The sequence below is a fragment of the Nonomuraea sp. NPDC050153 genome (assembly GCF_044460125.1).
GTDB lineage: Bacteria > Actinomycetota > Actinomycetes > Streptosporangiales > Streptosporangiaceae > Nonomuraea.
The window spans coordinates 111,193-168,058 of record NZ_JBITJQ010000016.1; the positions used below are offsets into that span (position 1 = coordinate 111,193).

The window sequence follows — 56,866 nt, forward strand, 5'->3', positions numbered from 1 at the left end:
AACGTGCGCCGCAGGTCGTCGACCCACTCCTCGGGGATCTCCCAGGGGATGAAGTGGCCGCCGCGGTCGTGGACGGTCAGGTTGACGTGGTTGTACCAGGCGCCGCGCTCGCTGCCGGCGAAGTGCCGGACGCGCTGGTCGGTGGTGACGCCGGGCGGGTTCTCGTAGCCGACGAAGGTGATGCCGGTGGGGGCCTCGACGGGCGGCTGCCGGTCGTGGGAGGGGGTCCAGGGGTAGCGGTTGTTGTTGGCGTACGTGCGTATCGAGGTGCCGATCGAATTGTTCACCCAGAAGATCATGGCGTGGGTGAGCAGGTCGTCCTTGGTGAAGACCGACTCGATGTCGCCGCCGTTGTCGCTCCACTTGACCCAGCGCTCCAGGATCCAGGCGAGCATCCCGGCGGGTGAGTCGGTCAGGCCGTAGGCGAGCGTGCTCGGGGCCAGGACGTGCGCGGCCAGGTGGACGGCGAAGCGCCGGTCCAGCGCGACGATCCGGTCGTGGACGTCGGCGGGCAGGCCGTCGGGGATGGGCTGTCCGCCGCTGAGGTCCCAGGCCCGGTCGCCGTTGAACATCGTGAGCTTCTGCCCGGAGCCGATGTGGATGCCGTGCAGCTCGGCGGCGTACTTGTGCCCGAGCTGCCCCGTGACCAGGGCTCCGACGTCGCAGCCCGCGGCGGCGTACCTCTCGTGGCCGAGCACCCGGGTCATGAGGGTGTGCCAGAGGTCGGCGACCTTCCAGAAGTTCATGTCCGGGTGGTCCGGCAGCGGCGTGGAGAAGCCGAAGCCGGGGAACGAGGGCACGATGACGTCGAAGGCCTCCGCGGGGTCGCCGCCGTGCGCGCCGGGGTCGGCCAGCGGGTCGATGACCTTCGACCAGTGCCAGAACGTCCACGGCCAGCCGTGGGTGAGGATCAGCGGCGTCGGGTGCGGGCCGGCCCCGGGCTTGCGCATGAAGTGCACCGGGACGCCGTCGACCGCGACGCGGTAGTGCTCGTAGGCGTTGATCGCGGCCTCGGCCTTGCGCCAGTCGTAGCCGGTGCGCCAGTGATCGACGAGCTCGCGCAGGTATGCCCGGTTGACGCCGTAGCGCCAGTCGTCGTTGCCCGCGTCGTCCGGCCAGCGGGTCAGCTCCAGGCGCTGCCGGAGGTCGGCGAGCACGTCGTCGGGCACGTGGATCGGCTCCGGCGCCAGCGGGCTCCGGGTTTCGTCGCTCATCGTCGTCTCCTGCGCGGCCGTCATCGACGGCAAAATATATCAGAGATTTATTTAAATATGTGATGTATCTGGTCGGAGCGCGAGACCGAGGTCGGCGATGAAGCGGGCCAGGCCGACCCGCTTGCGGAACAGCTCGCGCAGGTCGCCGGTGACCGGCTCGCCGAGGCGTTCGGCGGGGATCGCGGTGAAGGCGCTGCGCAGGACCAGCGTGGTGACGTACCCGGCCGCGGCGTCGCGGGTGGGCACGCCCTCGTCGGCCAGGCCCCGCTCGTACGCCGCCAGGATCGTCCGATGGATCACGGGCAGTTCGCCGGGCTCGGTCAGGCCGTCGTGCGCCAGGCCCACGAGCAGCTGGCCGAGGTCGAAGCCGATCGGCACCGGGTCCTGCCAGCCCCAGTCGACGGCCACGAACCGGCCGGGGTCGTCGGCGGGCACGAGGAGGTTCTGCGGCCCGGCGTCGCCGTGCGCCATGGTGTGCGGCAGGCGGCCGGCCGCCGCGAGCAGCGCGGGGACGCGGCGGGCCAGGGTGTCCAGGTCCATCTGCAGGAGCGGGTCGGCGTGCGCGGCGACGAGCGGGTGCCGCCAGAGGGCGGGGTCGCGCAGGACGGGCAGCACGTGGTTCATCAGCCGTTGGCCGACGTAGGTCCGCAGCGCCGTACGGGGGCGGGAGTCATCGGCGGGACGCAGCCCGGCGAGCCGGCCCAGCGCGCGGGCCGCGGCGGCGTACCTGGTCAGGTCCCACTCCCCGGGAGCGGTGCGCACGTCCTCCAGCCACAGGTCGAGGCGCTCGTCGCCGAGGTCGTCGACCAGGAAGAGGCGGGGCAGCCGCAGGCCGGGCGGGAGCGGCAGGCCGGTGGTGTAGACGTCGGCCTCGGTCCGCCACGGGAACGCGGCGACGAACTCCGTGCGGTCGGGCTCGGGGATCACGCCGATGTGCGCCCAGTGCCGGGCGGAATGGAGGGATTTGACGAAGAAGGACCAGGTATGGCCACACGTGGTCGTGCCGCTGACCCGGCGCAGGCCACCGGTGGACGGGGTGCCGGGCGCGTGGTCGATCGGGTCCACGCGGATGGACTCCACCTCGGCGCGCTCGTCGTCCAGATATTTCCGTACAAGAGGGGTGAGGTGGGCGCGGGATGGGGTCGCGGTCATGGGCAGAAGGCTCTCCCGCGCTGCGGCGGTGCGCATAGAGCATGGCCTACTCAAATGTTCGCCCGTACCATCCCCTTGTGCGTCATCTGTGGCCCTTCGCCGGTCGGGAAATCCAGCTCGCGACGATCCGATCGGCCCTGGACGCCGGTGGCGCCGTCGTGGCCGGGCCGGCGGGCGCGGGCAAGAGCCGCCTGGCGGCCGAGGCCCTGTCCGGGACCGATGACGTGGTCTGGATCCTGGCCACCGCCGCCGCCTCGGACATCCCGCTGGGCGCGCTGGCGCACCTGCTCCCCGCCCAGCCGCCGCACGGCAACGTGATCCGCTGGGCCGCCGACGCCCTGGGCGGCGAGCGGCTGGTGCTCATGGTCGACGACGCCCACCTGCTGGACCCGGTCTCGGCCGTACTGGTGCATCACCTGGTGGCCGGCAGGCGGGCGCGCGTGCTGGCGACGACGCGCAGCGGGGAACGCGCGCCCGACGCCGTGACGGCGCTGTGGAAGGACGAGCTGCTGCCGCGCCTGGAGCTGGCTCCGCTGACGCTCCGGGAGGCGGGCCTGCTCCTGGCCGGAGCGCTGGGCGGGCAGGTGGAGGCGCCGACGGTCCGGCGGCTGTGGCGGGCCAGCGACGGCAACGCGCTGTTCCTGCGCGAGCTGGTGCTGGCCGGCGGGTCGGGCGGCGCGCTCGCCGAGCGGCGCGGGGTGTGGCACTGGTCGGGCGAGATCCCGGTGACGACGCGGCTGCGGGAGCTGATCGAGAGCCGGATCGGCGACGTCGACGCCGGTGAACGGGCCGCGCTGGAGCTCGTCGCCCACGGCGAGCCGCTGTCCGTGGACGCGCTGACCGCGCTCGCCCCGCTGGAGACGTTACAACGCCTGGAAGACCGCCAGCTCGTCACCATCTCGCCGGAGCCGCCGCCCGCACGCTCCCCGGAGCCGTCGCCCGTACGCTCTTTGGCACCGCTCTCCGTACGGCTCGCGCATCCGCTCTACGGCGAGGTGATCCGGGCCGGATGCGGCACGCTGCGGACCCGCGAAGTGCTCAGCAGCCTGGCCGACGAGGTGGGCGGCCGCACCGGCGAGGACCCGCTGCGCGTCGCGGTCTGGCGGCTGGACAGCGGGACGCCCGGTGACCCCGCCTCGCTGGTCGAGGCGTGCAACATCGCGCGGAACGTCCGCGACCTGCGGCTCGCCGCCCGGCTCGGGCGGGCCGCGCTGGCTGCCGGGGGAGGGGCCACGGCCGCCCTCGCGCTGGCGTCGGTGCTGTTCTACGACGACCGGTACGACGAGACCCAGGCCGTCCTGCCGGGGCCGGCCGACGGCCCGGTGGACGACATGAGCCGGGCCGATCTGGTGTCGGTGCACGCGCTCAACCTCTTCTGGGGGTTCGGCAGGGAGGCCGAGGCCCGCGCGATGCTGACGGACGCCCACGCCACGATGACCGACGCGGAACCGCGCCAGGGCCTCCTGGTGATGCGAGCCGCCATCGAGCACATGATGGGCACGTTCGACCAGCTCGGGCGGACGATCGCGGAGATCCGCCGGATCGCCCCGACCACCTCCCGGTTCGACATCGGGCTGGCCGAGCTGGAGGCGGGCGGGCTCGTCCACGAGGGGTGCGCCCGGCAGGCCGTCGCCCTCGTGGACGAGGCGCTCGGCAACGCCGGCGGCCTGCCCGAAGACCTGCCCTCGCTCACGGCCGCGCTGGCGGTGACGGGGGCCGACGCCGCCGTTCTCGCGGGGGACCTGGCGGCGGCAGGCCGGTTCGCCGACACCGGATACCGCATCGGCGAGGACTACGTGGGCTGGGACCGCGCGCTGATCACGTTCGGCACGCTGCGCGGCCGGGTGGCCAGGCTCCAGGGGCGGCCCGCCGAGGCCGTCCGGCTGTGCAGGCAGGCCGCCGTGCGGTTGCGGGGCCGTACGCTGCACGGCGGCCTGTGCCTGGCCGAGCTGGCCCACGCGTACGCGCTCACCGGCGACGTGGCCGCGGTGCGGGCGACCACGGAGCTGGCCGGCGAACTGGGCCTGCGCGTGGGCCACCAGGTCGAGTTCGCCTTCCGGCTGGCGCGGCCGTGGGCGCTGGCCGCCGAAGGCGACCTGCCCGGGGCGGTCGAGGCGGCGCTCGAAACCGCCGGCGCGGCCGGCGACCACCCCATGTACGAGCTGTACGCCCTGCACGACGCGGTCCGGCTCGGCGCCTGCGACCTGGTCGCCGACCGGCTCGCCCGGCTGGCCGCCGGCGTGGAAGGCGACCTGGCCCCGGTCCTCGCCCGCCACGCGGCGGCCGGGGACGCCCCCCAGGAGCTCGACGCGGTGTCGCTGGCCTTCGAGTCGCTCGGCATGCTGCTGCACGCGGCGGAGGCGGCGGCCCAGTCCGCGGACGCGTACCGGAGGCACGGGCTGCCGCGGCGGCAGCGCGCCGCCGAGACCCGCGCCTGGCGGCTGGCCCGCCGCTGCGAAGGCGCCCGCACCCCGGCGCTGACCGGCCTGGCCACGCCGCGGCTGACCGCCAGGCAGCGGCAGATCGCCCAGCTGGCCGCCTCGGGCCTGAGCAACCAGGACATCGCCGACCGGCTGGTGCTCTCCCGCCGGACGGTCGCGAACACGCTGGTGCAGGTCTACGAGCGGACGGGCCTGAACAGCCGGGCCGAGCTGGCCGACGTCCTCTTCACCTGACCGGGGCAGGCGGCCCGTCAGAGTCGGCCCGTCAGAGTCGGCCGGTCGAGCCGGGTCCGGCGGGCGGGCTCACGTAGTGGTGGACCAGCGCCGGCTCGCCGGCCGTGTTGAGCCAGCGGGCGCGGCTGCTGCCGACCCGGCGCCAGCCGGACCGTTCGTAGAACGCGATGGCGGCCTTCCCCTCGGAGGAGACCTCCAGCTTGAGCGGGGTGTCGACGGCGGCGCGAACGGTGTCGAGGAGCCGGGCGGCCAGGCCGCGCCCGCGGGCGGCAGGGGTGACGAACAGCCGGGTGACCTCCATGTCCCGGGTCAGGGCCACGTGGCCGAGCACCGCCGCCTCCTCGACCGCTATCCACGCCCTGATCAGGCCGCCCGGCGTCAGCCAGCCGGCCGGATCGCCCGGCCAGTCCACGGGGTAGCGGTCGCTGGACTGGACCTCGGCGAGGGCTTTCACGCAGGCGGCCAGGTCGTCAGGGGTTCGGTCGCGGATTTCCACGCGGGCCAGCCTACGAGGCCCGGCGAGGGCACCTGTGCGATATCGTTAAACCGCTTTAATAGCGGGGATGGGGGGATGGATGCCTCGCCGGGCCGTTCCTGAGGATGATCGGCCTCGTCCCTCGACGATCCGGGACGTGGCCAAGCACGCCGGTGTGTCGGTGGCGACCGTGTCGCGCATCCTGTCGGGTTCGTATCCGAGCGCTCCCGCCACGCGGAGCAAGGTGATGCGGGCGGTGCGCGAGCTCGACTACGTGGCCAACGCGCATGCCCGGGGGCTGGCGGGCGCGCGGCCGAAGAGCGTGGCGATCGTAGTGAACTCGGTGGTGTCGCCGCATTACGCCCATGTGGCGCAGGGCGTGCAGGACCAGGCGGTGCGCGAGGGCCGGCTCTGCATCGTGGGCACCACGGGCGGGGACGCCGAGCGGGAGCTGGCCATGGTGCGGCTGCTGCGGGAGGAGCACGCCGAGGCGGTGATCCTGGTCGGCAACATGCCGATCGACGACGCCTACCGGGAGCGGCTGGCGGAATACGCGCGGGCGCTGGCGGTGGCGGGGTCGCGGCTGGTGTTGTGCGGGCGTCCTGCGCTGGGTGAGGGGGTGCCGGCGATCGTCGTGGAGTACGACAACACCGGCGGCGCCTACGCGATCACCAGTCATCTGCTCTCGGCCGGTCATCGGCGGATCCTGTTCCTGGGGCGGCGGGCCGGTTACACGACCCCGGAGAGCCGGATCGCGGGATATCGGTCGGCGCTGGCCGCGCACCGGGTGGCGCACGATCCCGGGCTGGAGGTGGACAGCGTGGTGATGGACCGGCGCGACGGCTATCGCATGATGCGGGAGCGGCTGGAGGCGGGGGCGCCCGACTTCACCGCCGTGTTCGCCGGGAACGACCTGATGGCGGCCGGGGCCCGGACGGCGTTGCGGGAGCGTGGGCTGCGCGTACCGGACGACGTGTCGCTGGTCGGCTTCGACGATCTTCCCCCGGCCGACGACATCGATCTGACCACCGTGCACGTGCCGCACGAGGAGCTGGGCCGCACCGCCGTCCGGCTGGCCCTGGCCACCGACGCGGCCGACACGAGCCGGCACGTGATGCTCGGCACGCACATCATCGTCCGCGACTCGGTCCGCCCTCTCCTGCGGAGTTAAACCGTTTACACAGGTCGGCCGGACCACCTAAGGGACGGCCCAGGTAGATGCCCTAGTATCCGTTTCATGTCGTCCCCCCTGCGCCTCCCGCCTGCCGACCCGCACCTGTCCGGTTTCACCGGCTGGACCCGCGCCCACTGGGAGAGCGTGGCGGATCACCTGCTCGACTCCGTGGTGCCGTACGCCACCGACGGCTTCGCCCAGTACCGCCTGCCCGGCCGGGCGAGCAGGTCGGGCGTCGTCAGCGACGGGCTGGAGGGGTTCGCCCGCACGTTCCTGCTCGCGGCCTTCCGCATCGCCGGGGCGGGCGGTGACGTGCCGCCCGCCCTGCTGGAGCGCTACGCGGCGGGGCTGGTGGCCGGCACCGACCCCGCGCACCCGTACGCCTGGCCGCCTCTGACCGACATGTCGCAGCCGCTCGTCGAGGCCGCCTCCATCGCGCTCGCGCTGCACGAGACCCGGCCCTGGCTGTTCGACCGGCTCTCACCGGCGCAGCGGGAGCGGGTGGTGGCCTGGCTGGCCGGGTTCGTGGGGCGGCGCACGCCGGACAACAACTGGGTGCTGTTCCAGGTCGTGGTGGAGCAGTTCCTCGCCGAGGTGGGCGGGCCGCACGATCCCGCCGAGATCGCCGGCGGGCTGGAGCGGATCGAGGAGTGGTACGTCGGCGACGGCTGGTACTCCGACGGCAAGGGCAAGAACTTCGACTACTACTCCGGCTGGGCGATGCACCTGTATCCGTCGCTGTGGGCGCGCATGGCCGGCGACTCCGCCCGCGGGCGGCTCTACGCGGACCGCCTGCACCGGTTCCTGGGCCACTACCAGCACCTGTTCGCCGCCGACGGCGGGCCGGTGCACCAGGGGCGGTCCCTGATCTACCGGTTCGCGACCGTCGCGCCGCTCTGGCTGGGCGCGCTGACCGGCGCCTCGCCCCTTCCCCCGGGGCGGACCAGGCGGATCGCGAGCGGCGTGCTGCGCCACTTCGCCGAACGCGGCGCCCCCGACGGCCGTGGCCTGCTCACGTGCGGCTGGTACGACGCCTTCCCGCCCGGCACCCAGGACTACTCAGGCCCCGCCTCGCCGTACTGGGCCAGCAAGGCGTTCCTCGGCCTGCTGCTGCCGCCCGAGCATCCGGCCTGGACGGACGGCGAGGCGGCCGCGCCGGTCGACCTCGCGGACCAGGTCGTCGCGATGCCCGAACCGGGCTGGCTGCTGCACGCCACCCGCGAGGACGGCGTCGTACGGCTGGTCAACCACGGCAGCGACCGCGACCGCGTCCAGGACCCCGCGGGGCCGCCGGACCCGCACTACCTGCGGCTGGCCTACACCAGCCACACCGGCCCCGACATCGGCGAGGAGGCGGTCGACGGGCAGCTCGCCGTCGTCTCCCCGCAGGGGGCGACCTCCCGGCGGCGCGTCATCGAGCCGCTCGCCGCCGGGGGGCGCTTCGCCGCCTCGGCCTACCGGGACGGCCCCGTCCGCGTGGTGACCGCCTCCGTGGTCGACGGCGCGGCCGAGATCCGGATCCACCAGGTCACGGCGCCCGCCGGGCATCTGGTACGCGACGGCGGCCATGCGCCGGCCGGACCGGAGGCGCCCGAGACCCGGTCCGGGGACACCTGGGCGCTGGCGCGGCGCGCGGACGGCCTGACGAGTGTAATGCGCGGGCTGCACGGCTACACGGGGGCGGGCGTGGCGAGCGCGCACGGCGTGAACGCCTTCGGACCGCACTCCGCCACGCCGTACCTGACCCGCGACGCCCACCCGGGCGGGACCGCCGTGTACGTCAGCCTGGTCGTGCTCACGGCGGGCGAGCGGGAACCGGCGGCGCCGGAGGTGCGGGTGCGCGGGGACGAGGTCACCCTGGTTCCGCCCGGCGGGGAGCCGATCACGGTCCGCTTCGGGGCCGAGCACGTCACGGTCTCCTCGCGGGGAGAACCCGCGTCGCGCTCGGGGCCGCCCGCGACGGCGGCACCGGCCGGCGAAGGGGGGAGCGCGACGTCAGCCGTCGTCAGGGCCGCCGATAGGATCGCCCGCCACAACCGAGATGACCAGGAGAAGAGTTGAACAGCATCGTCGTACCGGACGCGATCATCGCCGACCTGGGAGTGTTCGCCGCCAAGCCGACCTCGGTCAGCGGGGAGCAGCAGGAGGCGGCGCTTGAGGCGTGGACCTCGGCTGACGGCAGGACCACCGCGGGAGTGTGGGAGTGCACGCCCGGGACGTTCACCGCCGTACGCGACGGCTACCACGAGGTCTGCCAGATCCTTTCCGGCCGGGCCACCATCGTCGGCCAGGACGGCACGACCCAGGAGGTCGGCCCCGGAAGCACCCTGGTCATGCCCGCGGGCTGGCAGGGGGAGTGGCACGTCCACGAGACCGTGCGCAAGACCTACGTGACCACCCGCCTCTGAACCTCCCTTCGGCCGGACGGATGGCGCGACCGGTAATCGTCAGGATATCTTGACGGTTATGACGTTGAAGATCGCTGACATCCCCGGCCATGAGGGTTTCGCGGCGCCGGTCCTTCCCGGCGGTGAGCCGGCGCGCTCCTCCACCGCCTTCACCAGGACCTTCGTCGGCTACCAGGCCGAGTGCTCCTGCGGGTGGGCCGACCGCCGCCGGTTCGCGGCCACCCCGGAGGGCGGCAAGGAGGCGGAGGGCCGGTGGTGGAGCAAGCATGCCGCCCCGCTGCTCGCCGCCGCCCCGCCCAGTTGGCTGGTGATCAAGTCGAACCTCCTGTGCGAGCAGATCGTGAACCTCGCGGCCGACCGCCCGCTCGCCGCCCTGACCCTGCTGTCCCAGGTGGAGAGCTGGCAGCGGACCCTGCTCGATCGGGCCGTGGCCGCGGCCAGGGAGGGCGGCGCGTCGTGGGCTGATGTGGGGGAGGCGATGGGGATCTCCAAGCAGGCCGCCCACGAGAGGTTCAGGGCCCAGGTGGCGACGTGACCCCGACGGCGGCCGCGTGAATCTCCCGTACGGGTAACCGAAATGCCGAGCCATCGGCATACAGAGAGTGGCCGAATGGATGCGGACCATTTCCGGGTAATTCCCGCCGAACTCGATCCGGCGGGAGAAAGAATGGGTAATTGCTCCGGGGGGCGGGGCGCCGGGCGCCCGGCGCAGGCCCGTCAACTGGTTAAGCCGCGGTCGGGGCAGGTCCGGCGACAGTTGGCGGGAGCGTGGCGAGCAGGCCGCGCGGAGACGTCAAATTCCGGACATCGACCTTCGGCATAAGTCGTGACCGTCGGGGGAGAAAATGCTCATGCGAATCACCCCGGAGCCAAATTTACGCGCATTCACCACGACATTATCAGTCGGCCGTAATGCGCGCGCCCACGCCGGGTAACGCGGTTTACCCGGAAGACCCGGACCACGAAATTCCGGGGCCGGAGGGCTGCTCCACCGGGGCGCAGCTGTTACAGCGCCTGGTGATGTTGCGCAGGTGGTCGGGGCAGCCGTCGCTCCGCCGGCTCCGCATCCTCGGCGGCTCGGTGGAGCTGGCGGACGGCACCTGGGTCGACGTGCTCCCGGAGACGACGGTCTCGGCGGTGCTCCGCGGCCACAGCCCGCGCGGCCTGCCGCGGCTGGCCCTGGTGGAGGCGTTCGTACGGGCCTGCCTGCTGTCCTGCGGCCAGCAGCGGCACGCGGCCGGGCAGGTGCGGCGGTGGCGCCGGGCCTGGCGGGCGCTGGCGGCCGGCGAGGAGGGGGCTCCCGACCCGGCCGGGCGGAATCCGGCGCCCACCGGGCGGGCCCCCACACCACCCGGGCGGGATGCGGCGCCTGCCGGGCGGGGGCCGGTGTGCGGCGGGTGGGATCCGGCGCTCGCCGGGTGGGATCCGGCGCTGCCGGTGCCGCGTCAGCTGCCGCGTCCGATCCGCGGGTTCGCCGGACGGGAGCCGCAGCTGGCCCAGATGGAGGAGTGGTCGCGCCGGCCGTACGACGACTCGGCGCCCGGCCCGCTCATCCTCGTGACCGGGCCGCCGGGGATCGGCAAGTCGGCGCTGGTCGTCCAGTGGGCGCACCGGTCGGCGACGCGGTTCCCCGACGGCCAGCTTTACGCCGATTTATCGGGAAACGCGGAGGCGCATCCGGTGATCATCCGGTTCCTGCGCGCGCTGGGCGTGCGGTTGGTGCCCGACGACGAGGAGGAGGCCTCCTGCCTGTACCGGAGCGTGCTGGCCGGCAAGCTGATGCTCGTCGTGCTGGACAACGCCCGGTCCTTACGGCAGGTGCGCCCGCTCCTGCCCGGCTCGCCCACGTGCACGGTCGTCGTCAGCGCGCGGGCGTACCTGGCCGACCTGGTGATCCGGGAGGGCGCGCTGCCGATGGAGCTGAGCACGCTGAGCGACCACGACGCGTTCAGGGTGCTGTCGGCCGCGCTAGACGTCGAGTTCGCGCACCGGGACCGGGAGGAGTGCCGCCGGTACGTGGTCGAGGCCGGCGGCTCACCGCTCGCCCTGCGGATCCTGGCCGAGAGCCTGATCCGCGAGCGCAACGTACCGAGGCTGAACGCCTGACAGCGCGAACACCCCGGCGGCCAGCAGCCCGCACAGCGCCGCCCCCGTGATCACGGCCGTCACCGGCGCGAACTCGGCGGCCAGCCCGGCCACGGCGAAGCCGAGCCCCTGGAAGAACATCATCCACGAGGCCCGCACGCCCAGCGCCCGCGCCAGCAGCTCCTTCGGCGCGGCGTCCAGGAGCGTACGGTCCAGGCCGAGCTGGAAGGAGGCGCCCAGGCCCGCGACGAACAGCAGCCCCGCCGCCACCGGGATCGGCGGCCGGAACGCGAAGGCGAGCAGGGGCAGGAAGCACAGCGCGGCCAGCGCCGCCATCAGCCTGATCTGCCGCCCGGCGGACAGCGTCCAGTTCCCGGCGAACTCGGCGACCACCGTGCCCAGCGGCAGCGCGGTCAGGAGCAGGCCGGCGCCCACGGTGTCGTTCGCCGACAGCTCCGCCGAGTACGGCACCGCCAGAGCCTCGGGCGCGACCGCGAACGCGGGCACCGCCCAGCCGAACACCAGCAGCCGCCGCAGCGGCCGGACCGCCATGAGCCGGCCGATCCCCGACAGCGAGTCGCGTACCAGCGACTGCCCCGAGCCCGCGGTCGGCGGGCGCTCCCGCGTGCCGAAACGCAGCAGCGCGGCGGAGAGGCCGAAGGACACGGCGTCGGCCAGCAGCAGCGTGCCGGGCGAGACCAGGGTCAGCGCGATGCCGCTCACCGCGAAACCGCCGATCTGCGCGACCTGCGCCACCACCCGCATCAGGCTGCGGCCGGGCACGTACGCGTCGCCCGGCAGCACCTGCGGCATCGTGGCCGCCCGCGCGCCGCCGAACACCGGCCGGATCAGCCCCAGCGCGAACCCGAGCGCCAGCAGCGCCGCCGTCGGCGCGCCGGGTATCGCCATCGCCGCCGCCAGCACCGCCGAGACCAGGTTGCAGCCGACCAGCAGCCGCCGGTTCGGCACCCGGTCCACCAGCGCCGACAGCAACGTCCCCGCGACCAGCTGCGGCAGCATCGGCAGCGCGAACGTCACCGCGGCCAGCAGCGGCGAGTCGGTCCGTACGTAGACGAGCACGGTCAGGGCGAGCTGGGCCAGGACGGTCCCGGTCATCGACACGATGTGCGCGACGAAGATCGCGCGGAACTCGGCGATGGCCAGGGCGTCCCGGAAGCGCCCGGCCGGGGCTGTCATGCCCCCACCACGGTCCGTCCCGCGTGGGTGCGCGTCATCCTGACCCGCAGCGCCAGCGGCTCCAGCACCGGGCCGGCGACGGCGTCGGAGTCCTGCAGGTCGATCCCGTCGATGTCGTAGTGGGCCGCGATGTGCGCGGTCCCCACGATGGCCTGGTAGACGCCCAGGTGCATGCCGAGGCACACCCGCGGCCCCGCGCCGAACGGGAAGTAGGTGAAGCGGGGCTGCTGCGTGGGCTCGAACCACCGCTCCGGGCGGAACTCCTCCGCGTCCGGCCAATAACGGGGGTCGCGGTGGATGAGGTACGGGCTGAACCGCACGTCCATGCCGGGCCGCAGCTCGTAGCCGCCGAACGTGCAGGGCTTGCGCACCTTGCGTCCCATGAGCCAGGTCGGCGGGTAGAGCCGCATGACCTCCTTCGTCACCGCGTCGGCGTACGGCAGGCTCCGCTCGTTGCCGAGGCCGCCGGAATCGGCGATGACGGCCAGCGCCTCGTCGCGCAGCCGCTGCCGGACCTCCGGCCGCCGGGCCATCTCCCGGATCACCCACGCCATCGTCGCCCCCGGGGAGCCGAACGACGCGAGGATCATCGACGTCAGGAAATTGATGGCCTCGTCCTCGGTCGGCATGTCGGGGTCGTCGGCGAGCACCAGGTCGATGAGGTCCTCGGGCGTTTCGTGCGGCGCGGCCTTGCGCTGCCGGAACTTCTCGGTGATGGCCGCGTTCACCTGGGCCTCGGCCCGCTGCACCCGTCTGATGGACGGCAGCGGCAGCCAGCTCGGGAAGGTCAGGCTGGAGTCCATGAACGGCAGCGCCAGCCCCGAGCGCTGCTCCGCGGCGGCGAAGACGTCCTCGTTGTCCAGGCCGAAACAGAACATCGCCGAGAGCTTGGCACTGTAGCTCCGCATGAACGGCACCACGTGGAAGGCCTGGCCGGAAAGCGCCGTGAGGCGCTCGTCGAGCAGGTCCGTCACCCGGTGCCCGTGGGATCTGACGACGTTCCTGGTCATCCCGTGCCAGGCGCGGCCCCGGGCCCGCATCCAGCCGGCCAGGTGGTCGCTCACCTCCTGGTCGGAATGCCGGGCCGGGAACAGCGACTCCTCGGTGAGGAACAGCTCGTTCGACTTCTTGAACAGCTCGCCGATCAGCTCGGGGTCGGCCACGAAGACGGTGGCCGGGCTGAAGGTGAAGATGTCGCCGTATTCGGCCTGGCAGCGCCGGAGAAATCCGATCCGGTCCCGGTCGTAATCGTAGGAGTTGCCGACGGGCCAGCGTCCGCGCGGCCCCGGCGGCATTTTGTCGGCATGCTTTTTCATCGCTCTGCCCCTTTCGGTGGAGGCCGGCAATCGCGAACGCGGCCCACGCCGGCACGCGCCGGGTGGCTCGCACCGGCGCGGAAACCGCGGTCATTCACCTGGGATATTCGCCCGCCCGCCGGGCGGACACCCGTTCTTTAGAAGTCGGCCCAGGGGTAGCGGCCGCCCATGCGGCCCTTGTTCAGCCCCAGCAGTGTGGCAGCGGTGTGCTTGGCGAACGCCATTCTCCGACACCTCCTTTCCGCGTGAAGACCGACGCGGCTTTATTCGCCCGGTCGCGCCCCCCATTTGATTTCCCTGGTCACCGGGGCGCAAGGGCTCGCACGGAACGGCAGGCATCCGCACGGATCAGCACGTTTCAAAATCCGATCAGCACGTTTCATGAAAAAGTCAGGCCGTTCGGGCCGCCACGGTGCGCCAGCCGAAGGCGACGGCGCCGGTCAGGAGCGCCACTCCGGACAGCACGCCGACGACACGCCCTCGTTCACACGACCTCTCATCCGCCCGCACCGCCGTACTGGGACATTCTGACCGGTCCGCTGCCTGCCCCGCGAACGTGACGGGAGTTGCCAGCGCGCGCCGTCGCCCGGACGCCTTCCGGTCGACGGCGCGCGCGCTTCGCCGAGGAGGATCCAGTCTGGAAGGCGACAGCCCGCAGACAGAGGTGATCGTTGTGACTGACCTGTCCGGATTTCAGCATCCCCGCCTGGCCCGCGTGTACGTCGAGACCTCCGCCGCCGCGGACCGGCGCGGCGGGCGGGAGCATCGCAGGCGGCTCCTGGAGGGGCTCGAAGGCCGGGTGATCGAGATCGGCGCCGGCAACGGCCGCAACTTCGCCCACTATCCCAAGACGGTCACCGAGGTCGTCGCGGTCGAACCGGAGGACACCCTGCGCCGGTTCGCCCAGGCTGCGGCCGCCTCGGCACCCGTGCCCGTGCGGGTCGTGGCCGGGCACTCGGAGGCGCTGCCGGGTGAGGCCCACACCTTCGACGCCGCGGTGCTCTCGCTCGTGCTGTGCAGCGTGCCCTCGCCGGCGGCGGCGCTGGCCGAGATCGTCCGGGTGCTCACGCCGGACGGCACCCTGCGCTTCTACGAGCACGTACGGTCGTCCAACCCGGCGCTCGGCCTGCTCGAAGACGCGATCACGCCGTTGTGGCGCCGCATGGCCGGGGGCTGTCACCCCAACCGCGACACGCTCGCCGCGATCCGGCGGGCGGGGTTCGTCGTGGACGAGGTCGAGCGGTTCGCCTTCGCGCCGCAGCCGCCCGTCCCCGCCCTCGCGCACCTCCTCGGCCGGGCCCGCCTGAAGCCGTAGGACCCGGCCGGGCTCAGCCGGAAGGCATAGGACCCGGCCGGGGTCGTCTGAAGGCGTAGGACGGGGTCAGGGGCGGACCGCGCCGAGCAGGCGTGCGCGCCAGTAGTCGTCCAGGTCGACGACCTTGACGACGTCCCCGGTCTGCGGCGCGTGCACCATCCTCCCGTTGCCGGCGTACATGCCCATGTGCCCCAGCCCCTTGCTGAAGAGCAGGTCACCGGGCTGCAGCGCGTTCAGGGGGACGCGGCGGGCGGAGCCCCAGCTCCACTGGGTCCAGGTCGTACGGGGCAGCGAGACCCCCGCCTGCCGCCAGGCGGCCTGGGTCAGGCCGGAGCAGTCGTAGGAGCCCGGCCCCGTGCCGCCGAACCGGTACGGCTTGCCCACCTGGGCGAAGGCGAACTGGAGCGCCGCACGGGCGTTGCCGGAGGCCGGACCCGTGTACTTGATGCCGGGGCTGTTGGGGTCGCCGGTCTTGAAGGCGCCCAGCCTGCGCAGCAGCTTGGTCTGCTCGGCGATCAGCTTCTCGACCTTGGACTTCTCGTCGCTCACCTTGTCGCGCGCCGCGTCGGCCTCCGCCAGGGTGGTCTTGGCGTCGTTGCGCCGATCGCGCAGCTCCTTGGTGGCGGCCTGGTACGCGCGGATCTTGGCCGCCCGGGCCTGGGTCATCTCCTGGAAGGACGCCATGCTGTTCAGGATCGCCTGGGGGTCGGCCTGGCCGGCGAACCGCTCCCACCCCCTGAGCGGGCCGAACTGGTAGTCGCTGACGGCCAGCCGGACGAGGTCGTCGCGCAGGGCGCCGGCGCGGGCGTCCTTGAGGCCCAGCTCGGTGTTGAGGGCGTCGTACTTCTTCTTGGCCTTCTTGAACGCCTCCGTCGCCTGGTTGTACCGCTCGACGACCTGGTCGGCCTGCTCGTTCAGCTTCACCAGCTTGGCCCGGGCCTTGGCCGGCGACGGCTCGGCCACGGCGACGACGGGAGTGGCGGCCAGCGCGAACACGGACAGGGCCGCGACCGCCGCCGTTCGTCCAAGCCTTGTCGGCACGGCCACTACGACGCCTCCTCGTAAATATCCATAACCTGGGGCGAAATAGTACAGAAGTGAATGGGGTGTCTGGTCTGTTTGGGCAATCGGAGATCCGGAACGGCCGGTACTACCTGTGCTAGGGGACGTGCCGCCGGTCCATGGGGAGATACGCGTGCCGGGCCTTCGGCGTTCAACGGGCGGCTCGCGAAGATGGGGAGAGCTGGGACATCTACTACGATGTTCCATAGTTTTCCTCGTGTCCGGATGAACAGAACAGCCGCTGGCTATCCTGGCGCGAGTACTAAGGCCGGCAGGTGTGAGGAGGGGAGCGCGTGACGCGGCGGTCGCTTCTGCCCGGCCTCCCCTGGTTGCTGCCCCTGCTGCTCGCGCTCGGCGTGGCCGGCATGCACACGCTCGGGCATCTCGCCTCGCACCACGGCGTCGCCGCTCAAGGCTCGCACGCCCACGCCGCTCCCGCTCACGCTTTCGGGCAGGCTCCCGCTCAGGTTTTCGGGCAGGCTTTCGGGATGAACGCCGGGCAGGGCCGGGACGCGGTCGCGATCTGCTCGCGGGACGCGGCCGGGTTCGATCCGAGCAACGTGTGCCTGGCCGTGCTGACGTCGGTCATCGCGCTGCTGATCGCGGTCGTCTGGGCCGCCACGCTGCGATGGCGCGCGGGAATGGGCGGCTGGGCGTCCCCGGCGCGCACGGCGGCGAGGGCGCCGCCGCGCCGTCTGGCGCCGAGCCCCGCAGCGCTCTCGGTGATGCGCATATAGGCCGAAATATCGGCGGACGGTCCGAGGGGCCGGTCCGCGATGACGGCCTGCGTACCTCCATCACCGAAGGAAACACCATGTTCACGAATATGAGGATCCCGGCTGCCACCGCGGCGGCCGGAGCAGTGCTCGCGCTGGTCGCCGGCTGCGGCGGCGCCGACAGCGGCTCGACGGGGCCCGACATGGCCACCATGCACAGCAGCGCGCCCGCCACGACGACGACGGCCGCCGCCTCGCCGACGGCGTCGTTCAACGACGCGGACGCGACGTTCGCGCAGATGATGATCCCGCATCACGAGCAGGCGGTCGAGATGGCCGACCTGGCCGAGACCCGGGCCTCCGACAAGGAGGTCAAGGAGCTGGCCGCGAAGATCAAGGCCGCGCAGGATCCGGAGATCCAGACCATGAAGGGCTGGCTCACCCAGTGGGGCAAGCCGCTGCCGTCCGGCGGCATGGACCACGGGATGGGCCATGACATGCCCGGCATGATGTCCGCTGACGACATGAAGAAGCTGGAGGCCGCCAAGGGCGCGGCGTTCGACCGGCAGTTCGCCGAGCTGATGATCGCCCATCACAACGGCGCGATCGAGATGGCGCGTACCGAGCAGTCGCAGGGCTCCAACGCCGAGGCCAAGGAGCTGGCGAAGACCATCGAGAGCGCCCAACAGGCCGAGGTCGCCCAAATGCGGAAGATCCTCGACCGCCTCTAGAGACGCCGCCCCGCCGCCCGGCACGGACCCCCGTGCCGGGGTGGCGGGCCACGGTGCACCACCGAGATGACCCACTGCCCGTCCCCGTCGAAGGAGCCGCCGACCGTAGGCTCGGCGCCGTCGGGCGTAACGCGAGCGGTGAGCTCGACATCGGTGAAGGGGCGTAGCCAAGGTGGCCGGGCTTTGGGGAGAAGGGCGGTGGCGGGTGACCTCGATCGAGCGCACGGCGTATCCGCGGTTCAAGCGGCTGATCACGGCGCGGGAACCGCATGTGCCCTGCGCGAACTCGTGGGGAACGCCACCGTCGGGACCTGTCAGCCGGCCGACGACGCGGTGACCCCTACCGGCTGTTGATCGCGGTCGTCAGGCGGCGGAGGGCCTCGTCGACGGTGGCCCGGGGGCAGCCGAGGTTGACGCGCAGGTAGCCGTGGCCTTCCGTGCCGAACTTCTGGCCTTTGTCGAACCAGAGGCGGGCTCGGGTGAGCATGAACGTGTCCAGCGTCTGCGGGTCCATCCCCAGCCCCCGGCAGTCCATCCAGGCCAGGTAGAGGGAGTCCGCGCGCAGGACGTTCAGCTGCGGCAGGGTGCCGTTGACGGTGTGGGCGAAGTGGGCGTGATTGCCGCGCAGGTAGTCGAGCATCTCCTCCAGCCACGGTTCACCGTGGGTGTAGGCGGCTTCGGCGGCGACCATGCCCAGCACGTTCACCAGGGGGAAGAGGTTGCGCTCGTACTGGCGGGCGAGTTCTTCGCGCAGGCGCGGGTCGGGGACGAACACGTTGGCGCTTTGCAGGCCGGGAAGGTTGAACGTCTTGCTCGGCGCGGTGCAGGTGATGCTGTTGCGCGCGAACTGTTCGCCCAGGGAGGCGAAGGGGAGGTGGCGCTTGGCCGGGTTGATGATCAGGTCCTGGTGGATCTCGTCGGAGATCACCAGCACGTCGTGGCGGGCGCAGATCTCGCCCATGGTCCGCAGCTCTTCTTCGGTCCAGACGTTGCCGGTGGGGTTGTGCGGGTGGCTCAGGATGAACAGCCTGGTGTCGGGGCGGATCGCCGCCTCGAACACCGCCGCGTCGAACCGGTAACCGTCCTCGACGCGCGTCAGCGGAGCGTAGGCGAGGTGGCGGCCGTTGAGGCGAACGTCGTCGTGGAAGTGCGCGTACACGGGCGGCTGGATGAGGATCGAGTCCCCGGGGGCCGAGAATGCCTGCACGGCGGTCTTGAGCGTGGTGATGATCCCGGCGGTCTGCATGACCCACTCCCGCGGGACGTCCCAGCCGAAGCGCCTGGCCTGCCAGCCGGTGATCGCCTCCAGGTAGCTGTCCGTGGCGCCGCCGGGATAGCCGAACACCCCGTACTCGACCGCCTCGTGGAGAGCGTCGCGCACCGCCGGTGGCGCTTTGAAGTCCGTGTCCGCCACCCACATCGGCAGCGGATCGGCCGCTGCTTGGTCGGGGGACAGCAGCGCGTGCGCGTAGGCCCACTTCATCGAGTTCGACCGGCGACGGTCGACCACCTCGTCGAAGATGGACGGGCGGGCTGTGGGAGACGGTCTGGTCAGGGTTTCGGCGGGGTCGTTGTTCACTTCAGCTCCTTGAAGGCCAAGGGCATCCCGATCGCGTCGATCGGGATCAGGGCTCCAGCACGAACCGGTAGCGGGCTCGTCCTTCGCGCAGCCGGCGCACCGCGAGGTCGGCCTGCTCCAGCGGCAGGCGTTCGAGGCGCGGCCGGATGTCGTTGGCGGCCGCGAAGCGCATGGCGTCCTCGACATCGGCGGGGGTGCCGGTGAGGTGGCCGGTGACGACCTGCGTCTTCATCACCAACTGCGCGACAGGTACCCGGATGGCTCCGCCGTCGACGCCGATCAGGGTGAGCCGTCCGCGCAGGCGCAGACCGTCCAGCAACGCGCTGATCGGGTCGGAGGCAGGCGCCGTGCAAAGGATCAGGTCGGCGCCGCCGAGTTCCGCCAGCGTCCGGCCCGCGTCGTGTGCCGTGGCGTCGATGTAGTGGCGGGCCCCCAGTTCGGTGGCGTCGTGCGCGCGGTCGGTGCCGCGGGCGATGGCGACGACCTCGTGCCCCATGCGGGCGGCGAACTGCACGGCGAGATGGCCCAGACCACCGAGGCCGTACACGGCGACCCGGGAGCCCGGCGGCAGGCCGGCCTCGCGGAGCGCGGTGAACGTGGTCACGCCGGCACACCCCATCGGCGCCGCGTCAGCCACGCTCAATCCGTCGGGGATCCGGGCGAGCGCCTCGACGGGAACCGTCACCATGTCGGCCCAGCCTCCCGGGTAGGACAGGCCCGGGATCCGGCGTTGCCGGCAGTGCACCTGGTCGCCGGTGCGGCACGCGTGGCAGTGGCCGCAGCTGCCGCCGAACCAGCCGACCGCGACCCGATCGCCCGGTCTCCAGCCGGCGGCGGGTGCGCCGGTCGTGTCGATCACGCCGGCGATCTCATGTCCCGCAGTGATCGGGAAACCGCCGGCGGGTTCGGAGGCGCTCACGGTGCCGAGGTCGGCGCCGCACACCCCACTGGCGGCCACCCGCACGCGGACCCAGCCGGGTTCCGGATCGGTGGTCGCCACCTCGACGGGGCGAAGCGGGGCGCCGGGTTCGGTGACCGCCATGCGGCGGAACATGGTCGGCAACGCTGCTTTCCCCTCTGTCGTCGAAGCGCGTGCCCACGCGCTCCTGGCATTCACGAACGATATGGCCGGCCGTTTGGTGCGGGTAGGTGGGCGGCGTGAATCGGGTGATAACCTCCGGTTATGGCTGAGCGGTTGAACCCGGAGGCGTTGCGGTATGCGCGATCGGTGGCGCACGCCCGGTCGTTCTCGGCGGCCGCGCGCGCTCACGGGATCACGCAGCCTGCGTTGTCGAACGCGGTCGCCCGGCTGGAGGAGCGCCTCGGGGTGCGGTTGTTCGAGCGGTCCACCCGGGGGGTGACCTTGACCGCAGAGGCGGTACGCCTGATCCCGCTGGTCGACACCGCTCTGTCGGCGCTGGATGCGATCACCGCCGAGGCGCGGCGGATGGCCGACCCGCAGGCTCCGCGCATCCGTCTGGGCGTGTCCCCGCTGATCAGCCCGGACCTGGTCGCCCGAGCCTTCAGCGCCGTCCGCCGGCTGCCGGTCCCGGGGGATCTGGTGCTGCGGGAGGCCAACATGGCCGACCTGCACGACGCGCTCACCGAGGGGATCTCGACATCATCCTGATCCCGTCGGTGAACCCGCTGCCCCGCTTCGAGCACCGCATCATCCACTCCGAGCCGGTCGTCGTGATCGACACCCACGCACAGGCGTCGTCGGCGGTCGAGCTCAACGACACCGCAGACGCGCAGTTCATCCTGGTCCCCGACGCGTGTGGCCTGACCCGGTTCACCACCCAGCTGTTCTGTGGGCACGACCTGCCGCTGCGCGCCTACCCGGGCGAGGCGGGCGGCTACCAGGTCCTCGAGCAGTGGGTCGGCCTCGGCCTGGGCACGGCGATCCTGCCCGAGTCCAAGGTGTCGGACACCGGCCTCACCGCCCGCCCGCTGGTCCACGACGGCCTGCCGGTCGAGTTGTTCTACGAGGCCGTGTGGGACCCCACCTCTCGCTACGCAGCCGACCTGAGCCGGCTCGTCGCCTCACTCAGCGATAACCGTCAGATATAGCGATATTCGCATCGCCGCGCTACCGGCCGCTCGGCCTCGGGCATAGCTTCGGCGCATGGTCACGGCCCACGCCGTGGCCACCGCACTCGGACCCGAAACGAGGACCCCCATGGCCTACCTTCAGATCACCCTGGACGTCAGCGCGGATGACCGTGCCGCCGCGGCCGGCGTCTACCAGCGCTACAAGCAGCCGTTCCTGGACACGGTCGCGGGCGCCACGAGCAAGGAACTGCTGGTTCGCGACGAGGACGTGCAGGTCCTGCACGGGTTCGCCGCCACCGCCGACGCGCAGGCGTACCTGTCCACCGAGCTGTTCACCCAGGACGTCGTCACCGCTCTGCGGCCCTACCTGAACGGGGCTCCGGACGTGCGCATCTACGAGACCCCCTGACGCTGCCGCCACCAACGGTGGTGATGTCCCATCACGCGGTTCGTGTGCACACCGAGCATCGCGGTCGGGCCGCCGGGCCGGCAGTGCCTGCCGCACCACTGTCATCGACGGCGGCGCAGCCCTCGGCATCGACATCGACGTCGTCCACTGAGCCCCCGCCACCAGCGGATTCACTGTGACCGCTGAGCCGGCAGGCCGTGCTGTGACAGTCGGTCACCACGAGGCAAGGGGCGGGGCAGCGCCGCTCCCGGCGGCCGGCGACCGCCCATCACATTCGTGCGGCGCCCGAGGGAGGAGAGGGAGGGCACCACCGGGCCGGCCGAGACTCAATGCCATGAATGCCGGCATTCTGGGCTTAAGAGAACCGGGATCTTGCCCTGGACGGTACCGGCCGGCAGATCGTCGACGGATCCGTGGCCGGAAAGCCCGCCCAGCAGGCTCAGGCCCGGCACGAGCAGCGCGAACGTGTACCGGAACCGGCCCGGCAGAGCCCGGACGGCGGTACCCGCCACGAGCAGGACCGACGATTCGAGGAACTCCAGTTGGCCGCTGGAGACTTCGCTTTTACGGGTCTTGTTATGGAGCGTCGACAAAGCAGGCAAGTCGGTGCGGGGCCTAAGTGATGACTTATTATAGTTCATCCCTGTTTCGTGCTGGCGAGGAGGCGGCCGGAACGTTCGCTTGGTTCAACGAGCAAGGCTTCCGCGCGGACATCCTCGCGCTGGCAGCCTATGAACATGTCCAGCTCCGCCGAGGCGAAGAAGCCGCACTGGGCCAAGGTGGGCGGCGGCCGTGTCCCCGGGCCGCTGCTCGGATGCGCTCGACCGTCTTGCGATGGGCGGCCGCTCGCGCCGGATCAGGGGGAAGCATCGGCATCATCGAATTGAATATCCATTCCATAGCGACTGGGTGCATTTAGAACGCTACGACCCGTCAGTGAATTTGTGTCGACGAACAGTTGCACGCCGGCTTCTTGACGCCCGCATGTCGCCGACGTTACATTCCGACTGAATAACAAGGCGGCATTGAATAGAAATTCAACTCCTTACCATGTTTTTCCATCGACCATTGGACCGGTGGAAACGTCGTCTCGGCGGCGTTTGCATGCCCGAATGGGCCCTCAATGGCATTCGCCGGTCGCCACTGAATATCTAACAATGCTCCTCTCCCCGCTCTTGGAGACGCACATGAACACCCTGAGCAAAGTCGCGGCGCCGGCAGTCTCCGTGCTGCTACTGCCCGCATGCAGCGGTCGCGTAGAAGACATGACCGGTGCGGCCGGCGGGGGGCAGGTCATGCCGAGCCGGTGGATGGTCACGCAGAACGCCGACACCGCGACCGACGCGCTGAAGTCGATCGTCTCCGACTTCGAGAAGCAGAACCCGAACATCAAGGTGGACCTGCGGTTCCGAGCCGTGGACGCCCACAAGGACGCACTGCGCACGACCGCCGGCAGCACTTCGGGGCCGGACATCTCCTGCAACTGGGCGGGTCCCGGGCTCGGAGGCGAGCTGGTCAAGTCGGGCGTGAGCCTCGACCTCAGCAAGTACTGCCAGCAGTACCAGTGGAACAACCGGTTCAACTCCGCCACGCTGTCCGCGTTCACCCAGTACGGCGGCCATCACGGCATCCCCTGGACGCAAGGCGGCCGCCATGTTCAACTCCGGCAAGTCGGCGATGCAGATCGAGGGTGACTGGTTCACCCAGCTGAACGTCGACGCCGGCGACGATCAGAACAACGTGGGCGTCCTCTCCTCCGTTCAGCCGGCCGTGCGCCCGATGCGCGCACGGCCCACCTTCCCAGTGGATCGCTCCTATCGAAGGAGAATCATGTCCAACCCCCCGCGCGCCCGTGCGCGTCGCCTGGCGATCGCCACCATGGCCGCCCTGGCCGCGACCACCCTCACCCGAACCGCACACGCCGAGCCCGCCACCTCCGAAGCCGCCCTCACCTCCGCCTCCACCACCGCAGCGCCGGCGACCTGGGCGCACGACGTCAAGCCGCGTGTCATCGTGACGCAGGACGGTGAGGTCGACGACATGGACTCGTTCATCCGTTTCCTCTACTACGCCAACGAGTTCGACATCGCCGGCATCGTCTACTCCAGCTCCCGATTCCACTGGGCGGGCGACGGCGCGGCCGTTCCGCCCTTCCGCTGGACCGGCACCGAGTGGGTCAACCACTACATCGACCTGTACGCCCACCTCTACCCGAACCTCCGCAAGCACGCCCAGGGCTACCCGACGCCCGCCGAGCTCCGCTCCCTCTACAAGATCGGCAACGTCGAGAACGTCAGCGAGATGACCAAGGTCACCGAAGGCTCCGAATGGATCAAGCAGGTGATCCTCGACAACAAGCCCGGCCCGGTCTACGTACAGACGTGGGGCGGGCTCAACACCCTCGCCCGGGCGCTGAAGTCGATCCAGGAGCAGTACGAAGGCACGCGCCGATGGCCGGCGATCCAGCGCAAGGTCAGCGACAAGCTGGTCATCTACAACATCCTCAACCAGGACTCCGCCCTCGCCGACTACATCCGGCCCAACTGGCCGAACGTGAAGGTCATCGACAACCAGTCGCAGTTCTGGAGCTTCGCCTACTTCTGGAAGCCGACCGTGCCGCAGCCCTTCCAGTACACGCTGCGCGCGCCGTACCTGGAGAGCAACTTCCTCAACGACCACGGCGACCTGCTGAAGCAGTACCGCACCTACCGCGACGGCAACCCGACCCCGGGCGACGACCAGAACAACCGCTGGAGGCCCGAAGCCAGCCAGGCCAACCAGAACCTCGGCTACGACGTCCACGACTTCATCTCCGAGGGCGATTCCCCGGCGTTCATGCACCTGCTGAACTTCAACGGCCTGAGATCATCAGAAAACCCGACCTATGGCGGATGGGGCGGCCGCTTCGCCCCCACCGCCTCCGGCTGGCTCGACACCACCGACGCCAACCCCCACACCACCAACCCGGCCGACCGTTACTACCCCCAGACCCGCTGGGTCGAGGACCTCCAGAACGACTTCGCCGCCCGCGCCGACTGGGGCGTGAGCTCCTCCTACTCCCGGGCCAACCACAATCCGCAGGCCTCAGTACGTCCCGGCCTGGACCTGACCGCCCGGCCCGGCTCCACGATCACCCTTCGGGGCAAGGGCAAGGACCCTGACGGCGACCGGCTGTCGTACAAGTGGTGGCAGTACACCGACGCCGACACCTACGCGGGAACGGTCACCCTTGACGGCGCGGACAGGCCCGTTGCCTCCGTCACCGTCCCCACCGACGCCGCCCCCGGGGACACCATCCATCTCATCCTCGAGGTCAAGGACGACGGCACCCCTGCGCTGAAGCACTATCAGCGCGTCATCATCACGGTCGGCCGGCGGTAATCCACCCAGCATGCCGTGGTGGCGCCGGCGCGGAATCGCCGGCCGGGATCCGGGGGAGCCCGAGGGCGAGATCCCCTCGGGCGACCCGACCTCAGGGAGCCGGGCTCGCGCTCGCCGGCTCTTCCTGGCGGGCCAGCAGCCCGGAGATGGTCACCTCTACCGTCCGGCGCATCACCTCGGTGAAGTCGAGTCGCATGGCGGCCAGTGCCGGTTCGGAGGCGTAGGCGGCCAGCATCGCCTCTGACGGCCGGCTGCACGGCCAGGCCGTGGTGGCCATCAGCAGGGTCACTTCCACCATCCGGGGCGCGCCCTGGGCGCCGAGTTCGGGCAGGTGCCGCAGGACCAACTGGACCAGTGTCTCCATGGAATGCTTGGCGGCGTACTTGTGCCGGATGGCGACCTCGGTGGAGATGTTGTGCTCCAGCACGGCGGCCTGCGCGCTGAGCAGGTCGCACACTGGTCCGCGCCGCGCTTCCCGGCATGCTCGCCGCCGGCGAGGGCACCATCGTCACCGTCGCTTCACTGCTGGCCTTCAGCGCCGGCCAGGGCGACCCGCGGATGCCCCGGCGCACCCTGTACGTCGCCGCGAAGGCCGCCACCTTGGCGTTCACCCGCACGCTGGCCGGCGAACTCGCCGGCACCCCGGTCCGCACCCAGGTGGTGTGCCCCGGCGTGGTGGCCACAGACTGGAACAGCGGCGCCGGCCGCGAGATCCCCTGGGCCATGTCGCCTGTGGACGTGGCCTCGGCCAGCCTGGCCGGGCTGCGCCTGGGCGAGACCGTCTGCGCCCCCGGTCTGCAGGACCAGGCCGCCGCCCTGGACGCCCTGGACGCCGCCGAATCCGTCCTTCTCTCAGGAGGCAACCGTCCCACTCCGGCAACCCGCTACACCGCCCGTGCGGGCGACATGCCTGCTCTCTGACCGGGCCCGCCCGGTGCGTCGATCAGTGTCTGGCTGGGTGGTCCGCCGCAGGGCCCCGAGCCGGGCCTGCCGCCGGGGCCGCGGCTGACGAAGGAGGTCGAGGACGGCAGCGCTGACGGGGAACGGTTCATGGCCGGCGCGGATCAGGCCTTCGACGAGCGGGTCCGGTCGTTTTCCTGGGCCGGTTCGCTCTCGTCAACGGTGGAGGCCCAGCTGGCCAGGAGGGTGAGCGTGTCGTGGGCCGCGGTCCCGGGCTCTGCGCTGAAGGCGGTGAGCGTCAGACCGGGGTCGGCGGGCAGGGGCATGGCTTCGAAGGGCAGGCTGAGGTGCCCGACGACGGGGTGGTGGAAGTTCTTGACGCCGGTGTGGTGCAGGCGGACGTTGTGCGCGGCCCACAGGGCGCGGAATTCTTCGCTGCGGGTGGCGAGTTCGCCGACCAGGTCGGTCAGGGCCCGATCGTAGGGGTCACGGCCGGCTTCGGTACGCAGCAAGGCCACCGTGGTGTGGGCAGATTCCTCCCAGTCGGGGTAGAAGTCGCGGGCGCGGGGGTTGAGGAAGCGGAAGCGGGCGAGGTTGACGGGCCGGGCCGGGTCGTCGAAGACAGGCGCGTACAGGGCCCGGGCGAGCCGGTTGGCGGCGATGATGTCCAGGCGCCCGTTGCGGACGTAGGCGGCCGCGTCGGTCATCGAGTCGAGCAGGTGCTGGATGCCGGGCCGGATCTGCTGCTGGGCGGGACGGCGGCGGGCGCGGGGGCCGGCGTTGGCGGTTCGGGCCAGATCGAACAGATGGGCGCGTTCGGCCTCGTCCAGCCTCAGCGCGCGGGCCAGGGATTCCAGCACGCTTTCGGATACGCCGCTGAGGTTGCCGCGCTCCAGGCGGGCGTAATACTCGGCGCTGACGCCGGCGAGCATGGCGACCTCTTCGCGGCGCAGCCCCGGCACCCGCCGGTTGCCTCCGTAGACGGGCAGGCCCGCCTGCTGCGGGGTGATCTTGGCTCGCCGCGAGATCAGGAACTCGCGGACCTCACTGCGGTTGTCCATGTTTTCCCAGGATAGGCGCGGTTTTGGCGCCGTGGGGTGTTCTGCCGGTACAGGGAACAGCAGGAACTGTCTGGGCTGTCTCATCACCGGTTTGCTGGCTGGTGCCGGGGGTGCGCCTGCCGTTCGCCGTCTCCCCGAGCCTCACCAGACACCTATCGAAAGACGGAAACATGACGCAGAGTACGGGGAGCCCGCGGCCCGCGAGCGGCCAGAGCGGACTCGGCGACTTCGCGCCGAAGCTGGCCGAGCTGACCGATGAGGTGCTGTTCGGGGACGTGTGGGAGCGACCCGGGCTGTCGGCACGCGACCGCAGCCTGATGACCGTCACCGCCCTGGCCGCGCTGTATCGCACCGAGCAGTTGGGCTTCCACCTGCGCAAAGCGCTGGAGAACGGCCTGAGCAAGGACGAACTGGTCGAGGCCCTCACCCACCTGGCCTTCTACGCCGGCTGGCCCACCGCGATGAGCGCGGTCACCCAGCTGAAGACCATCATCGAGGAAGCAGGGGCTGTCTGACAGCAGCAGTCCCGCCGCCTCGCGCGAGGCTGCTGCGGTCCACGCGCATACGGCGGACGGGGCCGGCGCCCGGACCGACCACCAACGCCACCCAGCCGCTGCCACGGCAGGTGGCCGGCTTTGCCGGCAGCGGTGATTGATCAATGAAGGAGATGACGATGGACAAGCGCATTCTGGGACGCGACCTCGAGGTCTCGGCGATCGGCCTGGGCTGTATGGGCATGAGCCAGAGCTACGGCCCCAACCCGGGCAGCCGGCAGGAGATGATCGCGCTGGTGCGGGCGGCGGTGGAGCGGGGCGTCACGTTCTTCGACACCGCCGAGGTCTACGGGCCGTTCCTCAACGAGCGACTGGTCGGCGAAGCGCTCGCCCCCGTACGGGATCAGGTCGTGATCGCCACCAAGTTCGGGTTCGCCTTCGACGCCGACGGCCGCCAGAGCGGGCTGTCCAGCCGGCCCGAGCACATCCGGCAGGCCGTCGACGGCTCCCTCCAGCGGCTCGGCGTCGAGGTGATCGACCTGTACTACCAGCACCGCGTCGACCCGCAGGTGCCGATCGAGGACGTCGCCGGAGCGGTCAAAGAGCTCATCCAGCACGGCAAGGTCCGGCATTTCGGCATGTCCGAGGCGGCCGCCGCCACCATCCGCCGCGCTCATGCCGTCCAGCCCGTGACCGCCGTGCAGAGCGAGTACTCCCTGTGGTGGCGCAGGCCCGAGCAGGAGGTCCTGCCGGCCCTGGCGGAACTCGGCATCGGCTTCGTCCCCTACAGCCCGCTCGGCAAGGGCTTCCTCACCGGCACCGTCGACGCGGCCACCACGTTCGCCGGCGCCGACATCCGCGCGAGCATCCCGCGCTTCACCCCCGAGGCGAGGAGGGCGAACCGGGCGCTGGTCGACCTGCTGGCCGCCATCGCCCGGCGCAAGGGCGCCACTCCCGCCCAGATCGCCCTGGCCTGGCTGCTGGCCCAGCACCCGTGGATCGTCCCGATCCCCGGCACCCGCAGGCCGGAGCGCCTGGACGAGAACATCGCCGCCGCCCGCGTCGAGCTCACCGCCGACGACCTCGAACATATCGAGACCGCCGCCGCCAAGATCGACATCCAGGGTGGCCGCTACCCCGAACACCTCGAACGCATGACCGGCCTGTGACCTTGCCATCACCGCTTCAGCACCACCAGGGAAGGACATTCGCGTTCGACTGCCGAAGGATCAGCCGGCCCACACCTGACGAGCCGCTGAACGGGTCTCCAGCCCCGACGACCTCGAAGCATGCCCGGCGGCCGCGGTGACACACGCTGACGCCCCACAGTCGAGAACGATGAGCGCCGGGCTCGTCGAAGGAGGAGATCGAGGAGTCGGACACAAGCCGGGACCGGTCCCGAACGTGTGGCGCTACCTTGCGTCAATCAGCGGCGATCGAGCGGGAAGGGACGTGTGGACTTGGCACTGCTGAGTTCCGTGAGGGCGCAGGTACGGCAGCTACGTCACCCGAGGGAATTCCGCATCCACGCCGCGGCCTGGCCCGAGGATGCCCTGGTGGCGTTCGAGCGTCTCGTGACGGACCGGCCCGCGGAGACTCCCGATGACGCTCTCCCCGGGCGCTCGGTGGCCGAGGTGGTGACGAGCATCTGGCGGCTCGATCGCCGGGTGCGGCGGCTTCCGGGGGAGACGCGGGCCGTGACCCGCTACCTGGAGATGGCCTGGGATGCCCTCACCCGGGCCGGCATCACGATCCAGGAGCACTCGAACGACCCGTTCGACCCGGGGCTCGCGATCGAGGTGCTGTCCTACCAGCCCGCGCCCGGACTCGACCGTGACCGGGTGGTGGAGACCATCCGGCCGAGCATCTACCTGAACGATCAGGTGATTCAGCGAGGAGAGGTGATCGTGGGAACCCCCGACCCCGTCGCGAAGGAAGCCACCCCGTGACCAGAACCACGATCGGCTACGGGATCGACCTCGGTACCACCAACAGCTCGATCGCCGTGCTGAACGGCGTCGACGTCGAGGTGGTCAAGAACAACCGCCAATCAGAGATCACCCCCTCCGCCATCTGGATCGACCGCGCCGAACGGCTCCACGTCGGCGACGTCGCCAAGAAGCGCAGCGAGTTGGATCACGAGAACACCTGCATCGAGTTCAAGGCCAGGATGGGCATGACAGACCAGCCCAAGGTCTTCGCCGCCGGCGGCCGGTCGATGACGCCGGAGGAGATGTCCGCCGAAGTGCTGAAGTCGCTGAAGGGCGACGTGGCTCAGCGGACCGGCGAGGATCTGCGGGCGGCGGTCATCACGGTGCCGGCGGCCTTCCAGCTGAGCGCTTGCGAGGCGACCAAGCAGGCCGCCAGGCTCGCCGGGCTGGAGCACGCGCCGCTGCTGCAGGAGCCCACCGCGGCCGCGCTGGCGTACGGGTTCCAGAGCACGGCGGACAAAGCCTTCTGGCTGGTGTACGACCTGGGAGGCGGGACGTTCGACGCGGCCGTGGTCAACATCAGGGACGGCGAGTTCACCGTCGTCAACCACCGGGGCGACAACACCCTTGGCGGGAAGCTGATCGACTGGAAGATCGTCGAGGAGCTGTTCATCCCGGCCCTGACGAGGGAGTACCGCTTCGCCGATCTCAGCCGGGGCAACCCGAGGTCGCTCGCGACCATCAGCCAGCTCAAGCGGGCCGCGGAAGAGGCCAAGATCGAGCTGTCGCGGAGCGAGTCCGCGTCGATCTCCCTCTTGCTGAAGGACGACCGTGGCGACGACATCGACTTCTTCTACGACCTGGGGCGGGCGGAGCTGGAGCGGATCACCGAGCCGCTCATCGTGCGCTCGGTGAACCTCTGCAAGAAGGCCCTGGAGGAGCGCGGGCTCGGCGCGGCCGACATCGAGAAGGTCCTGCTGGTGGGCGGCCCCACGCTGTCGCCGTACCTCAGGGAACGGCTTGCCGGCCCTCAGGAGGGGCTCGGGATCCCGCTCGACCACAGCAGGGACCCCATCACGGCCGTCGCCACGGGCGCCGCCATCTTCGCCGGAACCCAACGCCTGGACGCCATGGAGCCGCTGTCCGTCCCGCCCGCCGGCGAGTACGTGGTGGATCTGGCCTACCAGCCGGTGGGGGCGGACACCGAGCCGCTCGTCGGAGGCCGGGTGTCGGGGGCGGACACGGCGGGGTTCGCGATCGAGCTGGTCAACGCGGAGGCCCGGCCGGAGTGGCGGAGCGGCAAGATCGCGCTGGACGCCGACGGGACGTTCACCACCGCGCTGTGGGCCGAGCGCGGGCGGGCCAACACGTTCCTCGTCGAGCTCACCGACGGCTCGGGAACCCGGCGCAAGGTGACCCCCGACCGGCTGACCTACACCGTCGGAGCCGTCGACTCCCAACCCACGCTCACCAACGCGATCGGCGTATGGCTGGAGGACCACGGCGTGGCCTGGCTGCTCCCGAGGGGGACGCCGCTCCCGGCGCGGCGCAGGCACACGCTGCGCACCACGATCGCGCTCAGCAGGAGCCGTGTCGAGGGCTACATCCGCATCCCGATCGTGGAGGGCGAGCATTCGCGCGCCGACCGCAACCGGCGGGTCGGCCGGTTGCAGATCGATCCCGGCCAGGTCACCCGTGACGTGCCGGCGGGCAGCGAGGTGGAGTTCTCCGTGGTGGTCGACGAATCCCGGCTGGTCGTCGCCCGTGCCTACATCCCGCTCCTTGACGAGGAGTTCGAGCACGTCGTCAATCTGCGTACCGAGACGACTCCCACGCACGACGAGCTGAACAGCAAGGTGCGTGCGGAAAAGCACCGGCTGCACGAGCTGCGCACGGAGGCCGGCGACCTCGGCGACGCCAGGGCCGAGACGCTGCTCGCCCGGATCGACGCGGAGGGGACCGCCAAGGACCTCGACCGGCTGGTCGACGCGGCCCGCGCCGATCCGAACGCCGCCACGGAGTGCGGCAAGCGTCTGCTCGATCTCCAGGTCGCCATCGACGAGGTCGAGGAGATGGTGGAGTGGCCCAAGCTGGTCCAGGGGGCGAAGGACACGATGGCCGACGTCCGGGACATCGTGCTGAGCATGGGCGACCTGAACGACCAGCGGACCCTGACCACGCTCGAATCCGCGATGCGGGAGGCGATCAACGCCCATGACGCCGACCTGCTCAGGAGACGTGTCGACGACCTGTACGGACTGGCGGCGGAAGTGCTGGAGAGGACGGGAGAGCTCCCTCGCATCCGGTTCGACCATCTCCGGAGCCTGCTGCCGGACATGCGTGACAGGCGCGAGGCCACCCAGCTCATCGACACCGGCAGGAAGGCGATGGAGCGGGGCGACATGAGGACGGTGCGCGACGTGAACCGCGAGCTGGAGAGCATGCTGCCCGCGCCGCCACCGCTCGATCTGTCCAGCACCGTCGTACGCGGGTCATGAAGCAGGTGACCATGTCCCTTTCCATCACCCGCGAGCTGGTCCTGGCCCAGGCCAGGACCCTGGCACGGAGCGGCCGCCACGGCGAGGCCGTGGAGCTGCTGGAAGATCTCCAGGGGGAGCCCAGCGTGACCGCGCTGGACCTGCTGGCTCGCATCCACGCCCAGCAGGGCGACCTCGACCGGGCGGACCGGTGCTGGGCCGAGGCGGAGCGGCTGGCCCCGGGCGGGGCGGAGATCGCCGCCGGGCGGCGGCGGATCGCGGCCATGCGCCCCGCCGCCCGGCGGCGCAGGCTCGGCAAGGGCCTGCTCGCCACGTGCGCGGTGCTGGTCACAGGTGCGGTGCTCGTCCTGCTCGTCGAGATCCGCCTGGAGACCGCCAGGCTGCGGATGTCCCAGCGGCCCGCAGCCCTGCCGACGGGCCAGGAGGCCGCCGCCTCGCCGGCAGTCGTGACGATCTCGCCGCCGGAGAAGCCCGACGTGCTCGCCCGCATGAGACTCGACGTGCCGGGGATCCGGGTGAGGCGGTCGCCGGGGGAGATCTTCATCGTCTTCGAAGAGGCCCTGTTCAGCCGGGGCACCGAGCTGACTCGCCGCGGCCGTACCGTGCTCGACGGCCTGGGCGGGCGCCTGCGCCCGTACGCCGACGAGATAGACGTGGCCGTCGTCGGCCACACGGACCGCGCCGCGCTCCTGCCGGGCGGCGAGTACGTCAGCAACACCGACCTCGGCCTGGCCAGGGCCACCTACGTCCGCGAGATCCTGCGCACGACGTCGCGGGTCCCCACGACCAGGTTCGCGCTGTCGTCCCTGGGCGGGGCCATGCCGCCCTACCGCGACGACGCTCGGAACCGTACGGTCACCCTGCGGATCTCCGGAGCCGCCGGATGACGCTGGAGGGCCTGAGGCCGGACCTGTACCGGGAGAACGCCTTCCGGATCACGGGGCTCCCGGTGCGCGCGACGACACGCGACATCCGGCGGCACACGGACAAACTGCGCCTCATGGAGAGCCTCGGCAGGTCCGGCGCGAGCGAGGGGATACTGCCGCCCGCGCGACCCCCTGACGAGGACGCGCGGCAACGGGCCGCACAGCGGCTCAGGGATCCGGTGTCCCGGCTGGTGGACGAGCTGTTCTGGCTGTGGCCGCTGGCCGGCGGCGAGACCGACGCCGCCATGGCCGCCCTGCTCAAGGGCGAGCCGTACGACGCGCTCCGCGTGTGGGAGCGCACGGAGAAGCGGCCCGCCAAGGCCATCGCGGTGCACAACATCGCGGTGTTGTCACACGTTTGGGCACTCGACGCGGACAGGCTGGACGCCGACGCCATGCGGTTGTGGAAGCGGGCGTACAAGTGCTGGGCCAAGGTGATCGCCGACGACTCCTTCTGGGATCTGATGCGGGCACGGGCCGAGGAGCTCGACGATCCGCGGCTGAGCGCCGGCACGGTCCGCCGGATGCGCGAGGATCTGCCTGCCGCTCTGCTGGCGATCAACGCCCAAGTGGCGGTCGCGGCCGCACGGGACGGGCGGTTCGAGGACTCACGCGGGCACGTCAGCGGCATGCGTGCGTCCGGATTCGCCTCCGAGCTGGTCGACGAGGCCCTGCACGGCGCGGTGGAGCACGAGAAGTCCAGGATCAGGACGCTGTGCGAGAACGCGGGGCAGGCCGTCAGAGCGGCCCCCGGGCGTGGGGACGAGCTGGCCGAACGGTTCCTCGACGAGGCCAAGCCCCTTCTCAGGGTAGTGACCAGCGTGCTGCCCGACGATCACCGGGTGGTGCGGGACGCCGGTGACGACATGGCCCTGACGGTTCTCGGCTGCGTCGTGGCCTACGTCAACGCGGCCAAGGGGTACCAGCGATCTTTGGACCTCCTCCAGCCCGCCCTCACCCTGGCGAACACGCAATCGGTCCGTGACCGCGTGCAGGAGAACGTCGACATCATCCGCGACAACCTCTCCTACGCCTCGTGCTTCTTCTGCGGGCAGGACGCCGACAAGGCGTGCGCGCTGAAACTGCCCATGCACGGTGACGTCAACCGCGAGACCGCGTACCACCAGACCCGGATAACCTGGCGGACGGTCACGGTCCACGTGCCGCGCTGCCGCCGGTGCAGGAGGAAGCGCGGCTGGAGAATCGCCGGGTCCGTGCTGCTCGGACCCTTGGCCGCGGTTACGCTCGCCGCGTTCCTGACGGACGCCACCGTCCTGGGCGCCGTCCTGATCGCGATCGGAATCTTCGTGACGAGCCGGCTGATCGCGGGTTCGCGCCGCAACCTCATCGAGTTCGGACCGATCGAGGAGCTGTACGCCAAGGGCTGGGAGCCCGGTGACCGTCCGTCGGAGGCCGGACGCTAGCCAGCCATGCAGCGGTCAGGCGTCGGCAGCCCCGACCACAGCCGCACCATCACCGATCTCGACATCACCCTCCCGCCACCCCCACCCGCACTGCCTGCCGTGTCCCGAGGCGAACGGCCCCTCGCTCTGGCGGGGTGGCGTCGAGACGCGAGACGCGCGCCATGGACAGTCGCCTCGAAACCGAAGCGCTCGTTGAGCGTGAGCCAGGGTTCCGGCCGGGGTACGCGGCACCGCCAGCCGCCATGGGCCTAGTTGTTGTCCGAAAAGTGGTTTTTGGGGTTGCGTTTTGATGGGATTGGATCCAAAGTTTAGGAGATCGGATGCGCGTTTGAGGAGATGCCATGTTGAAGCGCGAGGACAACGAGCGCGTCACGCGGTCAGGCCGCGGCACGCCTCTCGGCAGGCTGCTGCGGTCCTACTGGCAGCCGGTCGCCCTGGTCTCGGAGCTGCCCGCCGACCGCCCGGTCAAGCCTGTGCGGATCATGGGCGAGGATCTCGTCCTGTTCAGGAGGGACGGCCACGGCTGGGGACTGGTCGGCCGGTACTGCGCGCATCGCGGCGTGGACCTCGCCTTCGCCCGTCACGAAGACGGGGGCCTGCGCTGTCTCTACCACGGATGGCTGTACGGGCCCGACGGCCGCTGCCTGGAGCAGCCCGCCGAACCTGCGCACAGCAACTTTGCCGAGAAGGTGCGCATCCCGAGCTACCCGTGCCGGGAGCGCAACGGCATCGTCTTCGCCTATCTCGGGGCCGGCGACCCGCCGCCGTTCCCCGCCTACGACTGCTTCAGCGCGCCCGAGGAGTACACCTTCGCCTTCAAGGGCTGGTGGGAGTGCAACTGGCTGCAAGGGGTCGAGGGCGGCATCGACCCGAGCCACGTCTCCTTCCTGCACCGGTTCGTCGGTGAGGACCCGCGCGAGGCGTACGGGCAGCAGTTCAGCGAGGAGGTCGAGGGCACCGGGCAGAAGCTGTCCAAGCTCGTCGGCGACAGTTACCGGCCCGACATCGAGGTCGAGGTGGACGCGCATGGGCTGCGGGTGTTCGCGCTGCGCCGGCTGACCGCCGCGATCAAACACGTACGGATCACCAACCTGGTCTTTCCCAACGCGTTCGTCGTGCCGTTCGGCAACAGCAAGGCGTTCTGCCAGTGGCACGTGCCGATCGATGACGAGAACCACTACTGGTACATGATCCTTTACGACTTCGACGAGCCGACCGACAAGGAGACGCTGCTCCGGCAGCGGCTGAGCGAGGTGTCGCTGCCCGACTACCGGCCCCTGCGCAACAGATCGAACAACTGGGGGTTCGACCCCCAGGAGCAGCGTGACCTGACCTATACCGGCATGGGTCTGGACATCAACGTCCACGACCAGTGGGCGGTGGAGAGCATGGGCCCGATCCAGGACAGGACCGTGGAACGGCTGGGCGTGTCCGACCGCGCCGTCACCGCGAACCGGCGGCTGCTGCTCAGGGCCATCGACGCCGCCGAGGCCGGGAAGCCCCTCCCGGGACTGCCGCTGGACGGGACCGCCGCGCGCGGGCTCACCGGTCCGCTCGCCATCGACACCGTCGCCCCCGCCGATGGCTGGGAGTCCGCCTGGCGAGAACGCGAGGCCGAGCGCCGCTCCCGCTCCCCGTGGGCGGCGGACACGCCCCCGGCTCCGGACGCCGACGCGGATGCGCCCGGGGCTGACGCGCCCGGGGTCGCGCGTGCGTAGCGCCGACGCCCGGCCGGTCGCCGAAGGTGGCGACGGTCAGCGCGCCCGGCCGATGCTCGCCGGCGACCGTGACGGCTACATCGCCAGGCACGCGCTGTGGAACGATCGCCAGTACGCCGCCGCCGGCCAGATGCGCAGGGTCATCGACGAGCTGGGCCTTGAGCTGATCCGCTTCTCCTTCGCCGACCAGCACGGGGTGCTCCGCGGCAAGACCCTCACCAGGGACGCCGTACCGGCCGCGCTCCGCTCAGGCGTGACCGCACCCTCGTCGTTGCTGCTCAAGGACACCTCGGGCAAGACGGTCTTCCCCGTCTTCGCCGCCGACACCGGCGTGGGCGTGGCCGGCTTCGCGGGCGCGGGGGACGTGGTGCTCGTGCCGGACCCGACCACGTTCCGGGTGCTGCCCTGGGCGGAGCGGACCGGCTGGATCCTGTGTGATGTGCGTTTCCCCACCGGGGCGGCGGTGCCGTTCTGCACGCGCGGGGTGCTCCAAACCCGGTTGGACGCGCTGGCGGCGGCCGGGTACGAGCTCACGGTCGGCGTGGAGCTGGAGTTCCACGTGTTCCGCTCGACGGCCGGGGGCATGAGCGCGCACCACGTGGGCAGGCCGGGCGCGCCGGGCCTGCCACGCGAGGTGTCGCCGGTGAGCGGCGGTTCGCAACTCCTGCACGAGGAGGGCCTGGACCGGCTCGACGACCTGGTGCAGCTCCTGCACCGCGGGCTCACCGGGCTCGACCTGCCGCTGCGCTCGCTGGAGCTGGAGTTCGGGCCCAACCAGCTTGAGTTGACGCTGCACGCCCGCGACGCCGCGCGGGCCGCCGACGACGTGATGCTGGCCCGCGCGGCGGTTCGGCAGATCTCCCGGCGGCACGGGTACCACGCGACGTTCATGTCCCGCCCCGCGGGCGCGGAGACGGCCTCCACCGGCTGGCACCTGCACCAGTCGCTGCGCGACCGCGCGACCGGGACGCCGGCGTTCGACCCCGCCAGCGCCGAGGAGCCGCTGTCCACGCTGGGGCGGCGCTATCTCGGCGGGCTGCTGGAGCACGCCCGCGCGGCCACCGTCTTCACCACCCCCACGGTGAACGGCTACAAGCGCTACCTCCCGTTCTCCCTGGCCCCCGACCGGGTCGTGTGGGGCGCCGACAACAAGGGGGCGATGGTACGAGCGGTGGGCGGCCCCACCGGCACCCGGCTGGAGAACAGGTCCGGTGAACCCGCCGCCAACCCCTACCTCTACATCGCCTCCCAGGTCGTCAGCGGCATGGACGGCCTGGCTCGGCGGCTGGATCCAGGTCCGCCCGTGGAGGACCCGTACGACGCGCGGGCGAGCGGCCTGCCGCGGTCCCTGGCCGAGGCGCTCGACGCCCTCGACGCCGACCCCGTTTTCACCCACTCGCTGGGTGAGGAGGTCGTGTCCTGGTACGCGGCGCTGAAACGCGCCGAGTTCGCCCGCTATCTCGCGCACGTCTCCGACTGGGAGCAGCGCGAGTACTTCGACCTGATCTAGGAAGGCCCGATGAACACCGAGGAACCGTTCCTCATCGACGGCGAGTGGATCGCCCCCGGACGGCGCGACACGTTCCGCGTGCTCGACCCGTCCTCCGGTGATGTGCTCACCCGCGTCGCGCAGGCCACACGGGAGGACGTGGACGCCGCGGTGGCGGCGGCGGCGCGGGCGCACGCCGAGCGCCGGTGGAGCGGCCTGCCGCCGCTCGAACGTACCCGCGTCCTGCAGCGGATCGCCGACCTGATCGAGGAGCACGCCGAAGAACTGGCGGTGCTGGAGACCCGCGACAACGGCAAGCCGATCGAGCGCTCCCGCGCGGACACGGCGATGGGAGCCAGGACGTTCCGTCATTTCGCGGGTGCCGCGACCAGGCTGACCGGCACCGTGGTGCCCGTCGACGGAGGCGGCCACCACGTCTACACGGTGCTGGAGCCGGTGGGCGTGGCCGCGCTCATCCTGCCGTGGAACTTCCCGATCATGACGGCCTGCTTCAAGCTGGCGCCCGCGCTGGCGGCCGGTTGCGCCGTGGTCGTCAAGCCGGCCGAGCAGACGCCGTTGACCATGTTGCGCCTGGCCGCGCTCTGCGCCGAGGCGGGACTGCCGCCCGGCGTGCTGAACGTGCTGACCGGCGACGGCGAGGTGGGCGCGGAGCTGTCGCGCCACCCCGGCGTGGCGAAGGTGTCCTTCACCGGCTCGACGGCGGTGGGCCGGCTGGTGATGGCCGCGGCCGCGGCCACGACCAAGCGCCTCACGCTGGAACTGGGCGGCAAGAGCCCCAACATCGTGTTCGCGGACGCCGACCTGGACGCGGCGGTGCTCACCGCGATGCGCGCCTCCTTCGGCCACTCCGGCCAGATGTGCACCGCCGGCAGTCGCCTGCTCGTCCAGCGGTCGATCCTGCCGGAGATGCGGGAGCGGCTGGTCGAGGCGACGCGGAAGGTCCCGCTCGGCAACGGGCTCGACGGCGGCGTCACCGTCGGCCCGCTGGTGTCGGAGGAGCAGCGGCGCCAGGTGCTGTCCTACATCGAGAGCGGGATCGCCGAGGGCGCCACGCTCGCGGCCGGTGGCGGCGTACCGAACCGGCCAGGCTACTTCGTCGAGCCGACGCTGTTCACGGACGTCACCAACGACATGCGCATCGCCCGCGAGGAGATCTTCGGGCCCGTGGCGGGCGTGATCGCGTTCGAGGACGAGGACGAGGCGGTGTCGATGGCCAACGACACCTCCTACGGTCTGGCCGCGGGGGTGTGGACGCGCGACCTGTCACGCGCGCACCGGATGGCCGCCCGGCTGCGGGCGGGCACGGTGTGGGTCAACACCTACAACGTCTTCGACCCGGCTCTCTCCTTCGGCGGTGTCGGAGACTCGGGGCTGGGCCGGGACCTGGGTGACGACGCCCTGTACTCCTACTGCGAACGCAAGGCGGTCGTCGTCGCCCTATGAGCTCATTCGACCCCGTGGCACTGCGGGCCGACACGCCCGGCACACGCCACGCCCACCACTTCAACGCGGCCGGTGCCGCGCTGCCCAGCTCCGCCACATTGGCCGAGGTGATCGACCACCTGAACCTGGAGGCCCGCGTCGGCGGGTACGAGGCCGCCGAGGCCGCCCGGGAGCGCACCGAGCGCGTGTACGGCCTGGCCGCCACCCTGCTGGGCGCGGAACCCGACGACATCGCCCTGGTCGAGAGCGCCACCGTCGCCTGGCAACGGGCGGTCTCCGCGCTGCGCCTCGGCCCCGGCGACCGGATTCTCGCCTCGGCCTCCAGCTACGTCAGCTCGGCACTCCACCTGCTCGAACTACGCGGCTCGCGCGACGTGCGCGTCGAGGTGCTGCCCACGGACGGCTCGGGCCGGGTGGACCTCGACGCGCTCGAACAGGCGCTGCGCACGCCCGCCGCGCTGGTCACCGTGGCGCATGTCCCCACCTCTTCGGGGCTGGTCGAGCCGGTGGCGGAGGTCGGCGCGCTGGCGGCGGCGGCCGGCGTGCCCGTCCTGCTCGACGCCACCCAGTCGGCCGGTCAGCTGCCCGTCGTCGTCGGGCCGTTGGGCTGCGACATCGTGGTGGCGACCGGCCGCAAGTTCCTGCGCGGACCGCGCGGCACGGGGATCCTGTATGTCAGCCCGCGCATGCGTGAGGTCATGCGGCCACCCGCTCCCGACGTGCGGGGGGCGCGCTGGGTGGCCGACCAGAGCTTCGACCTCGTCCGCGGCGCCCGGCGCTACGAGACCTGGGAGGCCGCGCACGCGCTCCGCCTGGGACTCGGCGTGGCGCTGGCGGAGGTCCTGGAGCTGGGCGTCGACCGGATCCAGGAGCGCATCGGGCTGCTGGCCGGCCGGTTGCGTCGCGGGCTTGAGCAGGTGCCCGGTGTCAGGCTCGCCGACCCGCCGGGAGCGGGCTGCGGCATCGTCACGTTCGTACGGGAGGGGCAGGAGCCGGCGCAGACCGCGCGGGAGTTGCGGGCCGCCCGGTTCCACCTGGTGAGCGTGCCCGCCGCGCACGGGCAGTGGGACCTGGGGCGGCGCGGGCTGCCCGCCGTGGTGCGCGCCTCGGCGCACGTGTACAACGACGAGGACGACGTGGACGCCCTGCTCGCGCACCTGGCCGCCACGAGCCCGCGCCACTCGCGGGCGGGCGCGCCGGCGTCGGCGCCGCACGTGCGGAAGCGGCGGACGGCCGGGGCCGGGGCGGGCGGTGAGCGGGCCGACGTGGTCGTGGTGGGGGCCGGCGTGCACGGCAGCTCGGCGGCCTGGCAGCTCGCCCGCCGCGGCGCCCGCGTCATCCACCTGGACCGCTTCCCTGCCGGGCACGTGGAAGGCTCCTCGCACGGCCGTACCCGCATGATCCGGCGCGCCTATCCCTCCCCGGTCTGGGACGAGCTCGTGGACCGCGCGTACGACGCTTGGGCGGACCTGGAACAGGACGCCGGGCAGCGGCTCGTCACCAGGGTGGGCGGCCTCTTCGCCCGCCCGGCGACGGCTCCGGGCGGGTTGCGCGGGCCCGGCTGCCAGGCGGTGGACCACGAACAGGCCGCCGGGCTGTTCCCCGGCCTCGCGCTCGGCCCCGAGTTCGTCGCCGTCCACGACCCCGCCGCCGGAGTCATCGACGCGGCCGGCGCGCTGCGCTGCCTGGCCGAGCTGGGCCGCGCGTACGGCGTGGACCAGCGGTTCGGCAGCCCCGTCCGGAGCTGGGAGCCGGACGGCGACGGCGTCAGGGTCGAGACGGCCGGCGGCACGGTACGCACGGACCGGCTGGTCGTGTGCGCCGGGCCGTGGACCGCCGAACTCCTGCCTGAGTTCGCCGGGCTGACGCGGGTGGTCAGGATCGTCAACGTGCACATCGGCGCGTCCCGGCCGGAGCTGCTGTCCCCGCCGAGGCTCGGCCCGTTCTCGGTGGAGGTGCCGGATGTGGGCCTGCTGTACGGCATCCCCGCGTTCGGCGGCAGGGGCGTCAAGATCGGCCTCGACCACGGCCCCGCCGACGACCTCCGCGCCCCCCGGCGCGCGGTCACCAGGGACGAGCGGCAGAGCCTGCTCGCGCTCGCCCACCGGTTCCTGCCCGCCGCCGACGGGCCGATCGAGGAGGAGATCTCATGCCGCTACACGATGGCGCCGGGCAACAGGTTCGCGGTCGGCGCCCTGTCGGGGCGGCCCCAGGTGCTGGTGGCGGCCGCCTGCTCCGGGCACGGCTTCAAGTTCGGGCCCGCGATCGGCGCGGCGCTGGCGGAGCTGGCCATGGGCGCCGAGCGTCCGGACCTGGAGTTCCTGGCCCCCGCGGCGATGGGCGTGGGCTAACCGCGGAAGACGGTGGCGGAGCGGCGCTCGTACCAGCGGGCGAGCTGCTCGCCCGCGCTGATCACGTGCGCCTGCATCTCGCGCCTGGCCAGCTCGGCGTCCTCCTCGGCGATGGCCTTGACGATGCGCTCGTGCTCCCGGAGGTTGTCCTCGCGGTGGCGCTGGTCGTCGCGCAGCACCAGGGCGGACACATTGCGGGGGAACGCCTCGTTGATCTCTTTGATCACCTTGGCCAGGCGCTCGTTTCCGGCGACCTCGTGGATCAGGGTGTGGAAGCGGTCGTTGGCGACGGTGGTCGGCGACGGCCCGGGGCCGGCGGGCGGGGCGGCGCCCAGCCGGCGGATGGTCTCGTTGGTGTCGCGCAGCTCGGCCAGCGTCTCGGCGCTGATCCTGCGGACCGCCCGCGCGCAGGCCAGCCCCTCCAGCTCGGCGCGCACCTCGTACGCCTCGCGCACCTCCCACGGCGAGGGCACCCGGACGACGGCGCCGCGGTTGGGCACCACCTCGATCAGCCCGCCGGTCTGCAGCTGGCGCAGCGCCTCCCTGACGGGAGTGCGGCTGACGCCGAGCAGCTTGGCCAGATCGGCCTGGCGGAGCTGGGAACCGATCGGGATGTCACCGGACATGATCCGGGCCCTGATGGCCGCTGCCGTCTCGTCGACGAGGGCCCTGCCCGAAGGGGTGTCCATGGTGCCTCCGGCTGGTGGAGAAGGTGGCGGAAGCGTGCGTGCGCGGCCTGGAAAGCGATCCAACGATAGCAAGATCGACGACCCGGTTCGGAAGCTAACCGCCATAAAGTGGATCCATTCTACAACAAATAGGATCCGTCATCTTGATGACAAGGAGTGCCGGAAGATGAGCTGCCACGCGAGCGACGACACGAGCGGCGGCGGGCGGTCGCGCCGTGGCCACCCGCTCGACCCGCTGAGTCCGGCGGAGATCGACGCCGCCGTCGCCGTCGCGCGTGCCGACGGCCGGCTCGGAGAGCGCGTCCGCTTCTGGGGCGCGACCCTCGACGAGGGGTTCGCCAGGGAGGTCGCCGCCGCCCGGGCCCCCGCGGGGCAGGTCAAAGTGGGCCTGGTCGCCATGGACCATGACGGGCCTGCCGCCTGGGAGATCGATGTCCTGCTGGGAGAGGAGCCGCGCTGCCTCGACTGGCGCCCGATCGACCCGCGGCGCCCCGGCATCACCTCCGAGGAGGCCAGGGCCGCGGCCCAGGCGTGCCGGCAGAGTCCGCTGTTCAAGGAGGCGATGGCCAGGCGCGGCATTCACGACGTGTCCCTGGTCATGATCGACCCGGAGTCGATGGGCGGCTTCGAGCCGGAGAAGTACAAGGACCGCAGGCTGACCTGGGGCACCGTCTGGCACCGTACGCACGAGGGCGACAACGGCTACGTCCGCCCCGTGCAGGGCGTGATCCCGATCATCGACATGCACACGATGGAGGTCCTGGAGGTCGAGGACCACGGCGTCGTGCCGGTCTCCGAGGAGGCGGGCCCGCTGGAGGCCGGCGGGTTCGGCCCGGACCGCCAGGGGCTGAAGCCGCTGGAGGTCGTGCAGCCCGAGGGGCCGAGCTTCGACGTGGACGGCTGGCAGGTCAGCTGGCAGGGCTGGCGGTTCCGGGTCGGCTTCACGCACCGGGAGGGGCTCGTCCTCTACGACCTGGCGTTCAAGGACCGGCCGGTGCTCAAACGGGCCGCCTGCAACGAGATGTACGTCCCCTACCTCGACGCCAACCCCACCCAATATCGCAAGAACTTCTTCGACTGGGGCGAGTACGGCGCCGGCCCGCTGACCAACTCCCTGGCCCTGGGCTGCGACTGCCTGGGCGTCATCCACTACTTCGACACCGCCTACCTCGGCGGCGACGGCACCGCCAGGACCATCCCGCAGGCCGTCTGCATGCACGAGGAGGACGACGGCGTCCTCTGGAAGCACAACGACCTGCGGCGCGGCGTCAGCCAGGTGCGCCGCTCGCGCCGCCTGATCATCTCCTGCTTCCAGACCGTGGCCAACTACGACTACGGCTTCTACTGGTCGCTCTACCAGGACGGCCGCGTGGAGCTGGAGATCAAGCTCACCGGCATGCTGTCCGCCTCCGGCATCGAGGAGGGCGAGGAGGTGCGCTACGGCCGGGTGGTCGCCCGCAACGTGCAGACCCCCGCACACCAGCACTACTTCGGCATCCGGCTGGACACGGCCGTGGACGGCCCGCTGAACCGGCTGGTCGAGGAGCACGCCGAGGGCGAACCCGACCCCGAGCTGGACCCGTACGGCAACGCGGTGCGCAACGTCCGCACGCCGCTGCTGAGCGAGTCGCAGGGGGCGCGCCGCACCGACCCCGCCAGCGGGAGGCACTGGCGGGTGGAGAGCGCGGCGCGGACGAACCGATACGGCGAGCCGACCGCCTACCGCCTGCTGCTGCCCAACACGACGCGTTCCTACGGCCGTCCCGGCTCGGTGATGGCCAGGCGGGCGCCGTTCATCCACCAGCACCTGTGGGCCACTCCCGCCGACCCGGCCGAGCGCTTCGTCGGCGGCCAATACCCCAACCACGCCGAGCCCGGAGAGGACGGCGTGCACGTCTGGCAGCGGCAGGACCGCTCGCTCGACGGCGTGGAACTGGTGCTGTGGCCGATCGTGGGCACGCATCACTTCCCGCGCCCGGAGCAGTGGCCGGTGATGCCGGTGGACCGGATCAAACTGGTGTTCGAGCCGGACGGCTTCTTCGACCGGAACCCGGCAATGGACATCCCCGATCCGTCCGCGACCAGCGGCGATTGCTGCCCGCCCGGGATTTAGGACATCAGACCTTAACATTCCGGATACATGGCAGTTCCGGAGACCCGAAACGATGTGTTTGGATCCAATTTTTCCTACATTAGATCCATCTAGGCCGCGCGGCGGAATCGAGGAGACCCCCCATGCCGGATCAGTCGCAGAACACAATGTCCCGGCCAGACCTCGACGAGCGGCAGGTGTCGCGCCGCACGCTGCTACGCGGCGCGGGACTGCTCGGCGTGGGCGTCGGTTTCGGCCTGACCGGATTGCTCAGCGCCTGCGGCATCGCCGCGGAGAACAAGGACGCGGCGGGGCAGCCGACCGGCGCCGCGGGCGGCACGCTCACGCTGGGCATCGACGCCACCAGCGCGGTCATCGACCCCGCGTTCTACACCTCGCTCGGCGACTGGATGGCCGTGGACTGCATCTGCCGCGGCCTCACCTTCATCTCCTTCGAGACCAACGAGCCCACCCCCGACCTGGCCGAGAGCTGGAAGGTCTCCGAGGACGAGCTCACCTACACCTTCGTGCTGCGCAAGGGCGTGACCTTCCACGACGGCACCACCCTCACCTCCGCCGACGTGCTGGCGAGCCTCAACCGCCAGTTCGACCCGAAGGACAAGACCCTGCCGAAGGGCGCCACCCGCCCGCTGGCCAGCCTCGGCGCGAACGTCGCCGCCCTGACCGCCGTGGACGAGGGCACGGTCAAGCTGGTGCTGAAGAAGCCGGACCGCACCGTGCTCGCCCGGCTGTCCGACATCGGCGGGCGGATCATCTCCAAGGCCGCACTCGCCAAGTACGGCGCCGACATCGGCAAGAACCTCGTGGGCACCGGCCCCTTCAAGTACTCGGCGGCGACCGCCGGGCAGTCCATCACGCTGGAGTCCTTCGACGGCTTCCGGCTGGGCAAGCCGCCCATCGACCGGCTGGTGCTGCGCCAGGTCCAGGATCCGTCGACCATCGTCAGCTCGCTGCTCAGCGGTGACCTGTCGGCGACCCAGTTCACGCCGTACTCGGCGGTAAGCCAGATGAAGCAGGACGACTCCGTCACCGTCCAGAACACCCCGCTCGGCTTCGACGCGATCCTGCTGATCGACGCGCGGCGCATCCCCGAGGTGAAGGTGCGCAAGGCCATCAACCTGGCCATCGACCGCGCCGCGATCGTGGCGCAGGCGTTCTTCGGCGTCGCCGCCGAACCCGTGGGCTACGCCATCCCGCCCTCCCAGACCAGCCACGACACCGGCCTGGCCGACCTCAGCGCGCACGACACCGCGGCGGCCAAGCGGCTCCTGGAGGAGGCCGGCGCGGTGGGACGCGAAGTGGGGCTGATGGCCGCCAGCGACAGCTGGCATCCCAAAGCCGCGCAGATCATCGCACAGAATCTCACCGACATCGGGCTGAAGGTGAAGACCGACTCGGTGGACCCGTCGACGTACTTCAGCCGCCTGGTGGACAAGAACGACGAGTTCCACGAGCTGATGATCTGGGAGCGCAACTCCTACATTCCCGACCCGGACAACATGGTCGGCTCGATGGCCAACCCGGCCGGACTGTACGGCAGCACGTTGTCGGGGCTGGACACCCTGGACGGCGCGGACACGCTCGCCGGCGAGCTGTTCGACGCGAAGAACCTGCCGGACGGCCCCGAGCGGACCAGCGCCTATTCAAAGATCCAGCGCCGCTGGGCCGAGGACTACATGGTGCTGTCCATGCTCGCCTATTCCACGAACCTCGTGGTCAGCAACTCCCAGGTGAAGGGCATGAACGTCAAGGCGCTGTCCAACCATCGCTGCTTCATGGAGCGGTCGAGTGTCTGAGCCCGCCGTCCTGGCCGGACGGTGGCGGGCGCGCCCCTTCGCCCGGTCCTGGCCGGCCGCGATCCCCTGGCTGGTGCTGGCCGCGCTGGCGCTGGTCGCGGTCGCCGGGCCGTTACTGGTCACCGCGGATCCGATACGCCAGACGAATCAGACGCTCCTGCCGATCGGCACGCCCGGCCACCTGCTCGGCACCGACGACCTGGGCCGCGACGAGTTGGCCAGGCTGGTGTACGGGGCGCGCCCGCTGCTGTCGGTGGCCTTCCTCGCCACGGCGCTGGCCGCCGTGCTCGGCACCGGGGTCGGGCTGGTCGCCGGGTTCGCGGGCGGCCGGACCGAGGGCGTGATCATGCGGTTCGTCGACTTCGCGCTGGCGTTCCCGTCGATCCTGCTGGTCATCCTGGTGGTCGCCGCGGCCGGTCCGGGCACCGTGAGCCTGGTGACCGCGATCGGCGTGTCGCTCGCGCCGGGCCTGGCCCGGCTCGCCAGGGCGCTCAGCGCGCGCGAGGCGGCCCGCGACTACGTGGTCGCCGCCAAGCTCGGCGGCACCCGCGCGCCCCGCATCATGATGCGGGAGATCCTGCCGAACATCGGCGGGCCGATGCTCGCACAGGTGGTCATGACCCTGTCGGTCGCCGCCGGGTACGCCGCCGGGCTGTCCTACCTCGGCCTGGGCATCCAGCCGCCGACCCCGGACTGGGGGTACATGGTGCAGGCCGGGCAGGAGTTCCTGTTCACCGCGCCGCGGCTGGTCGTGCTGCCCGCCGCGCTCACCCTGGTGCTCGTCGTCGCCTGCAACTTCGCCGGTGACGACCTGCGCGACGGGCTCGTGTGATGCGGGGATCGGGGCCCGCCGCCCTGGTGGCGCGCAGGCTGCTGGCCGTACCGGTGGTCCTGCTCGCGCTGAGCACGGCGGTGTTCCTGGCGATGCGGCTGCTACCGGGCTCTCCCGCGACCGCGCTGTCCGCCGGCGGCGGGCAGACGCTGACGGCCGCGGAGCTGTCCGCGAACGAGGCCCGCGTCAGCCAGGCACTCGGGCTCGACCAGCCGATCCTGACGCAGTACCTGCGCTTCCTCGGCGATCTGGCGCGGCTCGACCTCGGCTCGTCCTTCTACGGCTCGAACGACGTTCTCGGCCTGCTGGCCGGGGCGCTGCCGGCCACCATCGAACTGACCCTGGCGGCGATGGCCATCGCGGTGCTCCTGGGCGTGATCAGCGGCGTGGTCGCGGCGCTGCGCAGAGGCACCTGGATCGACACCTCGGTCAGGACGGTGGCGACGGTGAGCTTCTCGCTGCCGTGGTTCGCGCTGGGCGTGCTCGGCGTCGTGGTGTTCGGGGTGTGGCTGCGCTGGCTGCCGGTCATCGGCCGGCTGCCGAACGCGCTGGACTACCGCCCGACCACGAACTTCGTGCTGCTCGACGCGATCTTGCAGGACCGCCCCGAGCTGGTGGGGCCATGGCTGCAGCACCTGATCCTGCCGGCGACCACGCTGGCCCTGTCGATGGCCGGGTTCATCACCCGGATCGTGCGGGCCTCGGTGCTGGAGGTCCTCGGTGACGAATTCGTCCGGACCGCGCGGATGAAGGGCCTGGCCGAGGGCGCCGTGGTGCGGCGGCACGTGCTGCGCAACTCCTGGCTGCCCATCGTGACCGTGCTGGGCCTGCAGTTCGGCTCGCTGCTCGGCGGCTCGGTCATCACCGAGACCGTCTTCTCCTATCCCGGGGTCGGGAGCCTGCTCGTGGACGGCGTGCTGCAGCGCGACTACCCGGTCGTCCAGGGCGCCGCGCTGGCCATCGCCCTGCTCTTCACTCTGGTCAACGTCGCGGTGGACCTGTTCTACCTGGTCCTGGACCCGCGTCTGAGGAAAGGATGACCCTTGGAGATCATTTTGGTGCATGGCGCCGGCGGCCGCCCGACCACGTGGTCCGCGGTGGCCCCGCTGCTGACCGCACAGGGCCATGACGTGGTCACGGTGACCAATCCGATGACCTCGCTGGAGGACGACGTCGCCAACACCCTCGCGGCGGTCGAGGACACAACAGGGCCGGTCCTGCTGGTCGGCCACTCCTACGGCGGCGCTGTCATCACCAACGTCGGCCGGCACCCGCGGGCACGCGGCCTGGTCTACATCGCGGCCTTCGCCCCCGACGAGGGTGAGTCGGTGACCGAGATCGTGGAGCGGTACGAGCCCGCGGAGATCTCCAAGTACATGCGCCGTGGCGCCGGCGGCGACTGGAAGTCCGAGCCGGACGCGGCGTTCTGGGCGGAGATCGGCTGGGACCTGTCGCCGGAGCAGCGCGCCGTCGTCCAGGCCGAGGGCCGCGCCGCCGAGGATCTGATCTTCAAGCAGGCGACCGGCATACCCGCCTGGCGGACGCTGCCGAGCTGGTACCTGCTCGCCGAGCAGGACCGTACGCTGCGTCCGGAGATCCAGGCCGACATGGCGGAACGGATGGGCGCGACCCTGGAACGCGTGCCGGGCAGCCACTACACGACGCTCGTCCATCCGGAGCGGGTGGCCACCATGATCACCACGGCCGCCGCCACAGTGACATCGTGAGTGATCCCGTACTGGAGGTGCGCGGCCTGCGCGTCGAGTTCGACGTGCCGGGCGGCAGGCTGCCCGCCGTCGCCGGGGTGGACCTGACGCTGGGCCGAGGGGAGATCCTCGCGCTGGTGGGCGAGTCGGGCTCGGGCAAGTCGGCGCTGTCGATGAGCCTGGTGGGGCTCAACCGCGGCCCGCGCACGCACATCAGCGGCGAGGTGTCCTTCGGCGGCAGGAACCTCGTCGAGGCGCCCGAATCCGAGCTGCGCCTGGTACGCGGAAAGGAGATCGCGGTGGTCTTCCAGGACGCGCTCGCCGCCCTGAACCCGCTGCACCGGGCGGGCGCGCAGGTCGCCGAGATGATCCGGACGCACCGCGACGTCTCGCGCGCGGCGGCCTGGGACCGGTCGGTCGAGCTGCTCGGTGAGGTCGGCATCGCCGGTCCGCGCGAGAGCGCCAGGGCCTACCCGCACCAGCTCTCCGGCGGCATGCGGCAGCGGGTGATGATCGCGATGGGGCTGGCCAACGACCCGGCCGTGCTCATCGCCGACGAGCCCACGACCGCGCTGGACGTCACGATCCAGGCGCAGGTCCTGCGGGTGCTCGGACGGCTGCGCGCCCACCACGGGACGTCGATCATCATCATCACCCACGACCTGGGCGTGGTCGCCGAGATCGCCGACCGGGTCGCGGTGATGTACGCGGGCGGGATCGTCGAGCAGGGAACCCGCCAGGAGGTGCTGTTCGCTCCGCAGCACCCGTACACGATGGGGCTGCTGGCCTCGGTGCCGCCGATCGACGGGCCGATCGCCGCGCGGCTGCCCGCCATTCCCGGCAGCCCGCTGACCGGGATCGACCGGCCGGTCGGCTGCGCCTTCGCACCGAGGTGCGCGTTCGCGCACGACGCGTGCGCCACGCGGCCCGCCCTGACGCGGCGTTACGGCGGCCCCGGCCATCTGGACGCCTGCGTGCTGGACGAGCCGGCACGGGCGGCTTCGCGTGTCGAGGGGAGCCGATCATGACAGTGCCGATCATGACAGTGCCGCTCATCCGGGCCGAGGGACTGCGCGTGGAGTACCCGGGGCGGTCCGGCGGGAAGGTCCGGGCGCTCAGGGACGTCGACCTGGAGATCTTCGAGGGAGAGACGCTGGGTCTGGTCGGCGAGTCCGGCTGCGGCAAGTCCACACTCGGGCGGGCGCTGCTGCGGGCCCTCGAACCGGCCGCGGGACGAATCGAGTTCCTCGGGTTGGACATCACCCGGCTGCGCGGACGGGCTTTCCGGCGGATCAGGGCCGACCTGCAGATGGTGTTCCAGGACCCGTTCGGCTCGCTGAACCCGCGCCGGCGGGTCGCCGACATCGTCGCCGAGCCGTTGCTGCGGGCCCGTGGCGCGACCCGCGCCGAGGCGGCTGTCGCGGCCGGCGAACTGCTCGACCTGGTCGGCCTGGGAAAGGAGGCGGGGCTGCGCAGGCCCGGCGAGTTCTCCGGCGGCCAGCGGCAGCGGATCGGCATCGCCCGCGCCCTGGCCTCCTCCCCGCAGTTCGTGGTGGCCGACGAGCCGGTCTCGGCGCTGGACGTGTCGATCCAGGCGCAGGTCGTCAACCTGCTGTCGGACCTCGTCCGCGACCGCGGTCTGACGATGCTGTTCATCTCCCACGACCTGGGCGTGGTCCGGCACATCGCCGACCGGGTCGCGGTCATGTACCTGGGGCAGATCATCGAGATCGCCGCCCGGGACGACTTCTTCGCCGCCCCCGCGCATCCCTACAGCCAGGCCCTGCTGTCGTCCGTGCCGACCCTGCGCGCCAGTGGCCGGCGGGAACGGATTGTGCTCGACGGGGATCTGCCGGACCCGGCGAACCCGCCACGCGGCTGCCTGTTCAGCACCCGCTGCCGGGACGTCGTGGAGCGATGCCGTACGAGCAGGCCGGAATTGCGTGAGATCGAACCGGGGCGCAGCGTCCGCTGCCACCTGGTGAAGGAGGCTGACAGTTGATCATTGACGCGTACAACACCACGCAGGACGTGCGCGGCAGGTCCGACTACCTGACCGGTGCGCGCCCCGGCGAGGCGCCGCCGCCGCACGTGCCCTTCGACCCGCGGCGGATCCTCGACAGGATGGACGCGGCCGGTGTCGACATGGCCATGGTCTGCTCGCTCGCCCAGCGCGTCGAGAACGACTTCATCATCAGCCTGACCAGGGCGCACCCGGACCGCCTGTTCGGCTTCGGCCAGGTGCTGCCCCAGGCCGACGACGTTCTCGACGAGATCGACAGGATCGCCGACGCCGGGCTGCCCGGTCTCAAGCTGCACCCGAGCCTGCACGGCTACCACGTCGCCGACCACGGGCTGCTGGACCCGGTGTTCGAGGCGTGCGCGCGGCGCGGCCTGATCGTGCTGATCAACGCTCTGGACGACGCCTTCTGCGCGCCGCTGGCCATCGAGGAGATCGCCCGCGACCACCCCGGCGTGCCGACGATCATCGCCCACATGGGCGCGGTGTGGAACGTACCGGAGGCGATCATCGTCGCGGAGCGCCGGTCGCATGTCTACCTGGAGACCTCGGCCACGTTGATGAGCGACGTGAAGCGGGCATACGCCCGGCTGGGGCCGGAGCAGATCCTGATGGGCAGCGAGTGGCCGGGCTCCGACTTCGACCTGGAACGCATGAAGATCGCCAAGGCGATCCCGGACGAGAAGGACCGGGCGCTGGTGGAGGGCGGCAACATGGCCAGGCTGCTGGGACTCGGCACGTGAGCGGCGACCCGGCGCGGCCGGTGGCCCCTGGCGCCATGAGCGTCGGCCGGGTGCGGTCCGTGATCTCGCCCGCCACCATGGCCCCGCGGGACGTGGAGTTGCTGGAGGTGGCGCAACGACTGCTCGCCCGGGTGTGGAAGCACGGCAGGCACGAGGTGGCCACGGCGCTGCGCACCGTGGACGGCGCCGTCCACACGGGCGTGCACGTCGAGGGCTCCTGCCGGCGTAGCTCGATCTGCGCGGAGGGCGTGGCCCTGGGCACGGCTCGGGGCGCGCTCGCCCCGGACGCGCCCCTGCTGGTGGAGAGCGTCGTGTCCGTGCAGATCAAGCCCGCGGAACAGTTCAGGATCATCGCCCCGTGCGGCGTGTGCAGGGAGCTGATCAGCGACTACAGCCCGGACGCCACCGTCTGGATCACGGCGGGAGAGACCGTGACCGCGATGCGCGCGCTGGACCTGCTGCCGGAGAAGAGCCGCCGCGCATGGTGATCCCGGAGGAGAGGAAGCACATGACCGTACCGCCCACCGACCTGGATGTCCCCGCACTCGCCGCCGAACTCGGCGGCACCGGCCGCCCGCTGCTCTGGGAGGAGCTGACCTGGCCGGAGGCGGGGGACACCGCCGCCGGGCTGGACGCGGTGATCATCCCGGTCGGCGCGACCGAGCAGCACGGCCCGCACCTGCCGCTCGCCGTCGACACGCTGATCTGCCAGGCGGTCGCGCTCGGCGTCTCGGCCCTGACGGGCGTGCCCGTCGTACCGCCGCTCGCCTTCGGCGTGTCCGCCTCGCACGGCGACTTCGCCGGAACGGTCGCGCTGCGCCCCGAGACGCTCATCGCCGTCGTGGAGGACGTCATCGACTCGCTGCACGCCTCGGGTGTCCGCCAGTTCGTGCTGCTCAACGGCCACATCTGGAACAACGGCTCGCTCGACGTGTCCGCCGAGAAGCTACGCGTGCGGCACCGCGACTCTCGGGTCAGAGCACTCGGGTACGTCACCATGTATCCCGGTCCGGAGGTGGACGGGCATGTCCGGTACGGCCGGGCCTTGATGCACGCCAACTACTTCGAGACCTCCGTCATGCTGCACCTGCATCCCGAACTGGTCCGGATGGACCGGGTGACCTCCCACGTCGACGTGGACTCCTTCTGGGACTACCGGATGGACCAGGTCAGCGAGACCGGGGTCTGGGGCCGCGACGTGGCCGAGGCGAACGCGGAACACGGGGCGGCGGAGTTCGGCCGTTGCGTGCTGACGACCGCACGAGCCGTCGCCGCCGCCGTACGCGAGCCCTGGCCCGACCCCGCTCACCGACCGGGAGACACGAAGTGAAGATCTACGACATCACCCTGCCCATTCACCCTCAGATGCTGCACTGGGGCCGCAAACCCGAGGTCGAGGTGGTGGAGTCCCTGGCCAACGGCGACGCCTCGAACGTCACCCGCTGGCGCCTCGGCGCCCACACCGGCACGCACGTGGACGCGCCCGCACATTTCGTTGACGGCGCCACCCCCATCGACGAGGTCTCGCTGCAGACCCTGGTCGGCCCGGCTCTGGTCGTGGACCTGACACATGTGCAGGGCGACGTCGAGATCGCCCATCTGGAGGCGGCGGGCGTGGCCGAGCAGCGCCGGGTGCTGCTGAAGACGGCCAATTCGGCGGGGCCGCTGAAGGAGACCGAGCGGGCGCCGCACTGGGTGGGCCTGTCTCCGGAGGCGGCAGGCTGGCTGGTCGATCGGGGGGTGGAGCTGATCGGCATCGACTACCTGACCATCGAGAGCCATCACCGTACCGACACCTGGGACGCCCACCACGCCTTGCTGGAGGCCGGGGTGCTGATCCTGGAGAACGCGGACCTCGACCGGGTGGAGGCGGGGACGTACGAGCTGGTGTGCCTGCCGGCGAAGCTGGTGGGCGCGGACGGATCGTTCGCCCGCGCGATCCTGATCGACCGGAGCTGACCGGGATGGCGTCAAGCGGCGCGGAATGGGCGGGCATGCGGGCCGGCCGGAAGAGTCCGGACGTCACGCCGAATCAGGTGGGTGATGGGATCGCCATCGCGGCGCCGCATCGGGCGGGCGTGGCGGCGGCGCGGGAGGTCGTCGCGGCCGGGGGCGGGGCGGTGGACGCGGCGCTCGCCGCGGCGGCGGCACTGACCGTCGCCTACCCCCACCAATGCTCGGCAGGCGGCGATCTGGTCGCGTTGACACGCACCGCGGACGGCGAGGTACGGGCCGTGCTGTCGGTGGGCGCCGCGGCCCAGGCGATCGACGTGGCGGCACTGCGCGCCGCATCGCCGCGAATGCCGCCGGGCGGCCCGCTGACCGTGACCGTTCCCGGGGTCGTCGCCGGTTGGGCGGCGCTGGCGAACCTCGGCGGCCGGCTGCCTCTCGACCGGATACTGGCACCTGCGGTGGCGCTCGCCCGAGACGGCGTGGCGTTGAGCGACGGCCTGGCCAGAGCCATCCGGGCCAGGCTCGACGTCGTCAGAGCCGACCCGGGGCTGGCCGGACTCCTGCTCGGCCCGGATGGCGACCCGCTACCGACCGGCGCCACTCTCCGCCAGCCCGCCCTGGCCGCGACCCTGGAGGCGGTGGCCGCGGACTGGCGCTCGTTCTACACCGGCGAGGTGGCGAAGCGCCTGGTCGCAGGCTTGCGCAAGCTGGGCTCCCCGCTGCGGGCGAGCGACTTCGCCGCCCACCGGGCCGAGACGTGCGAGCCGCTGCGGTGCGAGGCCGACGGCCTGACCTGGTGGGCGGCCCCGCCCCCGAGCCAGGGCGTCTCCCTGCTCGCCGTACTCACCGCGACGGATTCGCACCCGGCCGGGCGGCGTGGGCAGACCCTGCTCGCGACGGCACGGACGGCCGAGTCGCGCAGGGACGCGCTGCTCGGCGACCCGAGGATGGGCCCGATCGACGTGGACGGCCTGCTGCTGCGCACGGAACGCACCGTGGACCACCTGCCCCCCGGGCCGAAACCCGCCGGGGACACCGTGGCGATCACCGCCGTGGCCGCGGACGGCAGCGCGGTCACGCTGATCCAGAGCGTGTTCCAGAGCTTCGGATCCGGCCTGCTCGAACCGTCCACCGGAGTGGTCCTGCACAACCGCGGCTCAGCCTTCAGCCTGGTGCCGGGCCATCCCGGCGTGGCGCGCCCGGGAGCCCGGCCGCCGCACACGCTCTGCCCCGTTCTCGCCACCGGCACCGAGAACGTGGTGGCGCTCGGCTGTCAGGGAGGCCGGGCGCAGCCCTGGATCCTGGCGCAGGTGGCCGGCGACGTGGCGGGCGCAGCTGACCTGTCCGCGCTCCTGGCCCGCCCCCGCTGGGTGATCGGCTCACGCGACCTGGGCCTTGACGACCCGACCCTGGTGCTCGAACCCGGCGCGCCCGACGCGGACGCCCTGGCGACCACGGCCCGCGACCTCGGACTCGCGCTCGCCGAACTGCCGGCGCTCCATGACGACGCGGGCCATGTCCAGGTGGCCCGGCTGGGTCCAGGCGGGCTCGCCGCGGCCAGCGACCTCAGAGCGGACGGCGCCGCCTTGGTGATCGGCACCGGACCGTGACGGACGGCGTGCTCTTCATCGAGCACGGCATCGGACCGCACCCGTGTGGCCCGTCCCAGCCGCTTGCGCCAGGGCTTGCCGGCCAACGCAATGAGCCCGAACCGTGGCCATTCGCCATTCTGGGGGTGGACGGGCGGGGATCCAGCGCCGATGCTGGGGTGCAGTAGCGTCGAGATCACCGGCCGACTGGAGATGCGCATGCAGACCCGTACCTGGACTCGCCGTACCGCCGCGTCGGCAACCGCTCTGGTCGCCCTGCTGGCGCTGTGCACCACCCCGGCCAGTGCGAACGCCGCGTCGTCCGCGAACACGAACGTGGTCCGCCCGCCGCAGTGCGCCATGGTGCTGGCCGATGGCGAATCGGGCGCCAAGCGCCCGGTGTGAGGTTCGCCTGCCGGCCCGGGCCGGTGGAGGTAGGAGGTTGCTGCGGGTGCCGCAGGGCACCCGCAGCAACAGCGGGATCAACGGATGCACCGAGTGCCCGGCTCGTCGGCGACCTCGCGCCGGCGGCGCAGCTCTTCGACGGTCATGCCGTGGCACTCGGTCATCCAGGTGATCACTCTCGCTTCACTGCTTCTCCGGCTCTGATCTTTGCGGACCAGCCTCGGGTCACGTGCCGTCGATCAGCCGGATGGCGAGGTCCGGGCTGAACGTTCCGGCGGGCACGTTCGGCGCGATGCCGCAGTTGCCGTCCGAGTCGCCGGGAACCTTGACCCACAGCAGCATCTCGGCGCCGCCGCCGGTCTGCGCGGTGGTGCCGAGTTTGCGGCCTGCGGGGTTGCACCATTCGCCGTTGGAGCCGTTGCCGTTGCGGCTGGTGTCGATCACGAACTTGGCGGTGCCGCCGAGCGCCGAGTTGATCGCGTTGCCGTACGTGGCCGACTGGCTGGTGGTGTAGTAGTTGGAGACGTTCACGGAGAAGCCGCGGACGTTGGCGACGCCCACGCTGCTCAGCCGGGAGGCCATGGTGGCCGGTGCCGTCCAGCCGGCGTTGCCCGCGTCGAGGTAGGCCCAGGTGTTGGCGGCCTTGTCGCGGAACTGTTCGGTGGCGTAGGTCAGCATGCGAATGCGTTCCTGGCGGGCCGTCTCGCTCATGCAGTCGAAGTCGCCGAGGGAGTCGGGCTCGATGACGACGACCGCGGGGCGGTTGCCGATGCCGGAGGCGAACGCGGAGATCCACGTCTTGTACGCCGCTTCGGTGCCGGCGCCGCCACCGGAGTGACCGCCGCACGCGTCACGGCCGGGAATGTTGTAGGCGACCAGGACCGGCAGTTTGTCGGCGCTGTCGGCCGCGCCCACGAAGCCGGAGACGGCGGCGGCGATGTCGCCGCTCCAGTTGCCGAACCACCGGGCCATCGGCTTGGAGCCGATCGAGGACTGGATGCGGGCCGCCCGGGAGTCGCCGGAGTTGTTGCGTACCCAGACCGCGGGGTTGGAGTCGGGGTCGACGTAGAAGCCGCTCGTCATGCCGATCGGCCCGGACCCCGACGTCGTCTCGGTGAGGGAGACGTTGTCGAGGTAGACGGTGTGGGCGACGTTCTTGCCGAGCTGGAACGACACCTGTCCGGCCGCCGTGCTCAGGCTGGAGGTGAAGGGGAAGCTGAAGCGCTTGCTCGTCGTGGTGAGCGCGATCGTCTGCGTCAGGGTGTTGGTGTACGGGCTGTCGGCCAGTTGCACGGTGGTGACCGCGCTGACCGAGGCGGAGGCGGCGGCGTCGAACGACAGCGTGTAGGCCTTGCCGCTGGTCAGCGTGATGTTGTTCTGGGCCACCATGGCGTCCCACGGGTTGGCCGTGCCACCGGTCACGTTGACACGCAGCCGCCCGGTGTCCACCGCCATGGAGGTGTTGGAAGAGTTCCACCATGGCGTGGTGCCGCTGCTGAAGGTGCCGTTGACCACCAGCTCGGTCGCGGCGGTGGCGGGCGTGGCGACGGCCGCCGACAGGGCGGTCACCGTGGCGGCCGTGATCGCTGCCAACCGGGTTAACACTCGCATGTACTGCTTTCCTTTCTTCGGGGATCCCCTGTCACAGGGAGTCGGTGAAAGCGGCGATCCAGGCAAGGGATGAGTTCCAGTTGATCGCCACCTCGTTGGTGGACCAGGAGCCGAGGTCGTCGATGTAGCACTTGGCCGGCGTGCAGCCGGCGAGGTTGCGCTGGGCGACCGGGTCCTGGAGGCCGGAATTGGGGCCTCCGGCCAGGGAGCCG

General features: G+C 71.5%; 52 protein-coding genes (2 of these 52 running past the window's edge). 38 read left to right on the forward strand and 14 right to left on the reverse strand.

Features of this window, described 5'->3' with window-relative positions:
* Together ACIBQ1_RS33705 and ACIBQ1_RS33710 are read right to left on the reverse strand one after the other, a co-directional pair.
* Positions 1-1,214, reverse strand: partial view of an epoxide hydrolase family protein gene (locus tag ACIBQ1_RS33705; protein ID WP_397283341.1) — the 5' portion only. It extends 16 nt beyond the left edge of the window; only the first 1,214 of its 1,230 coding nucleotides appear in the window; the start codon lies at positions 1,212-1,214; its stop codon lies beyond the left edge, outside the window.
* A 51-nt stretch (positions 1,215-1,265) separates the two neighbouring features.
* Complete coding sequence (locus ACIBQ1_RS33710; RefSeq protein ID WP_397283342.1) at positions 1,266-2,366, reverse strand: hypothetical protein; 1,101 nt, start codon at positions 2,364-2,366, stop codon at positions 1,266-1,268.
* A gap of 77 nt (positions 2,367-2,443) precedes the next feature.
* Between ACIBQ1_RS33710 and ACIBQ1_RS33715 the strand changes: the two genes are divergently transcribed.
* Positions 2,444-5,041 (forward strand): LuxR C-terminal-related transcriptional regulator, encoded by a 2,598-nt coding sequence (locus tag ACIBQ1_RS33715; protein WP_397283343.1) that lies wholly within the window; start codon positions 2,444-2,446, stop codon positions 5,039-5,041.
* 31 nt (positions 5,042-5,072) lie between these two features.
* Here ACIBQ1_RS33715 and ACIBQ1_RS33720 read toward each other — a convergent pair whose 3' ends face one another.
* The gene (locus ACIBQ1_RS33720; RefSeq protein WP_397283344.1) at positions 5,073-5,537 is read right to left on the reverse strand and encodes a GNAT family N-acetyltransferase; all 465 of its coding nucleotides are present in this window, start codon (positions 5,535-5,537) and stop codon (positions 5,073-5,075) included.
* Between the two features lie 136 nt (positions 5,538-5,673).
* On the opposite strand from ACIBQ1_RS33720, the gene ACIBQ1_RS33725 reads away from it, so the two are divergent.
* From ACIBQ1_RS33725 to ACIBQ1_RS33745, 5 genes are all read left to right on the forward strand, one after another.
* Positions 5,674-6,687 carry a LacI family DNA-binding transcriptional regulator gene (locus tag ACIBQ1_RS33725; protein ID WP_397283345.1) on the forward strand — a complete coding sequence of 338 codons (1,014 nt, stop codon included), beginning with the start codon at positions 5,674-5,676 and terminating at the stop codon, positions 6,685-6,687.
* 66 nt (positions 6,688-6,753) lie between these two features.
* Positions 6,754-8,751, forward strand: coding sequence for a DUF2264 domain-containing protein (locus ACIBQ1_RS33730; protein WP_397283346.1), 1,998 nt, complete (start codon positions 6,754-6,756; stop codon positions 8,749-8,751).
* A complete protein-coding gene (locus ACIBQ1_RS33735) occupies positions 8,748-9,098 on the forward strand; it encodes a cupin domain-containing protein (RefSeq protein ID WP_397283347.1) in 351 nt (116 codons plus the stop codon). Before ACIBQ1_RS33730 ends, ACIBQ1_RS33735 begins: the two co-directional genes overlap by 4 nt.
* 58 nt (positions 9,099-9,156) lie before the next feature.
* Positions 9,157-9,633, forward strand: a complete 477-nt coding sequence (locus tag ACIBQ1_RS33740; RefSeq protein WP_397283348.1) for a hypothetical protein — start codon at positions 9,157-9,159, stop codon at positions 9,631-9,633.
* A gap of 377 nt (positions 9,634-10,010) precedes the next feature.
* Complete coding sequence (locus ACIBQ1_RS33745; protein WP_397283349.1) at positions 10,011-11,204, forward strand: AAA family ATPase; 1,194 nt, start codon at positions 10,011-10,013, stop codon at positions 11,202-11,204.
* On the opposite strand, the gene ACIBQ1_RS33750 is transcribed toward ACIBQ1_RS33745, so the two are convergent.
* Positions 11,133-12,380 (reverse strand): MFS transporter, encoded by a 1,248-nt coding sequence (locus ACIBQ1_RS33750; protein WP_397283350.1) that lies wholly within the window; start codon positions 12,378-12,380, stop codon positions 11,133-11,135. The genes ACIBQ1_RS33745 and ACIBQ1_RS33750 overlap by 72 nt on opposite strands.
* Positions 12,377-13,696, reverse strand: coding sequence for a cytochrome P450 (locus ACIBQ1_RS33755; RefSeq protein ID WP_397283351.1), 1,320 nt, complete (start codon positions 13,694-13,696; stop codon positions 12,377-12,379). The genes ACIBQ1_RS33750 and ACIBQ1_RS33755 overlap by 4 nt, the downstream gene beginning before the upstream one ends.
* A gap of 673 nt (positions 13,697-14,369) precedes the next feature.
* Between ACIBQ1_RS33755 and ACIBQ1_RS33760 the strand changes: the two genes are divergently transcribed.
* Positions 14,370-15,011: a class I SAM-dependent methyltransferase gene (locus ACIBQ1_RS33760; protein WP_397283352.1), complete on the forward strand. Its 642-nt coding sequence runs from the start codon at positions 14,370-14,372 to the stop codon at positions 15,009-15,011.
* 66 nt (positions 15,012-15,077) lie between these two features.
* On the opposite strand, the gene ACIBQ1_RS33765 is transcribed toward ACIBQ1_RS33760, so the two are convergent.
* Complete coding sequence (locus ACIBQ1_RS33765; protein WP_397283353.1) at positions 15,078-16,052, reverse strand: NlpC/P60 family protein; 975 nt, start codon at positions 16,050-16,052, stop codon at positions 15,078-15,080.
* A gap of 314 nt (positions 16,053-16,366) precedes the next feature.
* Between ACIBQ1_RS33765 and ACIBQ1_RS33770 the strand changes: the two genes are divergently transcribed.
* Together ACIBQ1_RS33770 and ACIBQ1_RS33775 are read left to right on the forward strand one after the other, a co-directional pair.
* Positions 16,367-16,810, forward strand: coding sequence for a DUF6153 family protein (locus tag ACIBQ1_RS33770; RefSeq protein ID WP_397283354.1), 444 nt, complete (start codon positions 16,367-16,369; stop codon positions 16,808-16,810).
* 77 nt (positions 16,811-16,887) lie between these two features.
* Positions 16,888-17,520 (forward strand): DUF305 domain-containing protein, encoded by a 633-nt coding sequence (locus tag ACIBQ1_RS33775; protein WP_397283355.1) that lies wholly within the window; start codon positions 16,888-16,890, stop codon positions 17,518-17,520.
* A 340-nt stretch (positions 17,521-17,860) separates the two neighbouring features.
* Here ACIBQ1_RS33775 and ACIBQ1_RS33780 read toward each other — a convergent pair whose 3' ends face one another.
* Both ACIBQ1_RS33780 and ACIBQ1_RS33785 read right to left on the reverse strand, forming a co-directional pair.
* Entirely contained in the window at positions 17,861-19,099 is a 1,239-nt protein-coding gene (locus ACIBQ1_RS33780) for a MalY/PatB family protein (RefSeq protein WP_397283356.1), read from the reverse strand.
* A gap of 46 nt (positions 19,100-19,145) precedes the next feature.
* Entirely contained in the window at positions 19,146-20,141 is a 996-nt protein-coding gene (locus ACIBQ1_RS33785) for an alcohol dehydrogenase catalytic domain-containing protein (protein WP_397283357.1), read from the reverse strand.
* A 141-nt stretch (positions 20,142-20,282) separates the two neighbouring features.
* Here ACIBQ1_RS33785 and ACIBQ1_RS33790 point away from each other — a divergent pair, with 141 nt between their 5' ends.
* The 3 genes from ACIBQ1_RS33790 (at position 20,283) to ACIBQ1_RS33800 (ending at position 21,560) form a co-directional block, all read left to right on the forward strand.
* Positions 20,283-20,729 (forward strand): LysR family transcriptional regulator, encoded by a 447-nt coding sequence (locus tag ACIBQ1_RS33790; protein ID WP_397283358.1) that lies wholly within the window; start codon positions 20,283-20,285, stop codon positions 20,727-20,729.
* Between the two features lie 8 nt (positions 20,730-20,737).
* Positions 20,738-21,169, forward strand: a complete 432-nt coding sequence (locus ACIBQ1_RS33795) for a LysR substrate-binding domain-containing protein (RefSeq protein WP_397283359.1) — start codon at positions 20,738-20,740, stop codon at positions 21,167-21,169.
* Positions 21,170-21,278: 109 nt separating this feature from the next.
* Entirely contained in the window at positions 21,279-21,560 is a 282-nt protein-coding gene (locus ACIBQ1_RS33800; protein ID WP_397283360.1) for a hypothetical protein, read from the forward strand.
* Positions 21,561-21,886: 326 nt separating this feature from the next.
* Here ACIBQ1_RS33800 and ACIBQ1_RS33805 read toward each other — a convergent pair whose 3' ends face one another.
* A complete protein-coding gene (locus ACIBQ1_RS33805) occupies positions 21,887-22,201 on the reverse strand; it encodes a hypothetical protein (RefSeq protein ID WP_397283361.1) in 315 nt (104 codons plus the stop codon).
* A gap of 624 nt (positions 22,202-22,825) precedes the next feature.
* Between ACIBQ1_RS33805 and ACIBQ1_RS33810 the strand changes: the two genes are divergently transcribed.
* Positions 22,826-23,254, forward strand: coding sequence for an extracellular solute-binding protein (locus ACIBQ1_RS33810; protein ID WP_397283362.1), 429 nt, complete (start codon positions 22,826-22,828; stop codon positions 23,252-23,254).
* Positions 23,214-24,941, forward strand: coding sequence for a nucleoside hydrolase-like domain-containing protein (locus ACIBQ1_RS33815; protein ID WP_397283363.1), 1,728 nt, complete (start codon positions 23,214-23,216; stop codon positions 24,939-24,941). The genes ACIBQ1_RS33810 and ACIBQ1_RS33815 overlap by 41 nt, the downstream gene beginning before the upstream one ends.
* 91 nt (positions 24,942-25,032) lie before the next feature.
* Here the strand turns inward: ACIBQ1_RS33815 and ACIBQ1_RS33820 are convergent, their stop codons facing one another.
* Positions 25,033-25,398, reverse strand: coding sequence for a hypothetical protein (locus tag ACIBQ1_RS33820; RefSeq protein ID WP_397283364.1), 366 nt, complete (start codon positions 25,396-25,398; stop codon positions 25,033-25,035).
* 23 nt (positions 25,399-25,421) lie between these two features.
* On the opposite strand from ACIBQ1_RS33820, the gene ACIBQ1_RS33825 reads away from it, so the two are divergent.
* Positions 25,422-25,862: an SDR family NAD(P)-dependent oxidoreductase gene (locus ACIBQ1_RS33825; protein ID WP_397283365.1), complete on the forward strand. Its 441-nt coding sequence runs from the start codon at positions 25,422-25,424 to the stop codon at positions 25,860-25,862.
* 143 nt (positions 25,863-26,005) lie between these two features.
* Here the strand turns inward: ACIBQ1_RS33825 and ACIBQ1_RS33830 are convergent, their stop codons facing one another.
* Positions 26,006-26,902 (reverse strand): helix-turn-helix transcriptional regulator, encoded by an 897-nt coding sequence (locus ACIBQ1_RS33830; RefSeq protein ID WP_397283366.1) that lies wholly within the window; start codon positions 26,900-26,902, stop codon positions 26,006-26,008.
* 170 nt (positions 26,903-27,072) lie between these two features.
* Between ACIBQ1_RS33830 and ACIBQ1_RS33835 the strand changes: the two genes are divergently transcribed.
* The 10 genes from ACIBQ1_RS33835 to ACIBQ1_RS33880 all read left to right on the forward strand — a co-directional run bounded on the left by ACIBQ1_RS33835 (position 27,073) and on the right by ACIBQ1_RS33880 (position 41,197).
* Positions 27,073-27,417 carry a carboxymuconolactone decarboxylase family protein gene (locus ACIBQ1_RS33835; RefSeq protein WP_397283367.1) on the forward strand — a complete coding sequence of 115 codons (345 nt, stop codon included), beginning with the start codon at positions 27,073-27,075 and terminating at the stop codon, positions 27,415-27,417.
* A 158-nt stretch (positions 27,418-27,575) separates the two neighbouring features.
* A complete protein-coding gene (locus tag ACIBQ1_RS33840; RefSeq protein WP_397283368.1) occupies positions 27,576-28,565 on the forward strand; it encodes an aldo/keto reductase in 990 nt (329 codons plus the stop codon).
* Between the two features lie 387 nt (positions 28,566-28,952).
* Positions 28,953-29,345, forward strand: a complete 393-nt coding sequence (grpE, locus tag ACIBQ1_RS33845) for a nucleotide exchange factor GrpE (RefSeq protein ID WP_397283369.1) — start codon at positions 28,953-28,955, stop codon at positions 29,343-29,345.
* Positions 29,342-31,825, forward strand: coding sequence for an Hsp70 family protein (locus tag ACIBQ1_RS33850; protein WP_397283370.1), 2,484 nt, complete (start codon positions 29,342-29,344; stop codon positions 31,823-31,825). Before grpE ends, ACIBQ1_RS33850 begins: the two co-directional genes overlap by 4 nt.
* A gap of 11 nt (positions 31,826-31,836) precedes the next feature.
* Positions 31,837-32,712, forward strand: coding sequence for a hypothetical protein (locus ACIBQ1_RS33855; protein WP_397283371.1), 876 nt, complete (start codon positions 31,837-31,839; stop codon positions 32,710-32,712).
* Positions 32,709-34,175 (forward strand): hypothetical protein, encoded by a 1,467-nt coding sequence (locus ACIBQ1_RS33860; RefSeq protein ID WP_397283372.1) that lies wholly within the window; start codon positions 32,709-32,711, stop codon positions 34,173-34,175. Before ACIBQ1_RS33855 ends, ACIBQ1_RS33860 begins: the two co-directional genes overlap by 4 nt.
* 341 nt (positions 34,176-34,516) lie before the next feature.
* Positions 34,517-35,893, forward strand: a complete 1,377-nt coding sequence (locus ACIBQ1_RS33865) for a Rieske 2Fe-2S domain-containing protein (protein ID WP_397283373.1) — start codon at positions 34,517-34,519, stop codon at positions 35,891-35,893.
* Positions 35,886-37,403: a glutamine synthetase family protein gene (locus ACIBQ1_RS33870; protein WP_397283374.1), complete on the forward strand. Its 1,518-nt coding sequence runs from the start codon at positions 35,886-35,888 to the stop codon at positions 37,401-37,403. Before ACIBQ1_RS33865 ends, ACIBQ1_RS33870 begins: the two co-directional genes overlap by 8 nt.
* 9 nt (positions 37,404-37,412) lie before the next feature.
* The gene (locus tag ACIBQ1_RS33875) at positions 37,413-38,846 is read left to right on the forward strand and encodes an aldehyde dehydrogenase family protein (RefSeq protein WP_397283375.1); all 1,434 of its coding nucleotides are present in this window, start codon (positions 37,413-37,415) and stop codon (positions 38,844-38,846) included.
* Positions 38,843-41,197, forward strand: a complete 2,355-nt coding sequence (locus ACIBQ1_RS33880) for an FAD-dependent oxidoreductase (protein WP_397283376.1) — start codon at positions 38,843-38,845, stop codon at positions 41,195-41,197. The genes ACIBQ1_RS33875 and ACIBQ1_RS33880 overlap by 4 nt, the downstream gene beginning before the upstream one ends.
* Here ACIBQ1_RS33880 and ACIBQ1_RS33885 read toward each other — a convergent pair.
* Entirely contained in the window at positions 41,194-41,886 is a 693-nt protein-coding gene (locus ACIBQ1_RS33885; RefSeq protein ID WP_397283377.1) for a GntR family transcriptional regulator, read from the reverse strand. The two genes, ACIBQ1_RS33880 and ACIBQ1_RS33885, sit on opposite strands and share 4 nt — an antisense overlap.
* 166 nt (positions 41,887-42,052) lie before the next feature.
* Here ACIBQ1_RS33885 and ACIBQ1_RS33890 point away from each other — a divergent pair, with 166 nt between their 5' ends.
* The 13 genes from ACIBQ1_RS33890 to ACIBQ1_RS33950 all read left to right on the forward strand — a co-directional run bounded on the left by ACIBQ1_RS33890 (position 42,053) and on the right by ACIBQ1_RS33950 (position 55,043).
* Positions 42,053-43,999, forward strand: a complete 1,947-nt coding sequence (locus ACIBQ1_RS33890) for a primary-amine oxidase (RefSeq protein WP_397283378.1) — start codon at positions 42,053-42,055, stop codon at positions 43,997-43,999.
* A gap of 122 nt (positions 44,000-44,121) precedes the next feature.
* Positions 44,122-45,795, forward strand: a complete 1,674-nt coding sequence (locus ACIBQ1_RS33895; protein WP_397283379.1) for an ABC transporter substrate-binding protein — start codon at positions 44,122-44,124, stop codon at positions 45,793-45,795.
* Positions 45,788-46,627, forward strand: a complete 840-nt coding sequence (locus ACIBQ1_RS33900) for an ABC transporter permease (protein ID WP_397283380.1) — start codon at positions 45,788-45,790, stop codon at positions 46,625-46,627. The genes ACIBQ1_RS33895 and ACIBQ1_RS33900 overlap by 8 nt, the downstream gene beginning before the upstream one ends.
* On the forward strand, positions 46,627-47,667 hold the full coding sequence (locus ACIBQ1_RS33905; RefSeq protein WP_397283381.1) for an ABC transporter permease: 1,041 nt from the start codon (positions 46,627-46,629) through the stop codon (positions 47,665-47,667). The genes ACIBQ1_RS33900 and ACIBQ1_RS33905 overlap by 1 nt, the downstream gene beginning before the upstream one ends.
* A gap of 3 nt (positions 47,668-47,670) precedes the next feature.
* On the forward strand, positions 47,671-48,354 hold the full coding sequence (locus ACIBQ1_RS33910; protein ID WP_397283382.1) for an alpha/beta hydrolase: 684 nt from the start codon (positions 47,671-47,673) through the stop codon (positions 48,352-48,354).
* The gene (locus ACIBQ1_RS33915) at positions 48,351-49,361 is read left to right on the forward strand and encodes an ABC transporter ATP-binding protein (protein ID WP_397283383.1); all 1,011 of its coding nucleotides are present in this window, start codon (positions 48,351-48,353) and stop codon (positions 49,359-49,361) included. Before ACIBQ1_RS33910 ends, ACIBQ1_RS33915 begins: the two co-directional genes overlap by 4 nt.
* The gene (locus tag ACIBQ1_RS33920) at positions 49,358-50,335 is read left to right on the forward strand and encodes an ABC transporter ATP-binding protein (RefSeq protein WP_397283384.1); all 978 of its coding nucleotides are present in this window, start codon (positions 49,358-49,360) and stop codon (positions 50,333-50,335) included. The genes ACIBQ1_RS33915 and ACIBQ1_RS33920 overlap by 4 nt, the downstream gene beginning before the upstream one ends.
* Complete coding sequence (locus ACIBQ1_RS33925; protein WP_397283385.1) at positions 50,332-51,096, forward strand: amidohydrolase family protein; 765 nt, start codon at positions 50,332-50,334, stop codon at positions 51,094-51,096. The genes ACIBQ1_RS33920 and ACIBQ1_RS33925 overlap by 4 nt, the downstream gene beginning before the upstream one ends.
* Positions 51,093-51,584, forward strand: coding sequence for a hypothetical protein (locus ACIBQ1_RS33930; protein ID WP_397283386.1), 492 nt, complete (start codon positions 51,093-51,095; stop codon positions 51,582-51,584). Before ACIBQ1_RS33925 ends, ACIBQ1_RS33930 begins: the two co-directional genes overlap by 4 nt.
* Before the next feature lie 20 nt (positions 51,585-51,604).
* Positions 51,605-52,426 (forward strand): creatininase family protein, encoded by an 822-nt coding sequence (locus ACIBQ1_RS33935; protein WP_397283387.1) that lies wholly within the window; start codon positions 51,605-51,607, stop codon positions 52,424-52,426.
* On the forward strand, positions 52,423-53,055 hold the full coding sequence (locus tag ACIBQ1_RS33940; protein ID WP_397283388.1) for a cyclase family protein: 633 nt from the start codon (positions 52,423-52,425) through the stop codon (positions 53,053-53,055). Before ACIBQ1_RS33935 ends, ACIBQ1_RS33940 begins: the two co-directional genes overlap by 4 nt.
* 77 nt (positions 53,056-53,132) lie before the next feature.
* Positions 53,133-54,659, forward strand: coding sequence for a gamma-glutamyltransferase (locus ACIBQ1_RS33945; RefSeq protein WP_397283389.1), 1,527 nt, complete (start codon positions 53,133-53,135; stop codon positions 54,657-54,659).
* 150 nt (positions 54,660-54,809) lie between these two features.
* Positions 54,810-55,043, forward strand: coding sequence for a hypothetical protein (locus ACIBQ1_RS33950; RefSeq protein WP_397283390.1), 234 nt, complete (start codon positions 54,810-54,812; stop codon positions 55,041-55,043).
* Positions 55,044-55,268: 225 nt separating this feature from the next.
* On the opposite strand, the gene ACIBQ1_RS33955 is transcribed toward ACIBQ1_RS33950, so the two are convergent.
* Both ACIBQ1_RS33955 and ACIBQ1_RS33960 read right to left on the reverse strand, forming a co-directional pair.
* The gene (locus ACIBQ1_RS33955; RefSeq protein WP_397283391.1) at positions 55,269-56,654 is read right to left on the reverse strand and encodes a glycoside hydrolase family 6 protein; all 1,386 of its coding nucleotides are present in this window, start codon (positions 56,652-56,654) and stop codon (positions 55,269-55,271) included.
* A gap of 31 nt (positions 56,655-56,685) precedes the next feature.
* Positions 56,686-56,866 carry the end of a glycoside hydrolase family 9 protein gene (locus tag ACIBQ1_RS33960; protein WP_397283392.1) on the reverse strand. Its footprint extends 2,009 nt past the window's final position, so only the last 181 of its 2,190 coding nucleotides appear in the window; the start codon falls outside the window, past its right edge; the stop codon is at positions 56,686-56,688.

What these genes read in the sequence shown, in the direction of transcription:
- ACIBQ1_RS33710 (WP_397283342.1), bottom strand. Translation starts at nt 2,366, where the DNA reads ATGACCGCGACCCCATCCCGCGCCCACCTCACCCCTCTTGTACGGAAA.
- ACIBQ1_RS33730 (WP_397283346.1), top strand. Translation starts at nt 6,754, where the DNA reads ATGTCGTCCCCCCTGCGCCTCCCGCCTGCCGACCCGCACCTGTCCGGT.
- ACIBQ1_RS33740 (WP_397283348.1), top strand. Translation starts at nt 9,157, where the DNA reads ATGACGTTGAAGATCGCTGACATCCCCGGCCATGAGGGTTTCGCGGCG.
- ACIBQ1_RS33745 (WP_397283349.1), top strand. Translation starts at nt 10,011, where the DNA reads ATGCGCGCGCCCACGCCGGGTAACGCGGTTTACCCGGAAGACCCGGAC.
- ACIBQ1_RS33750 (WP_397283350.1), bottom strand. Translation starts at nt 12,380, where the DNA reads ATGACAGCCCCGGCCGGGCGCTTCCGGGACGCCCTGGCCATCGCCGAG.
- ACIBQ1_RS33755 (WP_397283351.1), bottom strand. Translation starts at nt 13,696, where the DNA reads ATGAAAAAGCATGCCGACAAAATGCCGCCGGGGCCGCGCGGACGCTGG.
- ACIBQ1_RS33775 (WP_397283355.1), top strand. Translation starts at nt 16,888, where the DNA reads ATGTTCACGAATATGAGGATCCCGGCTGCCACCGCGGCGGCCGGAGCA.
- ACIBQ1_RS33785 (WP_397283357.1), bottom strand. Translation starts at nt 20,141, where the DNA reads ATGGCGGTCACCGAACCCGGCGCCCCGCTTCGCCCCGTCGAGGTGGCG.
- ACIBQ1_RS33790 (WP_397283358.1), top strand. Translation starts at nt 20,283, where the DNA reads ATGGCTGAGCGGTTGAACCCGGAGGCGTTGCGGTATGCGCGATCGGTG.
- ACIBQ1_RS33800 (WP_397283360.1), top strand. Translation starts at nt 21,279, where the DNA reads ATGGCCTACCTTCAGATCACCCTGGACGTCAGCGCGGATGACCGTGCC.
- ACIBQ1_RS33805 (WP_397283361.1), bottom strand. Translation starts at nt 22,201, where the DNA reads ATGAACTATAATAAGTCATCACTTAGGCCCCGCACCGACTTGCCTGCT.
- ACIBQ1_RS33810 (WP_397283362.1), top strand. Translation starts at nt 22,826, where the DNA reads ATGACCGGTGCGGCCGGCGGGGGGCAGGTCATGCCGAGCCGGTGGATG.
- ACIBQ1_RS33815 (WP_397283363.1), top strand. Translation starts at nt 23,214, where the DNA reads ATGTTCAACTCCGGCAAGTCGGCGATGCAGATCGAGGGTGACTGGTTC.
- ACIBQ1_RS33825 (WP_397283365.1), top strand. Translation starts at nt 25,422, where the DNA reads ATGCTCGCCGCCGGCGAGGGCACCATCGTCACCGTCGCTTCACTGCTG.
- ACIBQ1_RS33830 (WP_397283366.1), bottom strand. Translation starts at nt 26,902, where the DNA reads ATGGACAACCGCAGTGAGGTCCGCGAGTTCCTGATCTCGCGGCGAGCC.
- ACIBQ1_RS33835 (WP_397283367.1), top strand. Translation starts at nt 27,073, where the DNA reads ATGACGCAGAGTACGGGGAGCCCGCGGCCCGCGAGCGGCCAGAGCGGA.
- ACIBQ1_RS33840 (WP_397283368.1), top strand. Translation starts at nt 27,576, where the DNA reads ATGGACAAGCGCATTCTGGGACGCGACCTCGAGGTCTCGGCGATCGGC.
- ACIBQ1_RS33855 (WP_397283371.1), top strand. Translation starts at nt 31,837, where the DNA reads ATGTCCCTTTCCATCACCCGCGAGCTGGTCCTGGCCCAGGCCAGGACC.
- ACIBQ1_RS33860 (WP_397283372.1), top strand. Translation starts at nt 32,709, where the DNA reads ATGACGCTGGAGGGCCTGAGGCCGGACCTGTACCGGGAGAACGCCTTC.
- ACIBQ1_RS33865 (WP_397283373.1), top strand. Translation starts at nt 34,517, where the DNA reads ATGTTGAAGCGCGAGGACAACGAGCGCGTCACGCGGTCAGGCCGCGGC.
- ACIBQ1_RS33875 (WP_397283375.1), top strand. Translation starts at nt 37,413, where the DNA reads ATGAACACCGAGGAACCGTTCCTCATCGACGGCGAGTGGATCGCCCCC.
- ACIBQ1_RS33880 (WP_397283376.1), top strand. Translation starts at nt 38,843, where the DNA reads ATGAGCTCATTCGACCCCGTGGCACTGCGGGCCGACACGCCCGGCACA.
- ACIBQ1_RS33885 (WP_397283377.1), bottom strand. Translation starts at nt 41,886, where the DNA reads ATGGACACCCCTTCGGGCAGGGCCCTCGTCGACGAGACGGCAGCGGCC.
- ACIBQ1_RS33890 (WP_397283378.1), top strand. Translation starts at nt 42,053, where the DNA reads ATGAGCTGCCACGCGAGCGACGACACGAGCGGCGGCGGGCGGTCGCGC.
- ACIBQ1_RS33895 (WP_397283379.1), top strand. Translation starts at nt 44,122, where the DNA reads ATGCCGGATCAGTCGCAGAACACAATGTCCCGGCCAGACCTCGACGAG.
- ACIBQ1_RS33905 (WP_397283381.1), top strand. Translation starts at nt 46,627, where the DNA reads ATGCGGGGATCGGGGCCCGCCGCCCTGGTGGCGCGCAGGCTGCTGGCC.
- ACIBQ1_RS33920 (WP_397283384.1), top strand. Translation starts at nt 49,358, where the DNA reads ATGACAGTGCCGATCATGACAGTGCCGCTCATCCGGGCCGAGGGACTG.
- ACIBQ1_RS33935 (WP_397283387.1), top strand. Translation starts at nt 51,605, where the DNA reads ATGACCGTACCGCCCACCGACCTGGATGTCCCCGCACTCGCCGCCGAA.
- ACIBQ1_RS33950 (WP_397283390.1), top strand. Translation starts at nt 54,810, where the DNA reads ATGCTGGGGTGCAGTAGCGTCGAGATCACCGGCCGACTGGAGATGCGC.
- ACIBQ1_RS33955 (WP_397283391.1), bottom strand. Translation starts at nt 56,654, where the DNA reads ATGCGAGTGTTAACCCGGTTGGCAGCGATCACGGCCGCCACGGTGACC.